The sequence below is a fragment of the Rhizobium sp. BK049 genome (assembly GCF_014193135.1).
Lineage (GTDB): Bacteria > Pseudomonadota > Alphaproteobacteria > Rhizobiales > Rhizobiaceae > Rhizobium.
In genome coordinates, this window is record NZ_JACHYV010000010.1 from 1 (window position 1) to 57,671 (window position 57,671).

Below are 57,671 nucleotides of genomic sequence, written 5' to 3' on the forward strand. Positions count from 1 at the left end.
GCTCCGCACCGCAACCCGCCGCTACCGCCCCGAATACAGCAACCCAAAACCGCTGGAGCGAACTCAAAACTGGATAAAACTTGGGGGCAAGGTCAGTCGAGATAGCCAAGTTGGTGCAGGCTTGGGTTGGCTGACAGCACGCCTTGGCGCTGGTCCCCTGTGCTACAGGTCTGCATTCGCCGGCGCTGGATTGACCGGTATCGGCATGTTAGGAGCAGGCTGCGCTCGGACTTCTCGTTGCTGATCATTGAAGTGCACCATGAGAGGTCTACGTGAACGAGAGGCCTTGCCAACCAGAATTCCGTTGCGCGCCTTCAAGGTTGGCAGCGCCGTAACGTGGTACGATCCCATGTAATTCTTCAGGAAGTCGAACCCTGTTTCATCGAATGCCTGAAAGGAAACAACGGTGTTGCATTGGTTTAGAACGCTCTTCGTGACGTTCGCAGTGCGTTGTGAGACGACAAGAAATCCCAACCCGTATTTCCTTGCCTGGAGGACGATCTGAGCAGTCCGATTGACATTGTCCCTCAGGTTTTGTGTTGGATTGAAGTTCCATTCGGGAACGAGGAGATGAGCCTCCTCGAGGACGACGAGGATTTTCGGTCGAGGGTTCAGGACGTCCGCATCTTGCCGGTTCGCCTTGCACCATTCCAAGCAAGCCTGGGCAACCTCAAGCGTCTGATCTATCGGATTTCTGTCCGAGGACGCGGTCTCGAGAACGCCGATGAAGTGATCGTTTGAATTGAGGAGCGCACGTAGGCTGTTCCTTCCCGGAACTATCACGGCATCATGAAGATATCTCTGGTAGTCACCGGTAGGATCCACGCAGACAACCTTGATACCCTGCTGGGCGCATTGTTCCACCAAGGCGTATGTGAGAAATGATTTGCCGCTGCCCGTGACCCCTAGAATAGCGGAGTGGTAGAGCACGAGGTCGTGTAGATCGACGACTACGTTGTAGTTCGAGTTCGGCACGTTCCCGACGACCATCTCAGATGCCGAAGGTGTATAGACGGGAGCCTGCTCGTCATGATCCATCAGGAAGACCGGCGCCCGTTCCCGCGCGACCCAGTCGTGGGTATCGAACCCGCCTCGCTGTTGGTCCCAGCGTCCGATCTGTTCTGCCTCGCCCTCGACGTACGCGCGCTCCCCGCCGGTGAGGGCGATCTCTTCGTTGATCCGCCCGTCGAACACCTGATAAAACACGTTGCTGTTGCCGCTGCCGACACGGAGCATGGAACCCGCCCTGACGTCCGGGGATCCAAACAGCTCGAACTTCACCTGCGAGATGGTGCTTCCCTTCGCGACCGTTCCGACGACCTTCGCCAAGGCGGCGACTTCAGCGTCGTCTATGGGTGGTTGAACGGCTTGTCTCTCGTCGTCGCTCACCGTGACCATCAGCGAGTCCTCGTTGAGCTGGGCCTCGGAGACACTGCTCCTGATGAGCGCTATAGCAATGCGCGTCTCCGATGCCGAAGATCTTTCCCCGATGACAATTCCCATGCAGTGACATGGGCTCGCGCCGGACTGCGTGAAACCGACGAGCTGGTGCAAACGCGTTCTCGTGTCTCCGATGCGGGTACAGAACACGATGGACGGCGCAAGGAAGGAATGGGTTACTCCGAGCACCTTCCGGTCGGGATAATTTCTCGATTTCCGAATAACGCGGGCCAATGTTGGAAGCTGCAGGTTGGCTGCAAGTAGGATGAACCCCCAGGTGATCACGAAAATCTTCGTCTGAAGATTGTCCACGTCGAAATAGCTCAGGATCGCAAGAATGAAAACCAGCGAAAAGATGACGTCAGCCTTCCCTAGGGCGACCGCGATTTGATAAATCAAGGATCGTATCCTGCTCTCCTCCCGCCTAGCCTCAATGCCGAGATCCCAGGACAAGCCGACGGCAGCCGCTCCGAGGAAAAACGAGCCCCACCGGAGCACCTCCCACCATTCGCGGTGTGGAGGGGACGTCAGAGATGAAATACCGACAAACACGGCAACGCAGTTTAGGAAGACGTCGTTCGGTTTAGTGAACCGGTACTCTGTTACGAATCTTCCCAGAAGCAGCGTGAACAGTCCTGCGTTGAACCAAATCGAGTCGGCACCTGCAGGCGGAGCGAGCGATCCTGTGTGCAGCCATAGCAAGCCGAGAAGTAGCACCATCCCAGCGCAGAAGCCAAGCAAGCCGTAGTTCTTGTTCATGGAGTCGAGTTGGCCTCCGCGGATACTCCATCGGGGATCGTCTGCACGATTCCCGCGATGAGCCGGTTCATCTGCGAACCGTTCTTGAAATAGTCGAGTAGATAATTCCTCACTTGCTTGTCCATCGCGCGAGACCCGACAGCCGACGCCCATGCCAGCCAATCGGAGCGCCCTTCGCGCAGAAACGTTTCGCGCATTTCCAGAAGACCATACCGCAGGTCCGCGATCTCCAAAATCTTCGCCCGAGTGACGTCGGTCGCGCTTGGGTGATGGTACAGCGCGTATATGATCGCTGGCGCGCGGCTTGTATCGAGGAGGTATCCCTCCAGCATCATGCCAAACCAGAACAATTGGTATTCGCCAACATGACGGCCGCTTGTCACCACCCTCAACACGATTTCCGCTATAGAATCCTTGTCCTTTGCCTCAGCGCAGAGCCCGTAGAAGTTCTTCGCAAGGTGGGGGAATCCTTCGGCGAACAACCCAAGAAACTCCTCCATAACCTCCACATGGTCACGCATGACGATCATGATCAGTTCGGCGTCATCCTCCGAAAGATGACCTTCCCTGAGGATCGAAAGTATGAATTCGATCTCCTCTTCATCGAGCGCAGCACCTGCGTCATCGCCGTCATCATCATCGCCATCAGCATAGTTCGTGATTATCAGGTGGCGCCGCCGTTGAAGCAGGCGCTTCTTGATCTCGTTCAAGTGCTCGTCAGCCTCGTCCGTTTGTGGCATGCCTCCAGTCCTTGTCTTACTGGAATTTACCGACAGGCCCTTGAGACCTAACAGCCGTTGAATTTCATCGAAGTCTGCCTTCAGATCCTCAAGCTTGTTGCCGAAGAGATAGACGTCATCCATGAAGCGGACGATTCGGGACGCCTTGACCATTGACGAATCCTCGATAAAGCGGAGGAAGTCGTTGCCGATCATCTTCGCTGGGAAGAGACCATGAGGCAGACAGTCCATCGACCTGCCTGCATTCGTCTCTCTGAAGAACTTGCCAAACGCCTCGACTGTCCTCGGGTCGGATTCAAGCGCGGCAAACCAGGCATGCAGATCGTGGTGATAGACGTTGTTGAAGTAGGACGCGACATCGAAGGAGATAAACTCCTCGAAGTGGAAAGTTCCGTCCCAAACGGCCTGCTTGAAGTCGGCATAGCTTTTGGACGGAGAGAGCGGACGCCCGTCGTGAAAGCGGTATCCGAAGTGCTGTCTTGTGGCCCGGTGCGGCTTGCGGAATATCCTCCGGGAGTTGAACACCAAGTGGTAGAGATAATACTCGGCCACTGGGTCGAGCTTCACCGTGCGCCGAAGATGGATCGCGTCCTTATTCGCGTGGACCCTCCGCTGAGGAAGGAACGAGCCGCCTCCGTCTACGAGTTCTTGCGCGTAGGCGAGCAGTTCATTGGCCCCGTATTCGACAAGGATCTTGTTCGTAGTCAGAGGAAATAGCGTCCGAGGGAAGTCTTCGATAAAGAATTCTTTAGACCCATATGGCGGCGGCCTTCCTATCTTGGCCAAGTGTCTGTTCCTCCTGACATCGCCCTGCAAGCTTTCCTAGCATTATCAGGTTGCACTAACAATCTACGCGCGCCACGACCCTTCACTAGCAGGATCCTGTCTCGAGCGGGCATCGGTAGAAGCCGTAGCAAAGGAGGGTGCTTCGCGTTTCGAAGACGGAAGCTGTCAGCGAATTCGTTCATCGCGACGTAAGATAGCCCTGTCTTCCAGGCCGACAGCCAGCTCGATCCAGTCAGTAGGTCTCGGAAGCTGGCGGGCGACATCGACCAGGAATATGCGGCCGTCGATGCCTGTGACGACGAAGTCGGTCAAGCAGGTCTCTCCGCCATAGGACAGCCCGACGCCAGCGCAGGTCCAACTGGCAGCGTCCGCCGGGCGTCAAGTGCCGTCTTGCGGATAAATTCAAAGAGATCCACGCCAAGAAGCAGGCCATTTCTGAACCCGTCGTTTAGGGATCGGCGAAGAACACCTTTCGTGCCTTGTCGTCGTGAAGGTCGAAGTAGGCCATTTGATGATGCTTGGCGGGCACCACTTCCGAGTAGAGAGTGAACGGGAAATCTTCGAACAGGATTTCTGCGCTCACGGCTGAGAAGTCCTTGGCGTAGCAGTCCTGCAAGATCTTGAGATTGGTGGACGGAAAGCTGTCTTTGAATTCGGCGTTGAAGGTCGGAAAGAAATAGCGGATCAGCGCAGCCTCGTAGAGCGCCACGCGCTCCTTCTCTGTAGTGCCGAATAGCTTGTCGAGTCCCTGGCCTATGCGCTTGTTGCCTGCGGAGTCGTTATCCGCATGTGGATTGAACATGGTTGGTGCAGCACGACGTGTGCCTCACAACACATCTCCGTGAGCCCCGCTTCCAATCCCGGAAGCGCCATGCCAGTATTGAGATATGAATCTTCTGAGGGTCATCCATCGCCTGTTCCTGCTTGTCTCCATGCTCGCGGTCGTCGTCGGCCCAACGAGCATCGGGCTGGCCGGTAGCGCTATGGCATCGTCAGGTGCAGTTGCGATGGAGCACATATCCACTGCCATGCCTGGAATGCAGATGCCGGAGGAGATGCCCTGCTGCCCGAAAAAGCAGCCCGTAAAGCCGGACTGCGCTAAGGGCTGCCCACTTTCACTGGTGTGCACGACCTCGATCTTTGCCCACGCTGCCGACAGCCACGGCTGGTCGCTCGCCGTCTCCTGGGAGTCCCACCGCTACGATCTGATGCCTGCATCGCAACTGGCATCCGCCCTTGTCGAGCCTCTGGCCCGACCTCCGAAAGCCTGATCTCAATTCACTCTTGAAACACGCCTGAGGCTCTCGCCGGACGTCGAAGCACGTCCGCAAGCAGCCGACGGCCATCAATTTTGACCCGAGGGCGCGATCACGAAGATCCGTCCCGATGAGATCGGAATCATGAACAAAACTTCTTTTTCAGCAGGAGCGCTGCTCCTCGCCGGCGCGCTGTTCGTCGGCTCCGCCACCATGCCCTTCGCAGCCGCGCAGGACTACGAGTTCCAGCCTGTCTCGACCGACGTGAAACAAGGCCAGGGATCGCTGGTCTCGGTGCGGCTCGTCGACAAGCGGACGGGCAAGCCCGTTCCCGACGCCGTCATCTTCACGACCCGCATGGACATGGCCCCCGAGGGCATGGAGATGATGACGACTCCGGTCGAGGCTGCCAGCTCTACGGAGCCCGGCGTTTACGCCTTCAAGTCCGACTTCAGCATGGCGGGCGGCTGGCGCTTCAAGCTCGCCGCCAAAGTCCAGGGCGAACCTGACACTGTCGAGGGCGAAGTCGTCCTCAAGGCCGCGCCTTGAACACGCCATCGCGCGTGGCAGTCACGCTCTCCCTCACCGTATTGCTCGGCGGGGGAGGCTATTGGGCTGGCACGAAAAACCTGGGATCCGTCCTCGGGTCCAATCTAGCGGAGACGGCGCTCGCCACGCCCGTGGCAGGAAGGCCCGCTCCAACGGGCGCGGTCATCTACTACCGCCATCCGGACGGTCTTCCGCAGTTTTCGGCAACGCCGAAGACCGCCGAGGACGGCCGGCCGTTCGTAGCGGTGCATGCCAGCGAGGACATCAGCTTCGATGACAAAGCAAAGGCTGTCGCTGAAGCCCCGCAGGCGGAGCCCGAAGCCGCTGCCACCAAGGGAAAGATCCTTTACTACCGCAATCCGATGGGGCTGCCGGACACCTCCAAGGTGCCGAAGAAGGATTCCATGGGCATGGACTACATTCCTGTCTACGAGGGTGAGCAATCCGATGCGTCGACCGTCAAGGTGTCGCTCGGCAAGCTTCAGCGCACCGGTGTGAAGACCGCAGTGGCGGAGATGGCCAGCATCGGTCGCAAGGTGCGGGTGCCGGGCACCGTTGCGCTGGACGAGCGCCTCGTCAGCATCATCTCGATGCGGACGGATTCATTCCTGGACGATGTCGCCGATGTCACGACGGGCGACCACATCGGCAAGGGAGAGAAGCTCTTCCAATTCTATTCGAGGGAGATCGCGACGGCCGCCTCGGAATACGCGGCCGGGCGGGACGGTTCGCGCGGCAGCAACGATGCTGGCTCGGCGCTGCGCCTGAAGAACCTAGGCGTTCCGCAGGAGGTCATCGACGGCATCGCCCGTACACGCCAGGTGCCGGCGAGCATGGCCTACACTGCCCCGCGAGACGGCATCGTGCTGGAGCGCTCCGCGGCCGCGGGCATGATGGCCAAGCCCGGCGACCTATTGTTCCGCATCGCCGATATTTCCAACATGTGGGTGATCGCCGATGTCCCTGAATACGACCTCGCCTCCATCCGGATCGGTGCGAAGGCAGATGTCACGGTCCGCAGCCTGCCCGGCAGGACATTCCACGGCACCGTGGCTCTCCTCTATCCCCAGGTCGAGATGCAGACGCGGACGACCAAGGTCCGCATCGAGATACCCAACCCGGACGGAGTTCTCCTCGCCAACATGTACGCAGACGTTGTGATCGAGGCTGGTCCTCCGACCCCCGTTGTGGCCGTCCCCAACAGTGCCGTCGTCGATACGGGCGAGCGCCAGGTAGTCTTCCTCGACAAGGGCGACGGAAAGTTCGAACCGAAGGATGTCAAACTCGGCGTTCGAGGCGATGACAGCACCGAAGTCCGGCAGGGTGTCACAGCGGGCGACAAGATCGTCGTGTCCGCCAACTTCCTGCTCGATGCCGAAAGCAACCTGAATTCGGCGCTCAGCGCCATGACTGAGGAGGCCAAGCCATGATCTCCCGCGTCATCTCCAGGTCCGCCCACAATCTCGTGCTGATCTTCGTCGGCGCGGCGCTCGCAGTCGCGGGCGGCATCTATGCGCTGCGATCCCTCCCGCTCGACGCCATTCCCGACCTCTCCGACGTGCAGGTCATCGTCTACACCGAGTATGCCGGCCAGGCCCCTCAGGTGGTCGAAGACCAGGTGACCTATCCGCTGACGACCTCGATGCTGACCGTTCCGAAGTCGAAGGTGGTGCGCGGCTTCTCCTTCTTCGGGGTGTCCTTCGTCTACGTGATCTTCGATGACGGCACCGATCCCTACTGGGCGCGCAGCCGCGTGCTGGAATATCTCAGCGCCGCGCAGAGCCGCCTGCCGCAGGGTGTCGCGCCGACGCTCGGCCCCGACGCGACCGGTGTCGGCTGGGTCTACCAGTACGCCGTCGTCGCCAAGGAGCTGTCGCTCGCCGAACTGCGGTCTCTGCAGGACTGGGTCGTGCGCTTCGCTGTCTCCAAGTCCGAAGGCGTGTCCGAAGTCGCCAGCGTCGGCGGCTTCGTGAAGCAGTACTCCGTCGTCGTCGACCCTTCCCGCCTCAGGGCGCAGGGCGTATCGCTCAACGATGTAGCCAACGCCGTCCGCGCCAGCAACACCGATGTCGGCGGCCGCACGATCGAGCTTTCCGAGTTCGAGTTCATGGTGCGTGGCCGCGGCTATCTCAAAGGCATCCCCGACATCGAGAACATCGTCCTGAAGAGCCAGAACGGCGTGCCGCTCAAGCTCAGCGACGTTGCCAGGGTGGAACTGGTTCCGGACGAGCGGCGCGGCATCACCGAGCTCAATGGCGAAGGTGAAGTCGCCAGCGGCATCGTCCTGCAGAGGTTCGGGGCCAATGCGCTGACGGTCATCGACAACGCCAAGAAGAGCCTGGATTCCGTCAAGGCCAGTTTTCCGGCAGGCACCGAGATCGTCCCTGTCTACGACCGCTCGACCTTGATCGAGGCTGCGATCGAGACGCTGAAGGGCACACTGGTCGAGGAATCCATCGTCGTCGCACTGGTGACGATCGCCTTCCTCCTTCACGTTCGCAGCGCGCTCGTCGCTATCATCATGCTGCCCGTCGGCATCCTGATGGCTTTCATCGCCATGCGGCTGCTGGGTCTCGGCGCGAACATCATGAGCCTCGGCGGCATCGCCATCGCCATCGGTGCGATGATCGACGCGGCGATCGTCATGATCGAGAACGCCCACAAGCATCTCGAACGGGCGCCGCCGGACAAGTCGAGGATCGACATCCTTGTCGAGGCGGCAAGCGAAGTCGGCCCGGCGCTGTTCTTCAGCCTGCTGATCATCACCGTGTCGTTCCTGCCGATCTTCACGCTGGAATCGCAGGAAGGACGGCTCTTCGGGCCGCTCGCCTTCACCAAGACGTTCTCGATGGCGGCCGCGGCGCTGTTGTCGGTGACGCTGGTTCCTGCGCTCATGGTGCTCTTCGTCCGGGGACATATCGTGCCCGAACGGAAGAACCCGGTGAACCGCCTTCTGATCTGGATCTACCGCCCGGTCATCGCGGGTGTGCTCAAGGTGAAGACGCTGACGATCCTGGCCGCCGTCGCCATCCTGGCGGTGACGGTCTGGCCCGCCCAGCATATTGGCAGCGAGTTCATGCCCAATCTCGACGAGGGCACGCTGATGTACATGCCGACCACCCTGCCCGGCATCTCCGTCACCAAGGCGGCGGAGCTGATGCAGACCCAGGACCGCATCATCAAGTCCTTCCCCGAGGTGCAGAGCGTCTTCGGCAAGGCGGGGCGCGCCCTGACCGCCACCGATCCGGCTCCGACGGAAATGTTCGAGACCATCATCACCCTGAAGCCGAAGTCGGAATGGCGGCCGGACGTGACCGTCGATAGCCTCAAGCAGGAGATGGATGCCGCCCTGCAGTTCCCCGGTGTCTCCAACGCCTGGACGATGCCGATCCGCGCCCGCATCGACATGCTGTCGACCGGGATCAGGACGCCCGTCGGGGTGAAGGTCTACGGCACCGATCTCGGCGAGATGGAGAAGGTCGCCCGCCAGATCGAGAGCGTGTTGAAGACGATCCCCGGAACGTCGAGCGCATATGCCGAGCGCGTGATCGGCGGCTACTATCTCGACATCGTGCCGGACCGCCTCTCGCTCGGCCGCTACGGACTGACGATCAAGGACGTTCAGGATGTCGTCGGCATGGCGCTCGGCTCCGAGGTCGTCACCTCGACTGTCGAGGGCCGGGAACGCTATGGAGTTGCGGTTCGCTATCCGAGAGCCTCCCGCAGCGATCCGCAGGCGATCGCGAGGGACGTGCAGATATCGCTGCCCGGCGGCGGAACGGTGCCTCTCGGCGAAGTGGCCGATGTCAAGCTCACCCGCGGAGCGACGACCATCCGCACGGAGAACGGCCAGCTTGCGGTCTACATCTACGTCGACATCGCCAACCGCGATCTCGGCGGCTACGTTACGGAAGCCCAGCAGGCGGTCGCCAAGTCAGTGAAGATGCCGCCCGGCTATGCCGTCGCCTGGAGCGGGCAGTTCGAATATCTCGAACGGGCGGAGGCGCGGCTCGCCATTGTCGTCCCGCTGACGCTGGCGCTGATCTTCCTGCTGCTCTACCTGAACTTCAAGGCGCTGACCGAGACGATGATCGTCATGCTGTCGCTTCCCTTCGCACTGGTCGGCGGCATCTGGCTGATGTGGTGGATGGGCTTCAACGCCTCGGTAGCGGTCGCCGTCGGCTTCATCGCGCTGGCGGGCGTGGCGGCCGAAACGGGCGTGATCATGCTGATCTATCTCGACCACGCCCTGAAGGAACAGCGCGAAGCCTGTGAAAAGGAAGCACGTTCGTTCTCGAAGCTGGATCTCAACAGGGCGATCATGGTCGGCGCGGTCGAGCGCGTGCGGCCGAAGATGATGACGGTCGTCGCCATCATGGCAGGTCTGGTGCCGATCCTGTGGAGGACGGGCACGGGTTCGGAGATCATGCAGCGCATTGCGGTGCCGATGATCGGCGGCATGGTGTCGTCGACGCTGCTGACGCTGATCGTGATCCCGGCAGTCTACGGACTGATCAAGGGCTGGGGATTGCCGTCGGAATCCGTGTCTGATCCGTCCGTCGAGGAGGATGAAGACAGGCTCGAGGCGGCTGAGTAGGAAGGTTGGGCGGCTCCACTGGAGTTCGCCTGAAAACGCTTGAAGAATCGAGGGCGACGTTCTATACATCATCCATGGCTTTGCCACGGGGTCAGGCTTTACGCCGACCGCCATGAGGGACCTTCGCGGGTCCCTTATGTGTCTCTGGGGTTCACCCATTCCTTGTATGGCTCGTCATAGCACGAGTATTTGACAGCGATGGTCTCATCGCCCCCGCTCCTCAGGTCGATGATCTGTCTTGCTTGCGACAACCGATCATACGCCCGATTCTTCAGGCCAGTTGGGCGGTGTCCGAGCGGGTGTACCACGAGATCGGCCAACTGCAGCATGGGATTGCTTTTCCCGTCTGGCCAGATGGTCAGAAGTGTCTCTGCGAGCTCGTCCTTTGTGAGGGGCTTGTGCTTCGATGAGTTCTCTCCATCGAAGCCAGTTCCGTTTTTGAGGAGCCCCTCGAAGTAGCTCTCGATGAGGCGGTCTTCAGTCGCCCCAGTGCGCTCATAGGCAATGGAGAGTTTCCGTCCCGCAAGCCTCGCGTATTTGGCACCACGCTCGACTGCGATGTCGAAGGCGGTCCTGCTCATCTCCCACCGTGAACCTTCGGTGTGCTTCTCGTAGTACCTGTCCCGGTAACCCGGGCGGCAGATCACGCATGCATGCGCAGTGATGCGGTCATCGATGATCAGCGCCTCCAGTTCCTCGAAAAACTGGTTCCTCCGCTCCTCGTCCTTTTTGAGGAAACCGAACTTGCCCTTTCCCGATCGGATCTTGTTCCCATGAAGTTCCGGGACCTCCCAGCGCTTGCAGAACTCAATCGTTGCATCGGAGAGCTCCTGGACGGCTTCCGACGGAACGATTATCCCGCCTAGGCCGAAGCTGAAGATATGAGCCTCCATGGGCAGGGTGTCATCCGGCTTGCACATGGTGCGAGTCCCGAAGTCGTCCATGAAAAATGTCAGATGAGGCTGCTCCTCGTTCACACTATTTCTTTCCGTCACGATTGCCCTCGAGATTTCGTGAGAGATACCTCCAACCAGTTTACAGAATGTATAGCAGTGGAGATGGCACCCCGAGCGGTCTGCGAAGCCGCCGAATGAAAGGAAGACGCGATGATGAACAACATGATGGGCGGGGGCATGATGCCTCGCCGCCAAGCGAAGCGATCATCATCGAGTTCTTCGACTATAATTGCCCTATTGCCGCCAGGCGGCGCCGATGCTCTCCTCCTATATCGACTGTCGCTCAAGCTTCGCTCCCCGACAACTCGACGCTCGGTTTCGCGTTCTCGGCTGCCTCAGAACCCCAAAGGCGGCGCGTAGAAGCATCGGACCGTATCTTCGTTGGGAAACAGGCAGATGTGATAGGCGCCGTCCGGCGACTCCTTCGTCTGTGCCTGCGGAATTAGGAAGACGTGTCTGCGCGTCGCCAGCCGGTGGTCGCCAGGCAGAAGCGTCACTTCGTATCCGTCCTGGCGAGGTCTTACTGTCTTCGGCGATATCTGCTGGCAGTCGCCGCTTTCGCCATCCCCATTGCAGCAATAGGGATCGTAGGTGAAGCCAGACGGCGCATGATGGGCGTGGACGGTCGTTGCAAATACCATTCCGATCGTCGCAAGTATCATTCGCATGCGTCCTCGCTTTCATATGCGCCGCGGAACGCGGAGGTCCAAGATCCCCGCAGGACAGGCCACATCATTCGTCGCCGTCGAAAGGATCGGCGAGCGCCGCCGCCGGCCGACTGATCGGATACTTGATGACAGACACTTTCTCTGCAAGCTTGACCTCGCCGTTCTCCTTGAGCAGCGCTCGAAAGTTCGGGTGCATGCCGCCATCCTGATACGCGAGCGGCGTAAAGCTCATGGCGGCAAGCTCCTGGTACTTCCGATCGTCGGAGGATGCCTGCGCCGCGACCGACGGATCGGATTGATCGATGCGCTCCGGACAGGTCGCAAGCGGATCGCGGGGTTCGCCGTCCTTGAACTCGGCGTCGAAGACATACCTCCGGCCGCAGGCGGCGATCCTAGGTTCACGGCGTCGAACTTCGAAGATGTCGTAGCCTTCCTTGAGGTTCTTCCAGAATGCCAGGTTCGGGTCGTCGCGATGTGCTGCCAGGTTCTGCGGCGTCATGCGAAAGGGATAGGCTTGGACCTGGAACGCCTGCTGTCCGCCCTTCAGGGCCTTCTCGACCACGGCGTAGATTTCGCCGACCCCCTGATCGGTCAGCGCAAAGCAGCCCGACGACGAGCAGGCTCCGTGCACCATCAAGGCCTCGCCGGAATAGCCGAGCGCGGTCTCCAGACGGTTCGGATAGCCAAGGTTGAAGGACAGATAGAACTGCGATTTCGGATTAAGGCCTCCCAGGGAGACCTTGTAGAATCCTTCCGGGGCCTGTCGGTCCCCACTCTTCGTCTTAGGGCCGAGCTTGCCTGACCAGCGGCACATCGGATAGATCTTGAGCAAGGCATATTTTCCGCTGCCGTCGACTTTCCAGACCTCCAGCTCGCTTTCCATCTTGAAGATCCGGACGAGGACCGGACTTTCCGGCTTCATGCCTTTCGCCCGCATGCTGGCCATCAGCTTCGGCGGTATGTCGTGCGAAGCCACGCCGAGATCGTCGAGCGACGGTACACAACCGCTCAGGACCACGGCCACGACCGCAACCGCCGCCCCGCGAAGACCTAGCCGCCCCCCGTTTCTTTGATGGAAGGCATTCAATAACGAAGATAAATAACTGACGTAGTTGGCAAACGTCGACACGCGCAAGGCCATGCCCTTCCCTTTGGTCTGGATTTCGAGCGAACGGAAATCAGACGGAAGCGATGGGAGGACGCTGTTCGACAGGTTCTTGAGCGCCTACAAAGGCAACGGAAGGGGCGACGACGTACGAGATGGCGTCGGAGTGAGAATAAAGGAGTTCCGAAGCCCTTGAGACGATGCCGTCCTGCTGGCAGTGCGTCCCTAAAACTGATCGGCCGTCGCCGCGATGGTGGCCGTCCGCGGTCGCAGCGACGCTGACGACTGCCGGGCGGGCATGGCTGTGATCCGCAGACGCAGGGATGCAGGGCGCGGCAAGCGAACCCAGCAGCATCACGGCTGCGACAAGCATGTTGATCACCAGGCGCATCGAATCGTTCCTTCGCAGGGCGATCCCTGCTTCAGCGGCGCCATAATGGTGAAGTTCGCCTTTCCGGTCAACGAAAGGGCCCTAGTTTCCACTCGCAAGCTCTCTTGACCTTCCAATGGTGACAAGCCTCAACCTGTCGAAACAACGTCCAGGAGAACTGCTGTTGTTCATCCAGCCCGTCGACTATCTCCTTGCCGCCTGGTTGTTCCTCGCGGCGCTGAGTACCGCCTACGTCGCCTGGGACCAGTTCCGGAACAACCCCGAACCCGCCGTCATGAAGTGGGGCTTCGTTCTGGTGACCCTATACCTCGGTCCGGTCGGCCTTCTGCTCTACGTCCTGGCGGACAAGGAACCCCGGCCGGACACCCACGAGGACTTCGTAAAACCGCTGTGGAAGCAGGGGATCGGCAGCACCATCCACTGCGTCGCCGGCGATGCGACCGGAATCATCATCGCTGCGGTGATCACCGCGATCGCGGGTCTGCCGATGTGGCTGGACATTATCGTCGAGTACGTTGCTGGATTCGCCGTCGGTCTGTTCGTCTTCCAGGCGCTCTTCATGAAGAACATGATGGGCGGAAGCTATTGGCAGAACGTCCGCGGCTCCTTCATGCCAGAATTCATCAGCATGAACGCGATGATGGCGGGCATGGCCCCGGTGATGGCAATCCTTATGATGGGCCGGGATATGCGGGCCATGTGGCCGGGCGAGATGCTCTTCTGGGGCGTCATGGCTTTCGGGATCGGAATCGGGTTCGCAGTCGCCTACCCCTTCAACGTCTGGCTGGTCCTGAAGGAGCTGAAACATGGATTGATGACGGCGCGCAGCGGGGAACATGGAGAAGCGGTCGGCCAGGCGCCATCAAAGGATTCGGCCAGCCGCATGAGCATGGGCCATCTATCGGAACCCGACCACTCCGGGCACACTCCATCTGCATCCCCTGGCAGCCAGCATGGAAGGAAGCTGCCCCCGGCCCTCGCCCCCACCCGGACCCAGCTCGCGACGATGGCGGGCTTCACCCTGATCATGCTGGTTGGCGGCTACGCTTATCCGTTTACACTGGTCAACATGCGTCTCAGTGCCCACGACGTCGGAAGGTCGATCATGGCGCCTGGGATGATCATGACATTCGACACACCCGCGGGTGCCATGAAGGACATGGCGGCCGTCGACCCGCGCGACGTAAGCTTCGAGGCCGCCGCCGACGCCCGCGGCGCTTCCGTCCTGGAGCCCCGGATGGAAGGCGGTGTGAAGGTGTTCGACCTCACGGCCTCCGTCATCCGCTGGACAATCCTTCCGGGCGTGACGGTCGATGCCTACGCCTACAACGGCCAGGTGCCGGGTCCGACGCTCCGCGTCACCGAAGGCGACCGCGTCCGGATCAACGTCCGGAAAGAGCTGCCCGAGAGCACGACAGTGCATTGGCACGGCCTCGTCCTGCCGAACGAAATGGACGGCCCGGCGGAGATCACCCAAAGACCCATAGAACCGGGAGAGACCTTCTCGTATGAATACACGGTCGGCCAGCGCGGCACCTACTTCTACCACACGCACGACCACGTCGACCGCCAGCAGGCGCTCGGTCTCTACGGAGCGCTGATCATCGATCCGAAGAACCCGGCTGACGCGCTGCCCGCCGACGCTGAGTACGTGGTGCAGCTTCAGGAATGGATCAAGCGTGACTGGCTCACCTTCCCGGCCATGCCGATGGAAGGGGCGCTTCCGAACTACTTCACGATCAATGGCAAGGCCTATCCCGCGACGGAAACGGTCCGTATGAATGTCGGCGAGACCTTGAAGGTGCGGTTCATCGGATCCAACACGACGGCCATACACCCGATGCATATCCACGGCGGCCCTTTCGAGGTCGTCGCGGTCGACGGCGAGACGCTGGCGCAATCCGCAAGGTACCTGGCCGATACGGTCAACGTCGCGCCAGGCCAGCGATACGATGTTCTCTGGCGGGCGCGAAAACCAGGGAAGTGGCTGATCCACTGCCATATCTCGCATCATACGACGAACAACAACGTCGAAACGGAGGGCGGCGGCGGGCTGATGGTCGTCATAGACGTCGCGACCGGACAGGCTGGATGACTGGCGTCGTGATCGCCTAGCCGCTTGCCAACGCATCCGCGATCTTCCAATGTCCGTCTGCTGGGATGCTACACATGAGGATCGGAGTTTGCCTACCGGTACAGTAAAGTGGTTCAATCAGGACAAGGGTTTCGGCTTCATCCAGCCGGACGACGGATCGACCGACGCATTCGTCCACATATCGGCCGTTCAGCGCTCGGGTCTCTCCGGATTGAAGGAAGGCCAGAAGGTCAGCTACGAGATCGTTCAGGATCGGCGATCAGGAAAGTCTTCTGCCGACAACCTGAAGGTTCTTTAGGACGAGCGGACGTCGGCGTGTCTCGGTCGACGCCGACTGGAGGGAGGTCGCCACGTCCGGCAAGAAGAAGCGCGGCCGTTTCAATATCGCTCTTGTTCGGGCGCATCGCCTCCGCCAGAAGCGAGGGGTGCGTACCGGTGTCCTGGAAAGGGCAAATGCCAGATCGCGATGATGGCGGCGGCCTTTGTCGTCGCCTTCCACGCCTCCGTCGTTCGTCACACCCTCTTCCATGGCTAGTAGCGACGGCGTGGCTGTCCGCTTCGCGACACCGTCGAATTTTACGAAAAATTTAGGTTAATTTTATCGATCTGAAGGTGCGTGTTTCGATCTGAAAAAAGAAAGCTACAACTTTCACTGGCACGTCCCCGGCATGCCCAAATCCCTTCAGACAGACCCACGGATCGTCGCAATGAATATGATTGCCAATTCGGATTCCGCATATTTTCCTTCGGCACAAAGTCTCTCATCTCAAACCACTGGGAAGGTGCAAACGAGGGCAGTCGGCCCCGATGTCCTGCGATCATTGGCGATCCTCCTCGTCATGCTCGTGCACCTCCCAGTCGAGGCGACGCCGTCCATGCTCGTCGCCGTCCGCAACTACGCATGGGTCGGCGTCGACATCTTCTTCGTTCTCAGCGGCTTCCTGATCGGAACCCAGCTCTTCAAGGAGGTCTCCCGGACGGGAGGCGTGGACCTGAAGTCCTTCTATCTCCGTCGAGCCTTCCGTATCTTCCCGGCGTTCTTCGTTGTTCTTGGCCTCTACGCCGCCTTTCCTGTGCTTCGAGATGCCCCGACGATGCAATCGTTCTGGAGCTTCGCGACCCTCACCGTGAACTTTGACTTCGACCCACGCATAGGCCGTGCCTTTACGCAGGCGTGGTCGCTTTGCGTGGAGGAGCATTTCTATCTGGTTCTGCCGTTGCTCACGTTGCTCCTGCATCGGCGGATCGGCATCCGCCGGGTGCTCCTCATTGCTTCGGCAATGGCGATTGCGGGAATGATCCTTCGATACGCAATCTGGGAAGGACAGGTCGGCGTCCTCGTCGACGCTGGCAAGCTGAGAGATGCCTTCGCCGTCTATCTCAGAGACGTGTACTACCCGACCTACACCCGTCTGGACGGCCTGATGTTTGGCGTGATCCTGGCTGCAGCCAGATTTTTCAGACCGGAACTCTATAAGCGCTACGCGCCTCCTCGTGCGGCGCTGCCGATGGGGGTCGGCCTTGTTGCCACTGCCGTGGTCCTCTTTTCGATCCGAGGGCCGCTGGAAGGAACCAATCTCTTTCTCGTGTTCCAGGCGCAACTCGGTTCGGTGGCCGGATTCCCGCTCGTCTCGATCGGGATCGCGCTCATTCTCGGCGCTATGCTTGACTTGGAACATGTTCTGAAACGATGGCCGCTTCCGGGTGCCGCGGTCGTCGCCACCTTGTCATACAGCCTCTATCTGACCCATAAGTCGGCCTTTCATGTCGACAGGCTAGTTTTTGGGGAGGAGAACCTGCAGGGCGGCATCGGCTTCGCGGTCTATCTGATCACCAGCTTCACCATAGCGGTTGTGCTGTGGTTCTGCGTCGAGAGGACTTTCCTTCTCCTCCGCGACCGAATTCTCTCTTCCGGCCGATGACCTTAATTCCAGCTTCGGCCGACGGCGCGGCGGACGACATCGACGCGGCCGCAGGCGCTCTATTGGTCGCCGTCGAAGCTGCGCACTGCTTTTACGAGCGACGGTCTTGACCTTCCCATGGTTGGAAGCCCCATATCGGGGTAGTCAACCGATTAGGAGAACATGATGTACGAATTCGAAATCCAGAACATGACCTGCGGCCATTGCGCAAGCACGGTGGAGAAGGCGATCAAGGCAGCCGATCCGGAAGCTTCCGCCACTGTCGATCTTGCAGCTAGGACTGCCAAGGTCGAAACCCAGATCGACCCAGCCGCGATCAATGCCGCGATTGAGAACGCGGGCTACCCAACCATCTTCAGGCGGATTTGATTTTCGTCGCGGCGCCGGATTAGCCGGGGTTCCGCACGGAGCTCCCCGGCCAATCCCTTACGTTGGACGATAACAGCACGAGCGCCCCGTGATCTTGAATGGACCCTGCGAAGAACATCGTGTCCGCTTCGCTCACCGTGGCAGTTCATAGGTCTGCGGCGACCGTCGATACGCTTCTTCGCACCGCGGAGAGCAAAACCACGGCCCTTGCGGGGCGGCCCGCCTGTAAGCCGAATAGGGCGCATGCATCTTGCACACCGGATCAATCCAGGCCGGGTCGGCCGACGGAGCAAGCTCGATCTCGTAGAGAGGAACCTCGTCGGCAACCGATCTGAGCGCGACCATCCCGAGATCCCGCACTACGATGCCTCTGGCGACAGCCGCCTCGGCGACGGGTCGAGTGGCAAGCAGTTGACCGGGTGATGCGAGGGCCGCGATTCGAGCTGCAATGTTGACAGTCGATCCAAATAGGTCGCCTTCTCTGCGGACGACCGGTCCATGGTTCAGCCCCGTCCGAGTAAGCGGGAGCCGGGGTTCTTTACGGCACGCCTGTAACAGCGTTCCGAGCACCTGGATCGCCGTATCGGGCTCGGGAAACGAGAGCATCGCCTCATCGCCGATCCATTTGATCGGCGGCTCGTAGCCGCTGAGTGCGTCGCGAACCATGCGCTCGAAGACCTCAAGCACGTCAAGCGCGGTCCCGTCTCCATAAACGTCCGCGATAGCGCTGAATCCCGCAATATCTATGAACGCGACGGTGGCCGACGTGCCGGAATCCTGTCGCTGCCTCACGTCGCTCCTCATCGCGGCTCCCACTGGTGCTTCCCTTAACTTTGAGCAATCGTGCCCGGCTGTAACCGCTAGCACATTTCCGCATGTCGACACACTGAGCCGACGCGATCGCGACAGCCCTTTAGTGCCGCACGCAGCCGCGACCTCGGCGCCACGACTACGAAGAATTTCTGAAACCATCGCCAGCAGAGGCTATTGACCTTCCCATCATGGGAAGGATTACCTATCTGTGCAGTTCAATGCGAGATCGTCCCATGACTGCCATATCACAGATCGAAAAAAAGACCGCATCGCCCATTCCGACCGAGTTCGGGATCGAGGGCATGTCGTGCGCCTCGTGCGTCGCCAGAGTGGAGCGGGCGATCAAGACAGTATCCGGCGTCGACACGGCGTCGGTCAACCTCGCGACCGAACGTGCGACCGTGACGTTCAAGGACAGAGTGGACGCGACCGCCGTCCTGCAAGCCATCGAAGGCGCAGGCTACGAGGCCCGGATCGAGACGGTGGAGATGCTTGTCGAGGGCATGACCTGCGCCTCATGCGTCTCACGCGTCGAGCGCGCGCTGAAAACCGTGCCAGGCGTGGTCGACGCGGTCGTCAATCTGGCGACCGAGAAGGCGACCGTCCGCTACGCGGCGGGTGCGGCATCCGTCCGCGCTCTGGAGGACGCCATCCGCACAGCCGGATATGAGCCCAGATCCGCAAGCCGCACAGAAGTGGTCGACGCTACGGATCGCCGCGACGCCGAGAGACAGTCGCTCGCGCTCCGGCTCGGCCTTTCCGCCATTCTCACGCTGCCGCTGTTCGCGATCGAAATGGGTTCGCACTTCATACCGGGCGTCCACGAGTTGGTTATGGAGAACATCGGGATGCGGGAGAGCCTCTACCTGCAGTTCGTGCTTGCGACCGTCGTCCTGTTCGGGCCAGGACTGGCGTTCTTCCGCAAGGGCTTGCCCAATCTCCTACGGCTGGCGCCCGACATGAATTCGCTCGTGGCGCTGGGGACCTCGGCGGCCTGGGCGTACTCCGTAGTCGCTACATTCGTGCCCGCCGCGCTGCCCGCAGGAACCGTGAACGTCTACTACGAGGCCGCGGCCGTCATCGTGACCCTCATTCTGCTCGGGCGCTACCTCGAGGCGCGCGCGAAGGGGAAGACGAGCCAGGCCATCAAGCGCCTGCTCGGCCTGCAGGCAAAGACAGCCTTCGTGGAACGGTCCGGAACATTCGTCGAGATTGAAATAGACGCGGTCGTAGTTGGCGACGTGATCCGCATCCGTCCTGGCGAGAAGGTTCCGGTGGACGGCACGGTGGTTTCCGGAGCATCCTACGTCGACGAGGCCATGATCACCGGAGAGCCTGTCCCTGTCTCGAAATCCGTTGGAAGCGAAGTGGTCGGCGGCACGATCAACAAGACTGGCTCGTTCACGTTCCGAGCAAAGAAGGTCGGTGCAGACACCGTGCTCGCGCAGATCGTCCGGATGGTCGAGGCCGCGCAGGGATCCAAGCTGCCGATCCAGGCTTTGGTGGATAGGGTGACGGGCTGGTTCGTCCCCGCCGTCATCGTCGCCGCGCTGCTGACCTTCGGCGCGTGGATGATCCTCGGCCCCTCCCCGGCGCTGAGCTTCGCGCTTGTCAACGCCGTCGCCGTCCTAATCATTGCCTGCCCGTGCGCGATGGGCCTTGCGACGCCCACCTCGATCATGGTTGGTACCGGCCGCGCGGCCGAACTCGGAATCCTGTTCCGCAAGGGCGAAGCGCTGCAGAGCCTGCGCGAGGCCCGGATCGTCGCCCTGGACAAGACCGGAACGCTGACGAAGGGCAAGCCGGAGCTGACCGACTTCCGGGTCTCGGACGACTTCCGGCGCGAGGACGTGCTTGCCTGGGTGGCAAGTCTCGAGGCGCTGTCGGAGCATCCGATCGCGGAAGCCATCGTCAAGGCCGCCAGAGCGGAGGGACTGGCACTTGGCGGCGTGGAGGGCTTCGAGGCGTATCCGGGATATGGCGTGAAAGGATTCGTCGCCGATAGGTCGCTGCTCGTGGGCGCCGATAGGGCGTTGGCTCGCGAAGGTGTCTCCGTAGAAGGATTCGCCGTCGTCGCCGAGGAACTCTCCGGCAGGGGCGGATCGCCGCTCTACGTTGCCGTTGACCGCCGGCTTGCGGCGATCATCGCCGTTTCGGACCCGATCAAGGAAACGACGCCCGAGGCGATCAAAGCCCTGCATACACTGGGGCTCGAAGTGGCGATGATCACCGGAGACAACCGTCGCACCGCGGAGGCTGTCGCCGCCCAGCTCGGCATCGACCGGGTGATTGCGGAGGTGCGTCCGGAAGGCAAGGTGGAGGCCGTCAAGCGGCTTCGCGAAGGTGGCAAGGTCGCCTTTGTAGGCGACGGCATCAACGACGCCCCCGCACTTACGGAAGCGGACGTGGGTCTCGCCGTCGGCACGGGCACCGACATCGCGATCGAGAGCGCCGACGTCGTGCTGATGTCCGGAGACCTAACCGCCGTCGTCAGGGCCGTCGGGCTGAGCCGCGCGACGATCCGGAACATCAAGCAGAACCTGTTCTGGGCCTTCGTCTACAACGCCAGCCTCGTCCCCGTTGCGGCCGGCCTTCTCTATCCGGTCAACGGCACCCTGCTGTCGCCCATCTTCGCCGCCGGAGCCATGGCCATGTCGAGCGTGTTCGTCCTTGGAAACGCCCTTCGACTTCGCCGTATCCAACCTTGAAGAACTTGGAGCATCGCCGTCGGCGGCGCTCCATACGTCGACAGGAGCACAGAATGAACATTGGAGAAGCCGCAAAGGCGAGCGGAGTTTCCGCCAAAATGATCCGGTATTACGAGCAGATCGGACTGATCACGCCCGCGCACAGGACACAGTCCAGCTACCGGACCTACACCGACAACGACGTCCACACGCTCCGTTTCGTCCGCGGAGCGCGCGACCTGGGCTTCTCGGTCGAGCAGATGAGAACGCTGCTGGCGCTTTGGCGTGACCGGACGCGGGCCAGCGCCGACGTGAAGGCGATCGCGCTGGAACACGTCGCCGAGTTGGAACGGAAGGCGGCGGCGATCATTGCGATGACCAAAACGCTCAAGCACCTCGCCAGCCACTGCCACGGCGACGAGCGGCCCGATTGTCCGATTATCGACGAGATTGCCAACTCCGGCGCAGGGAGCGACCTGCCTTCTATCGATGCGAAATTCGGCGTCAACGGGCTCAGGGCCGATTAGCAAACGCATCCGCACCCTCACCGGTGGATCCTGAACGCCGCGTGGCACGTCGTGCAGGTCTGCAGCATCAGGTGGAAGACGTGCTCTGCGGGGATCGAGGACAGTTCCGCCTCGCTCCGGACGTGAATCCCAAGCGGCCCTCCGCCCATCGGTTCGCCGGGCTTCATCCGCATTTGCTCGGTCATCGGGCCTGGGTTTGCTTCACCCGCTGCGTCGAGCGCCAGTGCATAGTTCCGCAGGTCATCGGCGAGACGGTCGAAGCGGTTGCGCTCCTGCACGATGTCCGGTTTCGCCTTCGACCTCGGATCGTCCATACCGTCGGCGAAGTGGCCGGCCAGTACCGAGCCGGACCGGTCCACGATGACGTCGGCCGCCCGCTTGAACTCCGTCGATGAATAGGATTCGGGAGCCCGGAACATATCTGAGACGGTCTTTGCTGCGTCGGACATCGCCTTCATGTCGGCCTGACGGAGCGCGACGATATCGTCTGACGGAGGCGCTGACGAGGCGGGTACGGACGTGGCTGCAACGAATCCCAGGATGAGAGCCGATCTTGAAATGATCAAAGGAACCTCACGCAGATGATGAGCCGATCGTGACGACCTGTTTTGGTGCTGTCTCGAAGACATCGCCGAAGCGTGGTCGACGGGCCGTTGTATCATTGCGAAGTTGAGCGAAAAGAGGGCGCGGTGCGCCCTCTCCCAATTACGCCGCCATCTTGCGGCAGCTCTCTGCGCAGCGGCGACAGGAGTCGACGCAGCTCTGCATGTCGCCGATCCGCTCGCAGTCATCGGCGCACTGGGCGCAGATTTCGGCGCATTCGCGGCAGACATGCTTGTGGTGCTCCGAACCGATCAGCATGAAATGCGCCGAGGTCCGGCAGATCTCCGCGCAAGCCATCATCAGCTTGAAGTGCGGGGGCTTGGTGTGCTCCCCGCCCAGTTCCAGGCAATGGCCCATGGCCATCGAAAGGCATTCGCTATAGCAGGCCAGGCAATTGTCGATGCAGGCCTTCATCTCGGTTGACATGTGATGCATGGCGGAACCTCCTATTTGACTTCCTTGTCCACCCATTTGGACATCTCTTCGATTTCCTTTTTCTGGGCTTCGATGACCTTCTGGGCCATCTGCTTGGCCTCGTCGTTGTCGCCGTACTTGAGCTCGACCTCGGACATGCTGATTGCGCCCATGTGATGGGCGATCATGCCGCAGACAAAGGAGACGTCGGCGTCCTTCTTCATCATTCCCTGCATCATGTTCATACCCATGTTCTTCATGCCGTCCATCGACGCCTTCTGGTAGTCGGTCATCTCACCGGTCGGCATGCCATCCATCGACATGTCGGTCTTCGACATGTCCATGCCCTGGGACTTGCATTTCTCCGGGTAGGCCATCGTCGACTGGGCGAAAGTGGTTGACGGGAGGGCAAGGAATGCGGCTGCGCACAGGGCAAGGCTGGTGAACGTCTTCATGTTTCAATCTCCGAAATCTGGTTGAGTTGGTGGGTGGGTCTCAGCCTGGCGGAGACCGGGGCGGCGGATCGATCGCGCGTATCAGCAGCAGCGGCCGATGGACGGACGGCACACTTTCATGCGGTCCCCGTTCGAAACGCGGAGCGGAGGCGACCACGGATTCAGAAAGGATGGGGCAGCAGTGCGTTGCCGAACAGCACCCAGTCCGCGGACCGCACGCATCTCCGCCGGAGCGATGATGCCCCGCGGCAATGGCGCAGTCCTGGTGTTGAATAGCGGCCGACGCTGCGGCCATGCCGAAAGGATTCGCCGTCACCAGAAGAGCGACGAGGATAATCTGGACGTGGCGGAAGATAGTCCCAAGTCTCATTCGGCCGGGTTCCCCTTCCGCCTTACAACCGCGCGGCGGCAGAAATGTTCCAGGCATCCGATGATCCGCACGCCGTAGCGTTCAGACCAACTGGCGATGAGGAAAGCGTTAACCGCGGCCGGCTAGTCTGCTCCCCTCACGCGGGGAGCATCGATGAAAGGCGGCTATTCGCTGGTCCAGATAGGACTTCACTGGCTGGTCGCCCTCCTGGTGCCGGTCCAGTACCTGACGGGCGGCAGCATCGAGAGAACCCACCACGCCGTCCACATGGGTGTCACGCCGTCGTACTGGGACGTCGTCCAGCACCACCTCCACAACTACGCAGGCATGGCGATCGGCCTGCTGATGGCCGTGAGGCTGATTCTACGTATCCTGCAGCCGACCGAAGCCATCATACCAGGCACATGGACCGGACGCGTGGCCACGGCACTTCATCACGCCTTCTACGCGGCGATCATCGCGCAGGCCTGCATGGGATTCGTCGCAAGCTACTTCTGGTTCGGGATCGCGCCGTACCACGTCGCCGGGTCGAGGATCATCCTGGCGATGGTCGCGCTGCACGTCGCCGCGGCGGCCTGGCACACGCTCGTCGCCCGCGACGAGACGGTCGACAGGATGGTCTTCCCACGCCGGAAGCGGTCAGCCCAGGAACTGTAGAGTGGCCAGCGTCAAGACCATGTAGCGGCCCGTCTTGGCGACGAAGACCAGGATCGTGAACGGAAGCAGCGGCTCCCTGAGCACCCCGGCGACAACCGTGAGCGCGTCTCCAAACACGGGCATCCAGGAAAACAGCAGCGTCCACTTCCCGTATTTCCGGTACCAGCGGGAAGAACGTTCGAGCGCCTCCGCCCCGACCGGAAACCAGCGCCGGTCCCGAAACCTTTCGATGCCGCGGCCGAGAAACCAATTGACGACGCTTCCGAGTGTGTTTCCCACGCTGGCGACGGCGAGCAGTACCGGGACGGAGAACTTGCCCGAGAGAAGAAGGCCGACCAGCACAGGTTCCGACTGCATCGGCAGTATCGTGGCCGCGCCGAAGGCTGCGATGAAAAGGCCGAAGTAGGATGCGAAGTCGATCATTGCGAGGAAACAATCCTTATTGACCTTGCCACCGTTGGAAGCCCTAAGCGTCCAAAAGTGATGTTCGCGTCACATAAAGGACTCGAACATCGACGAGACATAGGTGCTAATTGAAATGGCGCTGCTTTGCATGTAGTTCGTTGGGAATGGGCAAGATGTACCGAATCACAGTGAGCAGGCTGCTCGTGTTGATGAGGCTGGTGATCATCGTATCACTGGCGGGGTACTCGATGTCGAACGCCTACGCGGCGATGCACGGCTCGCCGTTCCCAGATCTGAAGGCGGTCGTCTCGGACGTGACGCAGGCCCACGAGGGCCACGACATGACGGAGGCGGCCCATCACGGCCACTCGCACGGCGACATGTCTGACGATGGCGATGGCGCTTCAAAGCTCGTCAAGCAGGAGTGCTGCAAGGACTTCTGCGGCGGGCTTGGCATCGTTTGTGAAGGTCCCGACGTCGGCGGACCCGTCGTGACCTCGATCCGGCAGTTCGCCGATGACCGGACGACCGTTGGCGAACTGCCGTCACTCGACCGCCCCCCGAATATCTGAATAGAGACGCACCCGCTTGACCGGGTCCGGTCGGTCGCCTGCCCTGATTTGGCGGGCGCCCGCAGGTTATCTCTTATTCGGAAAATTCATAATGAAACCCTCGCTTTTTGTGGTGGGGCTGCCGCTTGTCATCGGCGGCTGCACATCCACGCTTCCTCCCGACGTGTTGGCGTCCTCCGCCGCGGTCGAGCAGCCTTCCGCGCGCCCGGTCGCCTATCGTTCGCCGATCTCGGGATACGTCTCCAGACAGCCGGTTGATCCCAAGCCATGGCGGCGACAGAACGATCTGCAGGCTCCGGCGAAGGGAGACGCCCAATGATCGGCTGCAGAAGACTGATCGCGACGCTGGCATTCCCGTTGGTCTTGAGCGGCTGCGTCACAGGAGCCGAGTATTCCAGCAAGGAGGCGGGCTTCACTCCGGTTGCCAACAAGACCGCAACCGTCACGGCGAAGCAGACCGTCTGGATCCAGAACCAGAACCAGGCCCGCTCGGTCGCCGCTGAGGTCAAGAACCTGCTGGCGCGAAGGAAGGTCCTCGACGTCGAGACGGCCGTCCAGGTCGCCCTGCTCAACAACAGGGGCCTTCAGGCGGCCTACGCCGATCTCGGCGACAGTGCGGCCGATGCCTGGCAGTCGACGATGTTCATCAACCCGACCGTCTCCATCGGCACGACGGGCATGGGCACGCCGGGACTGGAGGCGTTCGAGACCATCGAGGGGATGATCGCGACGAACATCCTGGCGCTTGCGACAAGGAACCGGGACATAGCGATCGCGGACACCCGCTTTCGGCAGGCGCAACTGACCGCCGCCGTGAGAACGCTCCAGGTCGCCGCCGACACGCGGCGTGCCTGGATCGGGGCGGTGGCGGCCTGGGAGAACGTCGGGCAGCTCCAGCGCGCCCAGGCGACTGCGGACGCCGCGTCCGAACTTGCAGAAAAGCTGGGCGAGACCGGTGCGATGACCAAGGGCGCCCAGGCGCGGGAGCATGTGTTCGTCGCCGAGCTCGCTGGAGAGACGGCAAAGGCCCGCCTGGCCGCACGTCTCGCAAAGGAGGAGCTGACGCGGCTGATGGGTCTCTGGGGCACCGACCTGGACTACCAGGTTCCGAACAGCCTGCCGCCGCTTCCGAAGTCCGTTGTCAGACGCGATACGATCGAGGCCGAGGCTCTGAGGAATCGCATCGACCTTCAGGTGGCGAAGCTCGAACTGCAGGCGACAGCCAAGTCCTACGGGCTCACCGAAGCGACCCGCTATGTCACCGATCTCGAAATCCTGACGGGATTCGAAACGGAACGTGAGATCGAGGACGACGAGAAGACCACCAGGACGACCGGCCAGGTCGAACTGGAATTCGCGATTCCGATCTTCGATACAGGCAAGGCCCGAATGCGCAAGGCCGAGCTGGCCTATATGCGCGCGGCAAACCAGCTCGCGGAGAAGGCCGTCAACGTCCGTTCGGAAGCACGCTCCGCATACGAGGCGTACCGCTCGAACTACGACATCGCGCGGCACTATCGCAACAATGTCGTGCCCCTGCGCACCAAGGTCGAGGAAGAATCCCTGCTGACCTATAACGGCATGATCTCGAACACCTTCGAGCTGCTCACCGACACGCGCGACAAAATCAACTCCATCCTGCTCTCCGTCAACGCCAAGCGCGATTTCTGGCTCGCCGAGGCCAACCTCGCGCCTGCGATCTACGGCGGTGGCGCGACGAACGCGTCGGCAGAGACCGAGGTCGCCGCTGCTTCCGCAAGCAGCGGTGGCGGCGGCCATTGAGAAGGACATCACCATGATCAACAGAAGACAATTGTTCGGTGCGAGTGCGGCCCTTCTGGCGGCCGGAGCCTGGACGAAGACATCGGCGATGGGCCTGCCCGACGCCCCGACGATGGAATCGGCGGACATGCAGCCGCCGCTTCATCCGACCTCCGGTCCGGACTACCAGCCCGTCGTCACCCTCAACGGCTGGACACTTCCGCATCGGATGAACAACGGCGTCAAGGAGTTCCACCTCGTCGCCGAGCCGGTCGAACGCGAGATGGCCGACGGCATGACCGCCTATCTCTGGGGCTACAATGGCCAGTCGCCAGGCCCGACCATCGAGGCCGTCGAGGGCGACCGCGTCCGCATCTTCGTCACCAACAAGCTTCCCGAGCATACGACGATCCACTGGCACGGCATGATCCTGCCGTCGGGCATGGACGGCGTCGGCGGCCTGACGCAGCCGCACATCCCGGTCGGCAAGACATTCGTCTACGAGTTCGACCTCGTGAAATCTGGCACCTTCATGTACCACCCGCATTCCGACGAGATGGTGCAGATGGCCATGGGCATGATGGGCTTCTTCGTCGTCCATCCCAAGGACCCGACGTTCATGCGCGTCGACCGTGACTTCGTCTTCCTGCTCAACGCCTACGACATCGACCCCGGCTCCTACGTGCCGAGGATCATGGAGATGACCGACTTCAACATGTGGTGCTGGAACAGCCGGGTGTTTCCCGACATCAGCCCGCTCGTCGTCTCCAAGAATGATCGCGTGCGCGTGCGCGTCGGCAACCTGACGATGACCAACCATCCGATCCATATGCATGGCTACGACTTCGAGGTTACCTGCACGGATGGCGGCTGGGTCCGCCCCGAGGCGCGCTGGCCGGAGGTCAGCATCGATATCCCCGTCGGCGCCATGCGTGCCTACGAGTTCGATGCGAAATACCTCGGCGACTGGGCGATTCATTGCCACAAGTCGCACCACACGATGAACGCCATGGGCCACGACATCCCGACCTTCATCGGTGCGGACAAGTCGAAGCTCGCCGAGAAGATCAGGAAACTTCAGCCGGACTACATGCCCATGGGCACCAAGGGCATGGCCGACATGGGTGAAATGGAAATGCCCATTCCCGAGAACACCATCCCGATGATGACCGGCTGGGGGCCTCACGGCCCGATCGAGATGGGCGGCATGTTCTCGGTCGTGAAGGTCCGCGAGGGCATCTCGGCGGACGATTACTCCGATCCGGGCTGGTACGAGAACCCGCCCGGGACGCAGGCCTGGGAGTGGACGGGCGAACTACCGGACGCGACCAAAGCCAAAGACGCGAAGACGCAAATCACGCCGAAGCCGACGAACGGCTGAAGCTCAATCTCCCACTTCAAAAGAAGGATTCACGCATGAAGAACTATGTACTGGCGCTGGCACTCGCGGCGCTCGCGACTCCCGCCCTCGCCTCCGGAAACCACGCTGGCGGCCACGGTGAGAAGATGGCGGTCGGCGAGCCTGGCGACAAAACCAAGGCGACACAGACGATCCGCGTCACGATGAAGGAAACCGACGACGGTAAGATGTTGTTCACGCCCGCCGTCTTCAACGTCCGCAAGGGGCAGACGGTCAAGATCGCGATCAAGAATGCCGGAACCGTCGACCACGAGTTCGTGCTCGATCAGGAGGACAAGATCCTCGAGCACAAGAAGGTCATGGAGAAGTTCCCGGAAATGGAACACGCCGACCCCAATACCATTCGCCTTCCGGCCGGTCAGTCCGGCGAGATCGTCTGGAAGTTCACCACCGACGGCGCGTTCAAGTTCGCCTGCCTGATCCCCGGCCACTACGAAGCCGGCATGCACGGCGATGTCAGCGTCGCCGGGAAATAATTTCAACAAGGAGCCACGAATATGAAAACTGCGATAATCAAAATCAGTCTAGCCGCCCTTCTGTCCGCCAGCGCGGCCTTCGGAGCGTTCGCTGAGGAGTTCACCAAGGGCGTCGTCAACAAGGTCGACGTCAAGGCGAAGAAGGTCACCATCAAGCATGAAGACCTGAAGAACCTCGACATGCCTGCGATGACGATGGTCTTCCGCGTCGAGGACCCGGCTCTGCTCGAAAAGCTGAAGGAAGGTTCGAGCATCGAGTTCGTCGCCGAACGCGTGAATGGCAAGCTGACCGTCACCGAAGTAAAATAGCGGACGCCTGCCGCCCGGATCCATTCCGGGCGGCAGGACATCGAGGAGTGGAGACGATGCACAGGAGAACCTTCATCGCGATGGCGGGTTCCGCCATGGTGTTTCTTGCCGGGAAGGGTAACACGACGGTTCCGACGGAAATCACGGTCTACAAGGATCCGACCTGCGGCTGCTGCCATGCATGGTCGCAGGCGATGGTCGACGCAGGCTATTCAGTCGACGTGCGAGACACGGACGACCTTGCCTCTGTCAAGGACAAGCTGGGCGTGCCCGCCGACATGGAAGGCTGCCATACGGCGGTCGTCGAGGACTACTATCTGGAAGGACATGTTCCGCTCGAGGCCGTCGAACGGCTACTGCAGGAGCGTCCGCCGCTCGAGGGTTTGGCCGTGCCGGGCATGCCGCCTGGCTCCCTGGGAATGGGTGACGACCCGAAGGCATCCTACGACGTGCATGCGATCCCGTCAGGGATCGGTGCGCCATACGTGTTCATGGAAATCCGCCCCCCGAAAGGCTGACCTCTCGATCGACCAAACATGCCGTACTGGCGATCAGGAGACCGGAGCGTTGCACAGCGCCGCCCAGAGATCGTGCTTCCAGTCGGTTCCCGGCCGCGCCGAAACGTCGATTGGATAGTCGGTGGAATTGATCCGCACCGTGGCGGGCGAAACGCAGCGCACGCTCGCCTTGTGCCGTCCGCCGTCCCGATAGAGCACGGCTCCGCCACCGTCGAATTCCGACAGGGTGATGACGACGTCGAAGTCGAAGGCGGGATCGCGGGAGACCGCGCCCTCCGCCAGACTGAGACTGACCGACCGGCTGCCACCGAACGAAGCGGTGTGGAAGACGGCAAGCCCGGACGCCGCCGACATCGATGCGGACTGCGCGCAAAGGATCAAAGTCAGAAGGACTCGGCGCATTTACCCCTCCCGCGGTGAATGCATTCCGATCCTATCATATCCTCGGAGGCTCCGCGACAGCGCCTTCGGGGTCGTCTCCGCTACGGCCCCCAGAACGTCTGCATCTCTTCGGGCGTGACCTTGCCGTCCTTGTTGGCGTCCACGCTACCGAAGATCCGCTTGTGGATCGCCGTCACCTCCTCGAATGACAGCGCGCCGTCCCCGTCGGTGTCGGCGATCGCGAACATGATCTTCATCATGGATCCGCGCATGCCCATCGTCGGCATGCCCCCCATCATGCCGGGCTGCATCGGCATGCCCCCGGTCGCACCAGGCTGCATCATCATGCACTGCATTGGCATCGTGTTACCTTGGCCTTGTGCCATCATACCGGGCTGCATCATTCCTGATCCGCCCGGCATTGCGCCCTGGGCTTGTGCGATCGTGCCCTCCATTCCCGACAGCGGGGTCGCCTGCGCCGAGTCAGCAGGATGATGGGGATCCGCCCCGCTCGTCTGCGCGAGGGCGAGACCTGCACTTCCGACGGCGATCGCCGCGGAGAGCAGGATAACATTTGGAATTGTCGTTCCCATGTCGTTTCTCCTTTGGTTGGTTCTATCCGCACCCGCTTCCCGGAGGTGGGAACAGGATGGATTCGAGTGTCGTGTCCAGAGGCCGCCCAACGGAACCACCTAGTCGATTGCCGAACGGCGCAGCCTGAGCGAGTTGGCGATGACGCTGACCGATGACAACGCCATGGCGGCGGCCGCGATGATCGGCGAGAGCAGCAGCCCGAAGGCGGGATAGAGAACGCCTGCAGCGATCGGCACGCCCGCAGCGTTGTAGATGAAGGCGAAGAACAGGTTCTGGCGGATGTTGCTCATGGTTGCGTGGCTGAGCATGCGTGCCCGCGCGATGCCCTGAAGGTCGCCCTTCAGCAGCGTGACACCGGCGCTCTCGATGGCGACGTCGGTGCCCGTGCCCATGGCGATGCCGACGTCGGCGGCGGCAAGCGCCGGGGCGTCGTTCACCCCGTCTCCTGCCATGGCGACAACGCGCCCTTCCGACCGAAGCCTGGCAACCACCTTGCCCTTGTCCTCCGGCAGGATCTCCGCCTCGACCTCGTCGATGCTGAGCCTCCTTGCCACCGCCTGCGCCGTCGTCCGGTTGTCCCCTGTCAGCATGACGACGCGGATGTTCTCCTCCTTGAGAGACCGGAGCGCCGCTGGGGTCGTGCCCTTGATCGGGTCGGCGATGGCGACAAGACCGCCGACTTCGCCGTCGACGGCGACGTAGATAACCGTCGCGCCTTCGCCGCGCAGCGTCTCGGCCTCGGCCGCGAGCGACGACAGGTCGACGCCCGCCTCGGCCATGATCCGATGGCTGCCGATGACAAGATTCCGGCCGTCGACCGTACCGGTGACACCCTTACCGACGGGACTGTCGAACTCGCGGGCCTCGCCCAGGGCAAGGCCCCTCTCCTGGGCCGCGGCGACGATGGCCGCGGCAAGTGGGTGTTCGCTGGCACGCTCGAGCGTTGCGGCCAGTCGCAGGAGCTCCGCTTCGTCGAATCCTTCGACGGCCCTCAACCCGGTCACCTTGGGTCGGCCTTCCGTCAGCGTGCCGGTCTTGTCGACGACCAGCGTGTCGATCTTCTCAAAGCGTTCAAGCGCCTCGGCGTTCTTGATGAGCACGCCCATTCGCGCACCGCGTCCGACGCCGACCATGATCGACATCGGCGTGGCCAGTCCGAGAGCGCATGGGCAAGCAATGATGAGCACGGCGACGGCCGCGACAAGGCCGTGGGCGAAGCGAGGCTCCGGTCCCCAGATGCCCCAGGCCACGAAGGCGGCGACCGCGATCAGGATCACTGCCGGAACAAACCAGCCGGACACCTGATCGGCGAGCCTCTGGATCGGCGCGCGGGAGCGCTGGGCCTCAGCCACCATCCGGACGATCTGAGATAGCATCGTGTCGCGCCCGACTTTGCCTGCCTTCATCACGAAACCGCCGCTCTGGTTTATCGTACCGCCGATCAGCTTCGCACCGACCTCCTTTGTCACCGGCATGGATTCGCCGGTGATCATGGATTCGTCGACGGAGCTTCGGCCCTCGACAAGCTCGCCGTCGACAGGGACCTTCTCGCCAGGTCGGACGCGCAGGCGGTCGCCCACCACGATTACCTCGAGCCCGACGTCCTCGTCCGATCCGTCTTCACGGATGCGGCGGGCCGTCTTCGGTGCGAGGTCGAGCAGCGCCCGAATGGCACCGCCGGTCTGCTCCCTCGCCTTGAGTTCGAGAACCTGGCCGAGCAGCACCAGCACGGTGATGACAGCGGCCGCCTCGAAGTAGATCGCAACAGAGCCGTCGGTGGCGCGGAACGTGGCGGGAAAGATGTCCGGCGCCGCCGTGGCGACGACGCTGTAGAGCCAGGCGACGCCCGTTCCCATCGCGATCAGCGTGAACATGTTGAGGCTGCGGTTGAGGAGCGAGGCCCAGGCCCGCTCGAAGAACGGCCATCCCGCCCAGAGCACGACCGGCGTTGCCAGCACGAGCTGGATCCAGTTGGAAAGCTGCGCGCCGAACAGCATGTGCAGGTTGGTAAGGTGACCGCCCATCTCCAGGGCGAGAACGGGCAGCGTCAGCACCAGACCGATCCAGAACCGCCGCGTCATGTCGACGAGTTCTGCACTCGGCCCCGCGGCAGCACCCGTGATCTCCGGCTCCAGCGTCATGCCGCAGATCGGACAGGTGCCGGGTCCGAGCTGCCGGATCTGCGGATGCATCGGGCAGGTGTAGATCACGCCTTCCTGAACTTTTGGCCCGGCACCCTCGGGGATCGCCGGCTTCTTGTCCCCATGGTGATGATGGCGGTGGGCATGGCCCTCGTAGGCGTGATGATCAGTCATGGACAGCTCCTCCGCGATGGCTTCCAGCGGCATCCGTTCCGCGGCCGAACCTCGGAAGGAACCGGGGAACCGTTCTGGCATAGGCGTCCCACGCGGCTCCGAATGCGGCCCGCGAGGCCTCCTCCTCGCTCTTAGCAAGGCGCGCGTAGACCCAGACCAAAATCGGGAACATGGCGAGCGTCACCAGGGTCGGCCACTGCAGAAGGAATCCTACCATGATCACGACGAACGCGTCATACTGTGGGTGCCGGACACGGGCGTAAGGCCCCGTGGTCGCCAGGCGATGCTCGCGCTGGGCGGCGTAGAGCACGTGCCAACTCGAGGCGAGCAGCCAAAAGCCGGCGATGATCAGGATGTTGCTCGCGAGATGGAACGGCCCGAAATGCGGATTGACCCGCCAGCCGAACATCATCTCCAGCAGGTGGCCGGCGTCGTGCGACCAGAAGTCGACGCCGGGGAACTGCCGCCCGAGCCAGCCGGACAGCAGGTAGATCGTTAGGGGGAAGCCGTACATCTCGGTGAAGAGCGCGACGACGAAGGCGGAGAAGGCGCCCAGCGAGCGCCAGTCCCGCTTCGTCCCGATCTTCGTGAAGCTCGCGGCGAAGACGATGAAAACCACGGAATTGATGATCACCAGGCTCCAGAGCCCGTAGGCCGGGGTGTCAGACATCGTCGGTCTCCTTCGTCTTCTGCTGGACCATTCCGGCCCGGTGGTTGGCATGGTCGTGGCCGGAATGGCCACCGTGACCGCCGTGGTCGTGATGCATGAAGAGATGCATCAGCGGGCAGGCGAGGATGAGGAGCCACGGCAGGATCCCCAGGACATGCACGCGGTGTTCGTAGGCGATGAGCGCCAGCGCGATCGCGGCGAAGGCGATGAAGACGGTTCGGCTGTAGCTGCTCCAGGCCGATGGAGGATGGTTGTCGTTCATGGGGATGCCTCGTTCGAAGGGGGTCGGGGAAGGCTTCGAGGTCTCTTGAACCGCGTCAGCCGATGCCGTCGTAGGTGACGAAGGCCATCATGCCCGACGCCATGTGGTAGAGGTGATGACAGTGCAGTGGCCAGCGGCCGGGATTGTCGGCGTCGAACGCCAGGACGACGCTCGCCATCGGCGGCAGCAGGACAGTGTCCCTGACCGCGCCGGCGACCGGGGTTCCGTTGATGCCGACCACCTGGAAATGATGCCCGTGAAGGTGCATCGGATGCGCCATCATCGAGTCGTTGCTGATCGCCACCTCTATCCGCTCGCTACGCTTCACGACGAGACCATCGGCCCCGTCGACGCCCCAGGTGTAGGCGGCCATGTCGCCCGTCAGCGACAGATCGAAGCGGCGGTCCGCCTGACGTGCCTTCAGCGGGCGCAACGGCTGCAGCCGCTGTTCGAGATCGAGCCCGAGAACCGGCCCCTTCGCATCGCCCTCGACCGCGATCTTGCGGACGGTCGCGCCCGCGGTTGCGAGGATGATGCCAGCGCGTTCGAGGTTCCCTTCGCGGAGGGCGAGGACGGGAAACACACCGCCTTCCTTCGGCAGCCTCAGGCGGATGTCGAGGCGCTGGCCCATGGAGACCGGGAAGGATGTTCCGGGGACCGGCTGCACGCCCTGCCCGTCGACGGCGACCAATTCTCCGGAAAGCTGGCCGGTATCGATGGTGAAGGCGGTCGCCGTCGCGCCATTGATGATCCGAAGGCGGACGCGAGCATCCTTCTCGACCCTTACGACCTCAGGATCATCAAGCGTGCGGTCATTAGCGAGATACGCGTCGTAGTCGAGGTCGTTGAGGTCCATGGCGCCGATCCCCGGCATTGCCATGCCCGCCATGTCGCTGCCGGACATCATGTGCTGCATGCCTGACATGCGCTGCATCGCGCCGTGGTCCATCGGCTTGGCCCCGTGCGCGGCATTCCCCTTCAGCTTCGCCAGCAGTTCCTCAGCCGACGTGAAGGAGAAGTCGTGCAGTAGGACGACGACCTCCTGCTCGTCCCGCTTCCGGTCCTCCGCCGTCCGCACGATCAAAGGGGCAGCGAGCAAGTTCTGCTCCTGCAGCGTATGGGCGTGCATCCAGTGCGTGCCGCCCGCACCGACCGGAAAGGTGTAGCGGCGGGTTTCGAAAGGCTTGAGAAGCGCCGCCGGATTGTCCGGCACCCCGTCTGCCGCCCAGGGCGGCGCCAGCCCGTGCCAGTGGATCAGCGTGGGTTGATCGATGGCGCTCGACAAGGCGACGTCGAATTCGGTTCCGGCGTCGAGCGTCAGTCCGGGTGTTCCATCCGGACCGACCAAGCCGAAGACGCGGGCGGATCTACCCTTGACTTCGATGGACCGGTAACCAACGGACAAGCTGCGCGGCTCGGAAGATGTCTTGGCGGCAGCGTCCTGCGCCAGGCTGCGCATGGGACGAAGGGCGACCGATGTGCCAAGCGCGGCTGCGCCGACCATCAGGCCGTTGAGAAATTCACGACGTTTCATTGCGGTTGGTCCTTGTTTCCAGGTCTTGGGCATCCGGGAGAACGCCCGTGAAACGACCGGATGCCGCAACGAAGACGGCCTCCGGAATCCTCAGACCGGACGACGAGGAGGACCGAGCGTCGGTGACGGCGCCAGACCGCTGCCGGTCTGGTCGCTCCAAAAAAAACGAAAAAAGAAACCCGTGGCCGTGGGATCTTCCGTCCGCTGGATGGTGGCCAGGACGACGCAGAAGCCGCACGGGACGGTGCAGCAGGCCTTGTGGTCGGAAGTGTGAAAGCCGCCTTGAGGCGTGAGGTGAGCGTCGTTGTTCAGGACGAACGAATGCTCCAGATTGGTTTGTCCGTGAGCCGGACGCTCATGGCACTGCATCGCCTGCGCGCCTGCCGTAGGCGCAAGCAGAACCGCGAGTGCGACCAAGGAGGCCAGCACTGCGTTCACCCATGCGAACCTGCGGCGGCGGGCGGTCATGTGCGCGGCTCCGCTCCCCTGCTCAACCGAAACGCCGGCTGATGAAATTGAAGATCGCAGCGATCGATGCTCCTGCATAACCACCGAAGATGACGCTTTGAAGGAGACCCAGCGCCAGGCTTCGAAGATCGAAGCCCGTCAGGCCGAGATAGAACTGCAGCCACGGCCTGTGCAGGCCCCATTCGGGGGCAACGAACCCGAGCAGCATGCACAGCAAGAACGAGATGGAGGCGAAGACGGCAAGCGTCGCGCCCAGGACTGGAACCGAAACACGAGCCGGCGTGGCCGGGGATGTCTCGGAATGGACATTCAGGATTGTGTTCGCCATTTGACGATCCTCCGCCGTGCTGCACATGCAGCCACCTTGACAAGCGAACAATGCACCTCCCGGTCGCTTGCTTCCTTGATCTACATCAAGAACGCAACACATGGTCTCCGAAGGGTGGCCTGTGTCAGAGGCTCTCGCGACTTTCGATGAATTCTTGGAGGCTTTCCGCACGCTCATCGGCAAGCGCCTGTCGCCATTCCGCCACCAGCATGGGATGAAGCGTTCCACCTTCGGCGAAGGAGGCAAAGAACGCCGCGTCGCGTTTGCAGAATTCTTCCCACGCCGCCTGGCTCTCTTCCAACAGTTGGAGATTGATACCCGGAATTTCACGGATGGTTGCCAGCAGGGAGGCGACCTCATCCTCGGCGGCTTGAAGATTTTGGACAGCGTCCATTGTCATCTGCGTCTGCGTGAATGGAAGCGTGCCCTCGATATGCTTGACAGTAATCCAGTCGCAGGCTTCGATAAAAGCAGCGGCCGCACTGCAGAAGTTGGCGACGTCCTCGTCCCCGTAGGGCCGTTGCCCTGAGAGTTCGTGCACCAGGATGTGCCGGGCCGTGAAGATCCCGCTCAACAGGCGCATAGTTGCGTCGATGTCTTTGATTATCGGCTCCAGCGGAAAGCGTTCCTGATCCTCCGTCCAACGTCGATGGGATGTCCGAAGCTCCTCCTTGGCGTTCGGCAGCAAGGCCGTCAGAACTTTCATGACGGCGTCCACGCTGCTCAGGCTGATCGCGTGCGCGACGATGTCGCCAGGGCTGAACTTTTGCCTCTCGATGCCGTCGGCGAAGATGAAGTCCAGTTTCAGATCCTTGACCAGTAGCCTCGACCTCTCGGCGAAAACCTCTTCGCTGGAGTCGACCATCTGTCCGACCATGGATCGCACGAATACTTCGACGATGGTCGCAAGCCTGACTACCACATGGTCGCCGATGAAAGTCTCACCCGGGGGCCTGGCCTCCCAGGCCTTAGCCAGTTCGGAGATCTGAGAAACAAGATCCGATCCCCGCCGCGGCTTCCCGTGGCGCTCCTTCCACTCGATGATTTGCTGCGGGTCGAGATATTTCATGCCGAATTAGTATCAAATCTGCCGCGGTGGGCAATCCACGATCGCCCAGGCGAACACCAGTGGCGCGGTGAATTCTTCCTCGGCCGAATCCTGCGCGGGTTGATATGATGCCTCGCCCTTATTTCCAGTTGAGCGATGCCCGCATATGCACCGGAATGATTGATCAACCGTATTTGATCGAATCCCGTCCCGTACCGTTAAGAGTCTCTCGCTGTGGAGGCATCGGATCGAGACAGAGCTGAAAAGAGGATAGTACGCAACGACTTCGCTTGAAACACGAGGTTGGCTTCGACCTGGCTTGGCGGAACCTATCTACAAGACAACCTCCATGATCAAGCTAAGCCACCTATGCGACGGTCATGCCGCATTTGCCCACGCATCTTCGAAGAGCCTGGCGCGATCGATCTCGTTCGTCACACGACGGAGCAGTCTCCAGGCCTTGTCGTCCTCGCCTCCTTCCAGGAACTTCCGTGCGCTCTCGACAGTATCGAGCATATCCTGCCTGCGCGCCGGACTGGCGGCGTCGAAGCTAGGGGCTGCTCCCTGCGACTTGAGGCGGGCTTCCTCCGCCCGTCGAAACATGATGTCGTGCAGATATGGTTCAAGGGAGCGCGGCGAACTGTGTCCCATGACCTGTGCCGTGATGATCAACGCGGTCTCGTGCCACCCGGACGAAGGATCGAGAGAAACTCCGACCTCTTCTAAGTGTCGCAGAGTCAGTTCCACCGCGTTGTGTGCGAACCTCGCTCGAAGCCGATGGATGTTCGCGTTGTACACCAGCGCGGCCCGGAACAGTTCGGCGCATATGCGAGACACGCTGTCGGTCACGAGAGGAGATCCGCGCTGCGATAGAAAAACGGCATGCACGCCTTTCCCGCCCTTCGCCGATGCGATCTCGTGCCGCTCGCTACGAACATAGTTGAGCGTGTCCCAGATCAGGTCCGCCGGAGCATACAAGACGCCGCCGTACGATCGTCGCTTGCGCTTCTTGAGCTTGATGATCCACTGGTCCTTTTCAATCAGCTCGGCGATTTCTTCTTCGGTAGCCGGCAGATCCTGCAGCCGGATCGACAAGATTTCGCTCACCCTTGCTCCGGTCCGCAATGCCCAGTTCATGATGAGAACGTTGCGCACGCCATGCCGCTGGACGTCGGTGAAGGCGTAGATGCGATCAATCTCCTTGAAGGTCGGAGTGTATCTGCGTCCGTACTTCGTGCCATCGCCCTTTTCAAGGAAAGGCCACACCCAGTATACCCGCGTCCGACCTTTGGACGTGAGGACAGTGACCTCATGGGACGAGATTGGAAATTCGTAGGCAAGCATGGATTCCGCATAGGCGCTGGGGCGGCCGATCTGAACCATATGCCTGACGATACCGTGCTCTTCGGCCCATTTGAAGAAGGAGTGGACAGTCCGCAACAGAGCATTCCGCCGCGGCTTCTTTGTATCCCCTTCGCGTAAATCTCCCTGCCAGTTCAGAAGGAAGTCATCATCCACCGCTCTGAGAGGAACCCGCCTCTTTCGGCGATATTTTATGAATTGCCTCATATGCTTCGCCGTCTCCTCCACCGTCGACCAAGCCCTTTTCAGTTTTACGATGAGATATCGGAACCAGTCGTTGACCTCCTCGTCGAGACCGGACGGCCAGACGAGCGTCGGAACCTCCCAGATATGCTTGTGGAGCTTGACGGTGGAGCTGATTATCCGTCCATCGTGCCTGGGCAATCGTAGCAGCACGACGTTGTCCGCCTCTTCCGGCGACGACTGCCAAGCGCTTTGCCGCCTCGATTCGATCCTTGGCCCCTCCCATCCGCCGATCAGCCTTTTCAAGCGGGGACTGGAACTGAGCGTGGCGGCCTTGCAGCCGATCAGGCGGGCGAGCCACGGGCGGCTCAGGCCCTTCCGCGTCCAAAATGGCTCCTCCCCATGGAAGTCCGCGTCGAAGAGTCTCCGGAGTCTTTCCTCTAGGACCTTGGCGGATGTCCTCTTGGTATCGGCTTGCTCCTCAGACATCTCACACCTTCCGCGGTCTGGTGCCGGGTAGGTGCCGAAGCAGCCATTGGATCCGCTCGTTGAGTTCCTTGATGGTGTCGTGCAGCTCGGAATTGATCGTTTCCAAATACCTTGCCTTCTTCTCCTTTTCCTCAAGGTGGTAACGGACCTCATGCCACTGACCGGTGACTTTGGAGAGTTCGCGCCGTAGGCACTCCGTTTCGCTTTCAGCCTCGAGCCGTCGAATCTTTTCAGGCTTGTAGGGTCGCTTGGAGGTTTTCCTAGTCGCGGAACTGGCCTTCTGACCGCCCTCCTTTGCATTGAGCGCGTCTATCAGGCGTTTGATCTTCTTGACCTGGACACCGACATCAGGATCCGTTGTCGTGAACTTCGTCTTCGAACCGATGGCAAGGATACCGATCGCGGGATCATTCCATATTCGGACCGTGTTGAGGCTTCGTGGACGATCGACGCCTGGCGGAACCCCGTTCTTGTTCCACTTCTCCAGCAGTTCGAGACGAGCGGCTATACGTGTCGAAAGGCTCTGGACCACACGTTTCCTCCTTTGTTCGAGCATCAGCGTTTCAAGGATTCGCGGTACTTCGAGAGCACCACGACCTTCTCGGACGCTAGTTCGGCGAAGACGCCCGAAGCTTGCACCGCGCTCGCCTCGAGTTCCTCGATCTCCAGCTCGATGTAGCCGACGTTTCCTTGCGAGATCAGCGCCCAGGGACACGCAGGGCAGATAGCGGGTCCGGCCACCGCGAAATCGGGTCCGACCGCGCCCTGTTCAAAGCCGGCTTCTTTCCGGCATGCGGCACGCTCGCATCCCCCTTCCGTATGTGGGCAGCAGCAGGTCGCCCAGGGCTTCGGCGTCAGGACAAGATGCTGCTTCGACATTGAGCGCAGGATGATCGCGGCCATCCGCTCCGGAACGATCTTCACAGCATCCTCGAACTTCCGGCGAAGCCTTTGAACGAACTTCTTCAGACGGTCACCCATGGCTCCGACCAGTTCGTCGCCCTCGGCGATCCGATGCGCGACGAAGATCTTGTAGCCCGCCATCTCCTTAAGCCAGATCGCTGACGTTTCCGGGTCGAGACGCAGATAGTCGTTCGCCGTCTCGAGATCATAATGCCGGAGGTGATGAGCGAGCGTCTCCTTCTTTCCGTGGTATCGGTATATGAACAGCACAGCGAAGAAGCGACGGAACTGCCGGGGTGTCCATTCCCAGGCGAGCTTCTTTCCACCGCGGTCCACGTAACTGTCGACCCCGAACTTGTGGGCAATGCCCTTGATCGTCGCTTTCAGCTTGATCCGGCGGCCGCTGACCGGATCGTTCAGCGTGAAAAGATTCTGACCGTCGTCGGGGTTGTCAACGTCGAAAGCGCGCAGCGCCTCGACCGCTCGGGCGACGATCCTTGGAATGGGGATCCACGTCCACTTGCGTTCGGACTTTTCGATATAGACGTTCAGCCACCAGCCGTCCAAATCGTTCCCGGCCAGGCAGTTACGGCGGAGCTTTAGGATTTCCTCCAGGCGCCGCGCGGTAAATGCAGCGATCAAGACGAACGCCGCGGCGACAATCCATTTGACCTCCGTTTTCATTTCGGACGCCAGCTCGCGGCTCCAAGCTTCGGTGTCTCTGGAGCGCCAAACCCCGAGATATCCTGATGCAACCTCCCGCGCGTTGCGTTGGATGTAGTTGGCGCTCTCCGAAAGGAACTTCAAAACGAGCTCGGGCGGCGCGATCGGGGTCGGCTCCGTCGTCGCGCCCAAGGCTCTGGCCCGCTGCGATGCCCCCTCCGGGAAAGGAATGAAATTGATCGAGGGCGCGGCCATGAAATGGCGCAACTGAAACATCGCTTCGAAGATCGTCGTGATCACGTGAACGTTCTGGACGGTGACGGTTCCCGTCCCGGATCGCAACAACGTCTTGCCATTCAACCGCGCCGTAGCCTGGTTGATTTCCCTGTGCAAGGACGTCCGGCCCCAGTCTCGCGGAAGGTGGAGGTCGTCAATAATACGATTGAAGTCGAAGACATTGTTTTGAGCATAGATGCCAGGAACGTCATTCCAACTCTGAAATTTATCAAGGGCAGCTCGAAGAAGCTTCGAGGCCGATGTCACTCCATCTTTTCCAGCCGCGCTCGCTTCGCAGATCGCGTCGACATCATCCACCGTCAGTCTCGCAAACGACTTGTGTCCACGGGCGACGATTCCATATGCGAGTTGCATCACCGACACCGCATAGAGGCGGTGCCTGTCGGCGTCCTTGATCCACGTGTAGTTGCCCTCGCGAATCCAGAAGACGAACTCCTTCACAGTGGCGTAGAGCTCCGGCTCGTCGGTCAGGATCCTGCCGTTCGGAAGCCTCACGCGAAAGCTGAATGTCCGCGGCGTGCCTTCTCCCTTCGTGTCCTTGACCGTCCATTCGTCTGCTTCATAGGGAGCGTCCAGCCATTTGGCCGTACGATCGAGGATACGACGGGGAGCGGACGCGGTGGTCAGCCCGGCAACTCTTTGCGCCACTAGAACGGCCTCCTGTGTTTAAAGTTGGGATGCGCCATCACCTGATCGGCCAAGGCCTGCGCTTCGCGCCAGATCCGCGCCATGGCGGTGAAGGTTATCTTCTTCTCAACGACTTCGATGAAGATCAGCCATGGGAGCCAGACCGAATGCCACCGCTCCGGCCGGTCGCGGACCCACTCCGCCTCGGCTTCGATGAGCGACGCGCGCCATATGATCATGAAGGCGAGGTCCTGCTTTCGCGCGATCACGATCAACTGCGGGCAGTTGTTCCAGCAATCGAGCTGCGTGCAGGCGCTTCCCTCGTTTCCCGGCCTTCCATTGCGATCGCGACAGAAGGTTCCCAGTCCCGTTTCAGCAAGGGTGGCGACTTTCTCGTCTACCTCCTCTTTCGAGTAACCGAGCAGCGCCTGCGCATCCTCCTCGGCGTAGACGGTAAGCGTCTCCCAGTTGTCGAGGAATTCGCGGATTTCCACATCGCGCATGTAACGGGTCGGCGGATGGTTCGTGTAGCCCTGACTGACGTTGAGTCCGTGCTGCCCGAGTGCCGCGGCGACATGCGCGTTGGCGTCGCCTTCGAGGGCAGCGATGAGCAGCACAGTCGGCCGCAACATCGATGGGGTCAGCCCGAGATCTGCGAGTTCCGGTATACCTGCGACTATCCTCTTAAAGAGGCCTCTTATCCAATACTCCTCCAGAGGTTTGGAGCGAGTTCTAAAGTTTCCGACGAAGAGAAGTCTGCTTTCGTCCACGTCCAGTGTGGCACGCAGATCAGCAAGCGAGTCGACCAACCATTTCATGGCCTCGACGGCATGAGACCGTTCGTCCAGATGGGCATGTATCGGCTTTCCGCGAGCCCGTGCCTTCTCGCCGGTAATATGCACGCAGCCGGCGATCTCGGAAGGCTCCATCGCGCCAACGAAAAGGGCCGCCCTACGGCCACGTTGGCTCCCGATCTCGCGAGGAAGAGGATCACCGCCGCTCCCACGGCGTCGGAATGAGGCGTGACGTATCCTTCGATGTGCGGTTTTCCCCCGAACTCGAGCGCTCGTTTGACGAAGAACTTGCCAAAGGTCACCTCGTCTTTCGGATATAGCCCGCCAAAGCGGTCGGCGATGAGCCGGACGAGATTGGCCAGGGCACGGTCCGGTTCGTCGAGGGGAAAGTATCGTCTCATGTCGAGACGGCGGCGATGCTCGTTGTGCGAGCCCGCGACAAGCAACTCCTCCCAGCCGTCGCCCAGTTCCTCGCCGATGGCAAGCAGCTCGCGACCGCGATCCCAATGTCGCCGCCATCGGATGTAGACTTCGGCAAACGCATCGTCGATCAGGGTCATTCTGCGCTTGAGGACACGCAGGATTATCGCCGCCGGCGTGTCGTCGGGCTTGACCTTGCCTTCGGTGAGCTCCTTTCGCAGGGTTTTCAGGAAGCCGGCCTCGTCGTTCGGGTCGATGTCTATTTCGCGCAGCCTGGCAGCTTCGTGAAGCATCGCCGTGGCGAAGACGAGGTAATCGTCCACTCCCTCAGCCCTCGGCCCTTGCGCGATGGTCCGCCGATGCTCCGACTGTTCCCCTTTGCCGCGGAGCGGCAGATCAAGTTCGGGAAGCGTGCCGTAGTTCGAGAGACGCCTTATCACCTTGGTTGCGCTTTTGAGCTTCGTGTCCGGGGTACTGCCCCTCAGCTCAGGATTCTCATTGACCCACGAGGCGTACAACTGGGTTGCGAATGTCCAGTCCGCAGCCGCGACCGACCTGACGCCGCCGGCGCTAAGACCTGTCTTCACTGCACGGCAACTTGGCTCTTGGGAAGACCCGAAAAACCGCAGCATCTCCATCAGCGAGTTGTAGGCATCCTTCGCCGCACTCTGACCCTCGGTCTGGAAGCCTTGACGGAAGGCTCTGCCTACGCGTACGAGAAACTGCCTGGACCATCCGAGGTCCTGCAATGTCCTAAAGGAGAAGAGCCGCCCGGCGAAGACGTGACACAGCTCGTCAGCGTCGACCTGCGCCCGAAGCTTTTTGTCGGCCGCGTTTATGACCTCCTTGAAGGGAGACCGAACGATACGACCCATCGAAATGCCCGTCCTCGACGAAAGCGCCGTGCGGTCGTACGACAATCCGGTCTTCGCGATCTCGGGATTGTCATCAAGGGTTGCGACAAGCAGATCGACTTCGGCCCTGATGGGCTTGGAGAGGTAGCCGCTCGAAACGATTAAGCGATCGTACTTCTCGATCAAGGCGAGAACGCGAGGATTGCGTACCAGCACAGCGTTTGTGTCAGACATATTGAAGCGCCGATAGAAGCTTCTCCGTTCAACCCCGCCATCACGAGTCTCCAGCGTTCCATCCTCCATCGACTGAATGAGCCACGCTTCCATCTCCGGAATCTTCGCCTCGTGAATATTCTGGCGTCCCCCCGTCGCCTCTTCATAGTCATGAAGAATGTCGACGTAGTGGGTCATTGCCGTGATCGAGAATCCAAACTTCCGCGTCAGACCGCGCCGGTCGATCTTTCCTCCCCGACTGCGCGGTATTCCACCGGACACCAGGTAGCTGTTGAGGATGTCGACCAGTCGTCCCCTGGTGTTGTCCAGACCGTAGTATTGGTGTTTCTCCAACATCGGATAGTTTGAGACCACCTCGGCCGCGGCAGGAGACAAGATCGTCTCGGCGGGTTGGTGCTTGCGGAGACACGGATGCTCCGAGAGGCGTGGGTTCCCAGAGTTCGCCTGTTGCTCCGCGACGGGCGTGACGTCGACCTTTTCCGGAATCCCTCCGGTCAGGCGCTCGGCGACCTGACCATTCAGTCGAAGTGATGCATCAGCAGATGTCACATTGTCGTTCGTCGCAACGGATGTAGGAGCGGATTCGATTTCATCGCAGCCGAGGGTCGATTTTGAAAGATCGTTCCCGACCGGAGTTCCGTCCGCAGCCGCGGCAGCTCCCGCCTTCGAAGCAGGTTTGTCCTCTTTGGGAATCGTCGGCGCGGTCGTGTTCACCGCCCTGTCGACGACTTCGTAGTCGTGAACAATATGCCGGTAGGATCCGAGTGCTCGATGATTTATGCCTAGGCCGCGCGCCAGGGCGATCTCGTCCAACGTCCCGTCGGAGGCACGAGGCAGTCCGTCGCCACTGACCATGGCGTTTAGCACGGCGACGGCTCGACCAAATGCGCTGGATGGATTGTGATTCTGGTGACGAACTAGCGAAGGATGAGGCGGTGGAGGATTGTTCGACCTTTCCTCGTTGCTGAATCGATCGTTCGAGACGAACCTTGTTGCGATGTCGTAGTCGATAAGGATGTGATCGTAGGTGGGAAGCTCCGACCGGCCGATGCGCAGGATGTTCTGGACTTCAGATCTGTTCAGACCACCGTATGCAGTTCGGGGCAGCCCTGGCCCCAGGATCATTTCGTTCAGAATGGATACGGCCCGGCCAAGGGGGCTGTCAGGCGGATACTCTTGGTGACGCTTCAGTTGCGGAAAGAACACAAGGAGAGGTCCCAACCAATCTCCACTGCTTCCGTCCGGTACATCCTCGCCGCCGCCAGTTCCGCCCTTCTTGTCTTGGATGACCTGCGAAAAATCGCCAGGCCAGCCGTTGCCGGCGACCCGGTCTTCGCTTCGATCATTCATATTCAGTACTGCGACATCCCGGCGGCCCTCCGCAACATCAGAGCATCCGTCGATGTCCTCCGCGACCGCACTATCCGCAACGGAATGGGGCGACATCGCATCGGCGATCGCTGCGATGCCGGTGCCGTGTCGCTCGCGGTACGCCTCCACTTGCTGCGCGTAGCGAGCAAAGACGTTCTCGGCGATGCCCGATACGGCAACTAAGGCCTGAGCCAGATAGAAGCTGCGGTCGATGGAACCGTCGGAGAGAAGCCGAAGCTTGCCGCGTCCGAGATCCGCCGCCACCGCTGCGTCGATTAAGGCGAAGACTGTGTCATCATCAGTCGGCTTGATCTCCGTTGCAGGCCGCCGTCCGTCATCAGCATGCTTCTCTTTCTCGATGTCTGCCGATGGATGGACCTCTTCGTCCTCCGGGCGGACAACGGGCCCTCGCGAAAAGCCGTCAGCCTTCGTACGAATCCCGGCATTTTCAAATAACGGGGCCTCGGCAGGATCCGGTTCTGGGATACGAGAAGCGATTTTGTTTCCTGCGGCTTGCTCCTTCGCTCGGGCACGCACGGCCTCGTCGCGTCTCGCCGCTTCGCACTGGTCAACGAGGATGTCATACTTCTTTAAGAGGACGCCGATCTCCGGAAACCGGATCTCGAAGTCCGAGTGGGTGATTCCGAAAGCCGACTTGAACTGCGCCCTTGCCACTCCGCCGCCACGGCGAACTCTAAGCGTACCGTCCGCGAGATGGGCCTCTAGCCATTTCTCCATGCGCCGGAGGTCGTCGTCGCGATAGCGCTTGGCGCCACCAAGCTTTTCTTCGAAAGAGGTGAACACCGGGATGTACGATGTGAGCGCCGACTTGGTGACGCCAAGCTGTGTAGCGTAATGTGTCCGGTCAATCTTTCCGCCCCGACTGAACTTCAAGGTACCGTCGGCGAAATCTCGTGACAGAAGCCCGAGAAGGAGATGCTTTGTCTTGAGCTCGCCGAGTTTGGCCTCGTATTCTTCGAACAGCTCTTTGTAATACTGCGTATTGCTGCATCCAGCACGCTGGGCGTAGTGCAGCTTGCTTATGAACCCGGACTTCGAAAAAACGACGCGTCCGTTCAGGAAATCTTCATGGAGCATTGATCGCAGCTTTTCTTCAGTCGAAACCTTCCTGGGGCCAAGGTCATCGAACGGCGCGAACACTGCGAGAGGGAGAGCATTTTTCGTCACGCCGAGACGGCGCGCATACGCGGTCCGGTTCACCGAACCGAGCTCGTTCCAAATTATCTTGCCTTGCTTCCGGTCTTTCTCAAGCTCTTCAAGAAGCCTGGTGGCCAGGAGCGAAGCCATCGCTAGACTGCGACCGGTGCCTCGATGGCGGGATGCGGATCGTATCCCGTCACCTCGAAGTCTTCGATCCTGTAGCCGTCGATGCTATCCGGGCGCCTCAGAAGACGAAGCTTTGGAAACGGCCGTGGCTCCCTCTTAAGAATCGTCTGCGCAAGTTCAATGTGGTTCAGGTAGAGATGGACGTCGCCACCGACCCAGACGAGCTCATTCGGGTCCATATCGACCTGCTGGGCGACCATAGCAAGTAACGCCGCCTGCTGGCAGACATTAAATGGATTGCCAAGTCCAAGGTCGTTCGACCTGGTGCCTACCATAAGGGAAATCTTCGGACGTCCGGCACTGCCTCCCTCGTCTCCCGAACCAATTCCACTTACAAAAAACTGATAAAAATTATGGCACGGATTTAAGGCCATCTGGCCTAAATCCGCCACGTTCCATGCATGGAAGAGCATGCGGCGGCTCGCAGGATTATGCCGCAGCGTCTCAATAACCGTCGCGATCTGGTCATGCTCACGGCCGTCAGGCCCGAGCCATCGGCGCCATTGCTTCCCATAGACGGGGCCGAGATCGCCCCACTCGAGTGCGAACTGCTCATCTTCGATCACGCGGGCTTCAAAATCTTCCTGACTAATCTGGATGCCGGTTGCCTTGCGATACTTGTCCAGCGGCCAATCAGTCCAGATCCGCACGTTGCTCATCAAGAGCGACCGGATATTCGTGTCCCCGGTAAGGAACCAAAGCATCTCCTTGACCGCCGTCTTCCAGTAAACGCGCTTGGTCGTATAGACCGGGAATGTTCCGTCCGACATGTCGAACCGCATCATCGCTCCGAACGAAGCAAGCGTCCCGACTCCGGTGCGGTCGATACGCTTGTCGCCCTTGGTCAGTACGTGCTCGACGATGTCGAGATATTGGTATTCCGGATGACGGGCCATGAATCTTTCCTTGAGTCTTACGCGCGATCGTGACGTCCGAAATTGGACAAAACAACCGGTCTGGGATTGAAAGAGACGAAACCAGCACAACTTATATGGGAGTGCGTATTTTTACGCACCCGCCGATTGACTGGTCTCACTACGATATGACTGCGTCCAAAGATGGCCGATGGGGGCAGCGAAACGCGCAGCATCACTTTCTGACCATCAAAATCAGAACCGCGGTGATACACCTACGCACTCCTTCTACGGAGAGCAGGAATGTAACGTCGCCGACCACCCGTCACCACCAGTGGCCATCATGCACTCTGAGACCCGCCGGGCTTCGCCTAGAGGACCGGTACACTATGGTCATTTTCAATGAATCGTGGAATTACAGGTATTTACGATCGAAGATACCGACTCGATACCGGAAAAGAACGGCACGCCAAGGAAAATATCGGCGGAACGCTGGTACAACTGGCAGGAGAGTTTGCCGTCGGCCACGTAGAACTGAAACAGGCAATGGCAGGGCGGCAGCGCCATCTGGTCGACCTCGGCCGGATTCCAGGCCGAGACGATGTGGCGGCGTGAGTTCGGATTGTTGACGATACCTTTGACGAGATTGGCGATCTGGTCGATATGGCCACCGTCCGGTGCCGGCCAGGAGCGCCACTGGGCACCGTAGACCGGTCCGAGATCGCCGTTCTCGTCGGCCCACTCATCCCAGATCGAGACGCCGTTCTCCTTGAGATAGCGGATATTCGTTTCGCCCTTCAGGAACCATAAAAGCTCGTGGATGATCGAGCGCAGATGCAGCTTCTTCGTCGTCAGGACGGGAAAGCCTTCCTCGAGATCGAAGCGCATCTGGTAGCCGAAGACCGAACGCGTGCCGGTGCCGGTGCGGTCGCCCCGGTCGGAGCCTTTTTCCATCACATGGGAGAGGAGATCGAGATATTGCTGCATGTCGCGCTGATTCCGTTTTCTCCAATTTAAGCCTTCGCTTTGAGGAAACCAATCGCAGGCGGATATTTTCCCGTTCTTTCTGCCGCCCGACATAAAGCTTTTATGACGTTTGCCCTTTCCTTGGACGACGGAAATCACTATATCAGCCCTGCCGGCTCTCGGGCCGGCTATGGCAATAAATGAGCGGTGTAATAAACCTATTGGACCCGGGGGCGGTACCCGGCGCCTCCACCAAAAACCGGCGGCATCAAGGCCGGCTTCTGATGGGGGCGAAATAGGATCGACAAGGGTGTAAAGATCGACTTTTTGCTCGGCATTGTACCGCCGTTATCGGGCTAAAATTGTAGTTGCAAACGACAACTATGCGGAAGCTCGTCTCGCTGCTTAATCGCGGTGTGACACTTCAATCAAAGTCCTAGTGGTTCGCACCTCTAGGCGGGGTCCGAAGGCACCTGGCAACAGAAGCCTTCACCTTCTCCCTCAGACTGAAATCATGTATGCTGATCTATGCGTGACTCGGCTCCGGACTTTCCCAAGGCGCCTGAACGTGCCATAAACCTTGTGAAAAGACTTCAGAACCGACGAAAGACAGGAAAAGCATGGGGCAGGATCATATCCGCTACGACATTCTGGCGCAGGATGCACTTCGCGGCGTCATCCGCAAGGTTTTGGCGGAGGTAGCAACGACGGGTCGTCTGCCCGGCGACCACCACTTCTTCATCACCTTCCTCACGGGTGCCGCCGGCGTGCGCATCTCCCAGCACCTGAAGTCCAAATATCCCGAGCAGATGACTATTGTCATCCAGCATCAGTTCTGGGATCTCAAGATCACCGAAACGCATTTCGAAATCGGCCTTTCCTTCTCCGACGTTCCGGAGAAGCTGGTCATACCGTTCAATGCGATCCGCGGCTTCTATGATCCCTCGGTCAATTTCGAGCTTGAATTCGACGTGCCGCTCGCCGACGGCGAGGAACTGCCTTCCGGTGAGATCACCGCCTATCCCGTCGACGCGGCAGGAAAGCCCGATGAAGCCGCCGGCGCAAAACCGGCCGACGGCGAAGAGAAAAAACCGGGCTCCGTCGTCTCGCTCGACTCCTTCCGCAAGAAGCAGTGATTTCAAAGGGAGGCCGAGCCTCCCTTTTTCATAAGGATCAAGCCTCGCGCATGAGCGCCGAAATCATCAATCTGCGCCAGTTTCGCAAAAAGCAGGCCCGCTCCGAAAAGGAGAAGCAGGCCGAGCAGAACCGTATTTCCTTCGGCCGCACCAAGGCCGAAAAGCAGCTCACCCGCACTCTGAACGAGAAGGCCGACAAGGCTCACCGCGATGGCCGGATCGAGACGGATGACGACGGCGCATGAAGCTTCAAGCGAAGCTTAAAGAGCCGGAAATGAATCGGCGATCAGCCACTTGCGCGATTTCCTTGAATCGATCCTCGAAGCCGATTGCGATGTGAACCGGCTGATGATCCGCAAGCACTCGGCGACACTGCATGGCCATCGCACCAGCTTTTCGCTGGAAGATGAATTCTGGGCCGAGCTGAAGACGATTGCGGCAAGCCGTTCCATGTCGCTTGCCGCCCTGATTTCCGAGATCGACGACCACCGCCCGCCGGACAGCAACCTATCCTCAGCGCTGCGGCTCCATGTGCTTTCGTGGGCGAAGGCCGGCTGTGGCGGCCGGCCGTGACGCCGGGAAAATAAAAATCTGAAATATCAGGCGACGCAAACCCCAAGCGTCTTCATTGCGCCTGAATACCCGGCAGATGGTCGAAATCGAGCTGACCGGGCTGCATCTGCCCGGAGCGCCGGGCCGCCTCCGCCTCGGCGGCCGCCCTCGCCTGCGCATCAGCCTTGGCTTTTGCCTCCGCACGCGCGGCCTCCGCCTCGGCAGCAGCCTTCTGCGCAGCCGCCTCCTGCGCCAGTCTTCGCAGCCGCTCTTCCTCCGCCTGCCGTTGCCGTTCGATTTCGGCCGCTCTGACGCGCTCGGCGTCATTGAAACGATAGAGCGCCACCTCGCGGCGCAGGCGCTGCTTTTCGAGCACGATCGCCTGCAGCCGCTCGACCCGCCGCCGCTCGCGCTCAAAAGCGCGCAGCGACAGGTAGCTGGTGATATCGGTCACGTCCATTGTCTTGCCGGGTGACGGCAACATGCCGGAAAAGTTCAGCCGCAGCGCGGGTTCGACACCAGGAAGCGCCTCCGCGCCTGGATTGAGGCCGATACCGACCGTCGCGCTGATCCGCTGCTCCGGCAAGGCGATCTGCGCGTCGGCGGTAACCCGGGCCAGATCGTTGGCCACGGTCACATTCTGCACCCTGAGCGTCCCGTCGGTGACGTTGAAGGGTATTCCGAGCGGCGGCAGCTTCGCCTCGCCGTTGTTGAGCAACGTCTCGACGATCGGATGCACCTTGCCGGCGTTGATCTGTTCCTGCATTGGGTCGGTGGCGGCAAGCAGCGGCGGAAGAATGGCAAGGTTCAGTCCGCGTATGCTCATATCGCCGAGTCTCAGCTCCCCCGAACCATTGAGCGAGCTGGCGATCTCACTGATCGTCTTGCCCGAGGCCTCCATCGACAGCGACAATCCGAACTTGCCGTTGGCGATCGGTGCGCCGTCACGTAGCCAGATGACCCCGGCGAGATCGGAATCGGCAAGCGCCAGCTTCGTCTGCAGGAAACCGGTGCCGGCGGCATTGGTGAAGAGAAGATTGCCGGTGAGCTTGCCGCCTTCCCAGTTGCCGGCCATGTCGTTGAGCTGCAACTCGTCGCCCTTATAGGCGACGTTGCTGGTGAAATCGGACACGGCTGTTTCCGGCAGGCCGGGCCAGAATTCCTTGGCCGACAGCTTCACCCTGACGTCCAGATCCTTGAAGGTGGGCAGGCCCAGCGGCGCCTTCGACAGCGTGCCGCTGGCGGGATCGACGATCTGGCCCAACACCGCCTCGCCGAGCCAGCCGGCATCTGCCTTGGCAAGCGTCAGCTCGCCGCTCGCCGTTGTCTTCGCAGCCTTGCGATCGAAGGTCAGCGCACCGGAAAACGCGTTGTCGGCCGCATGTCCCTTGAGATCGGACAAAACGATCTTGTCGCTATCGACGGCGGCATTGACCTGCAGGCCGAGCGGCAACCCCGTTCCGGTCTGCGGCAGGGCAATACCATTCATGATGAGATAGGGGTCGATATCGGCGCTGTCGAGCGAAAGCGCGATCTGGCCATTCATGAAGCTCTCCGGCCGCACGTCAACCTTGCCCTTTGCGGTAAACGAGGTCCGGTCGGTCGCAAAGGTCAGCGCCGCATCGGCAGGATCGTTGCCCGACGCCTTAACCTTGAGGGTCAGGCGGCCATTCGCGCCGACATCGACCGGCAGCGGGTCGAGCCCGGCCTGACCGAACAGGATTGATGGCACGGCGTTTTCGAGCGTCGCCTCAAGGCTCGTCGTGCCGTTGCCGGTCAGCGCCAGGAGATCGGACATGCGGTAGTCAAGGTTCACCCGGCTGCCGTTCGTGACGCCGGCCAGCGTCACTGTCATCGCATCGCCCTCGTCGCCGCCGAGCGTCAGCGCACCGCGCAACGCCGTATTGCCGTACCAGCCGGCATTGCGCACCAGCCGATCGAGCACGGGATGGTGCGGAAGATGCTCGCGCAGCATGGTGAAGAAACCGCCGGGATCGGCCGATTTGAAGGTGATCTCACCCGCACCCTTATAGTCGAGCAGCGAGCCTTCTGCCCGGCCGGTCGCCGTCAGCTCGGCGCCCGCGAGATTCTTGACTGACAGCCGGTCGACCGCAAGCGCCCCGTCGGCAATCGTGAAGGTGGTCTCGACATTCTCGGCGTCAACCCCGAAGGCGGTGAACCTGTCGGCCCTGAGCTGCGCGGCGATCTTATGGTCGAGGACATTGTCGCCGCTCTCCTGCCCGGTCGCGAGACCGGCCAGCGCCTGCAGCGCGTCAAGATCGAGCGTGTCGCCATTCAGCGCCACCGACAGGGTCGGCGTCTGGCCGGAGATCGCCTGCCGTTCCAGCCGGCCCTTCAGCGTCGCCGATCCGATGGCGATTTCGAGATTTTCGAAACGCTGCAATTCATGAGTCAGGCTGACATTGGCGGAAAAACCCGCCTGCCGCAATTGGCGGATGGCCGGGTCGACCGAGCCGGCCAGCCAGGAGGCTAGTCCCGTTGGCTGGTTCGAGGCAACCACGATCTGGCCGTTGAACGAGGGTTCTCCCTGAAGCAGGAGCTTGCCCTTGCCTTCCACCTGCGTGCGCCCTGGCAGCGTGCCGACGGCGCTGTCGATCATCCAGCCGGTACCGGCCGGCTCCAGCTCCAGTTGCACATCGCGTAGCGTTGTGTCGCCGGCAACGATGGCCGGCAGTTTGACGCTTGCCTTGCCGGGCACCTGCGGGATCGGCACCTGCGCGACGATATCGATCAGAGAATTCAACCGTTGGCGCGCCGAAACCGCGGCATCCCGCGTCGTCTTGCCGGCCGCGCCCTGATTGCCGATGCGGTTCACGTCTATCTGCTGCCCGTCGGCGGTCAACAAGAACTCAGGCGCGTTGCCGGTATCGAGTGTCGCCTCCCCGGTTATCACATAGGGATCGTCCGTCGGGCCGATCTCCATCCGGTATTCGGGAATGCGGATACGTTCGTTGGTAAGCTCGAAGCGACCCTTGAGCCTCGGCGGCTGCTCGTTCTTGTTGGCCGACCTGGCGCTGTTGCGGTTTTCGATCGCCGCCGAAAGCTGGCCCTGATAGTTCGGCTTGCGGTCGACCAGCTTCAGTTCGCCGTCGAGATCGATACTGACCGGATGTTTGTCCGGCGACAGCTTCGTGCGCATGCGCAGCACGCCCTTCTCGTCCGGCTGGCTGCTCGAAATCGAGAAATTGCCGTGTTCGCCGTCAAGGGCCGCATCGCCCTCGACGCGCCAGGGGCCGGCGAGCGATTTGGCCGACATCTCCGCATTCAGCCCAGTGATACGGCGCGCCCGGCCCGACTGGTCGTCAAGGAAATCGACTTCGCCGCCGCTGACATGCACATTTTCGAGAACGACTGTTTTGGCCGGTATTTCGGCGCGGCTGCCGCGCATCCAGTCGAGTGTGCCGTCCTCGAGCAATCTGAGGCGCACCTTCGGATTGACGACGCGCATATCAAAGATCAGCGCCTCGCCCGACAGGAAAGGCGCAAGCTCGGCATCCATGGAAAATTGTTCGACCTTGACGATCGGCGTGCCGTCAGCCTCCTGCCCGACACGCACGTCATGCAGCGTCACCGACGGAAACGGCAACAGACGGGCATCCACCGTGCCGTGGACGGTGACTTTCTTACCGATGATGCGGCTTGCCTGATCCTCGAAGTTCTTCCGGAAATCCGTCCAGTCGATGAACAACGGCGCAAGCAGCGCCACAAACAGCACTACGACGATCACTCCCCCCAGAAAGACGAGGAACCGGCCTACCAATGCAAGGATTCTCCATTCGGGATTGTGTTGCCGACACTGTTCAGGGTTCTGTTGTCGACACTAGCGCTATTCATGCGATGGGCAAGGCCCAAGTTCATGAGAATATTCCGTTTTCAGCCTTGGTGGAAAATCTTGCCGGGATTGAAGATGCCGTCCGGATCGAGCGCCTGCTTCACCTGTCGCATCAGATCCACCGAGCCTCCGAGCTCCTGCTCCAGAAAGGCCATCTTGCCTTGTCCGATGCCGTGCTCCCCGGTGCATGTTCCGTCCATATCGAGTGCCCGGCGGTTGAGCCGCTCAACGAAGCTCTCGGCCCTGGCTATGTCTCCGGCGCTTTTGTCATCGAACAACAGCAGCACATGGAAATTCCCGTCGCCGGCGTGGCCGACGATAGGGCCGAGCAGCCCATGTTCCTCGATATCCGCCTGCGTTTCGGAAACGCAATCGGCAAGCCTCGATATCGGAACACAAACATCGGTCGAAAGTGCGGCAAGCCCCGGCGCCAGCGCCCTCGCGGAAAAGTATGCGTTATGACGCGCCTTCCAGAGCTTGGTCCGCTCCTCGGCATTGGCGGTCCACAGAAACTCGCTCCCGCCACATTCAGCCGCAATCTCGGCGAAGGCTGCCGATTGCAGCGGCACGGTCTCGTCTGTGCCGTGGAATTCAAGGAAAAGCGTCGGGCTTTCGGCATAAGACAGCCCGGAATAGGCGTTGCACGCCCGCATCTGCACAGCATCGAGCAGCTCGATGCGCGCCACCGGAATGCCCATCTGGATCGTCATGATGACGGCATCGCAGGCCGCCTTGATGCTCGGAAAGGCGCAGACGCCGCCGGCAATCTTCTGCGGGATCGCCTGCAGGCGCAGCGTCACCGAGGTCAATATGCCGAGCGTGCCCTCGGCGCCGACAAAGAGCCGCGTCAGGTCATAGCCGGCCGAAGACTTGCGGGCGCGCCGCGCCGTGCGGATCTCCTCACCATTGGCGGTGACTGCCGTGACGGCAAGCACATTGTCCTTCATCGTGCCGTAGCGCACCGCATTGGTGCCGGAGGCCCGCGTCGACGCCATGCCGCCGATCGAGGCATTGGCGCCGGGATCGATCGGAAAGAAAAGGCCGGTATCGCGCAGATTGATGTTCAGGGCCTCACGGGTAATACCGGGTTCGACCGTACAGTCGAGATCCTCTGGATTGACCTCAAGCACCCGGTTCATGCGGCTGAAATCGATCGAAATACCGCCGTTGACGGCATTGACCTGACCTTCCAGCGAGGAACCAGTGCCGAAACCGATCACCGGCACCCTGTGCGCTGCACAGGCCCTGACCGCCATCTTCACATCGTCGGCGCTTTCGGCAAAGAGAACGCCGTCGGGCAGTTGCGGCGGGATATAGGTGGTCGAATGGGCGTGCTGTTCACGGAAGGACTGGCCGGTTTGGAAACGCTCGCCGAAGCTCTGCTTGAGAATACCGAGCACAGCCGATATCCCCGCCTCGTTGCGTGTTCCAGTCTTTGCGTCCTTCAGCGCCATCCCATTGATCTCCCTGCCATTCCGCGTGGACGAGACCGCGTCCCGCAGACTACTGCGCAGCACGTCCGTTCAGACGTACATCGACGCTGTAGAACTTTAAAATTGCTGCATAATTTCGTCTTGCATCGATTCCGATTTAAGGAGATATGCGGCAGGCTCGGTATGGGGCAAGTCAAAGCGGCTGTCCAGTTAAGATTGGGAAAAGATTTCACTCCCCTTTTATTGCAGACCCGGGGCCATGGACAGGCCGGCCCGCGGCCGCCTCAGATGATTGGTGGATTGAGGAGCGCAAAGCCCTGCTGCCGTCGATAGGGGAAATAGGGATAAGGCGCCGTCACCGCGCTGACGGCATCGAGTCTATCGATCTGCTCCTTCGAAAGGTTCCAGCCGACCGAACCGAGGTTCTGCCGCAACTGCTCCTCGTTGCGCGCGCCTGTAATGACGCTCGATACGGTCGGCCGGCCGAGCAGCCAGTTAATGGCGATTTGCGGCACCGTTTTTCCGGTCTCGGCGGCAATGGCATCGAGGACCTCGACGATGTCGAACAGCTTCTCGTCGTCGACAGGCGGCCCGTATTGCGCCGTCTCGTGCAATCGGCTGGCGGCTGGCAGCGGCTCACCGCGGCGGATCTTGCCGGTAAGCCGCCCCCAGGCGAGCGGGCTCCATACGAGGGCACCGACGCCCTGATCGGCGCCGAGCGGCATCAGCTCCCATTCATAGTCGCGACCCGCCAGCGAATAATAGACCTGATGGGCAACATAACGCGGATGGCCCCAGCGCTCGGCCGCCGCGAGCGACTTCATCAGCTCCCAGCCGGAAAAATTCGAGACGCCGAAATAGCGGATCTTGCCTGCGGCGACGAGGCTGTCGAGCGTCGACAGCACCTCCTCGACCGGGGTCGAGGCATCAAAGGCGTGAAGCTGCAAAAGGTCGATATAATCGGTCCGGAGCCGACGCAGCGCATCCTCCGTCGCCCGGATCAGCCGCGCCCGCGACGTGCCCCAGTCCTGCGGCCCCTCGCCCATCGGCAGCGCGGTCTTGGTCGAGATCAGCACTGCGTTGCGCCGGCCGCGGATCGCCTTGCCGAGCACCTCTTCGGAAGCGCCGGCCGAATAAACATCGGCCGTATCGAAGAGATTGACGCCGGCCTCGATGCAGATGTCGACGAACCGCCGAGCCTCTTCGGCATCGGTATTACCCCAGGCGCCGAACAGCGGACCGCTGCCGCCGAACGTGCCCGCGCCGAAGCTTAGGACCGGCACTCTGAGGCCGGATGCGCCGAGATTTCTGTACTCCATCGATCTGTCTCCTGTGTTTCCTCCGAGATAGACCCGGCATTTCCGTTGATATAGATTGCGAAACAGAACATCATCTGTGACTTGAATTCATCATGGGTCGTCAGGACATCAATCGCTCCGGCGAAATGGAAGTCTTCGTCAGCGTCGTCGAGCGCGGCGGTTTTTCCGCAGCCGCCATGGCGCGGCGCATGACGCCGTCTGCCGTCAGCAAACTCGTCGCGCGGCTGGAGGCGCGCCTCGGCGCCCGCCTCGTCAACCGCTCGACGCGCAAGCTGCAACTGACGCCGGAGGGCTGCGCCTTTTATGAGCGCAGCATCGCGATTCTTGCCGATATCGCCGAGGCCGAACGCCAGGCTTCGTCAGGCGAACAGGCCTCGGGCCGCATCCGCATCAACACCAGCGCCTCCTTCGGTAATCATGTGCTGGCGCCGCTCGTGCCTGCCTTCATGGCGCTTCATCCCGCCGTTACGCTCGATATCACCCACACCGACAGGATCGTCGACCTGATGGAAGAGCGCGCCGACGTTGCGATCCGCACCGGCCCCCTGAAGAACTCCAGCCTGATCGCCCGCAAGCTCGGCACCACCGGCAAGCTCATCGTCGCCTCGCCCGATTATCTCAGGCGTCATGGCGAACCGTGTGGCGTTGCCGATCTCAGCCGCCATTGCCGCATCGGCTTTTCCTATGCCCGCGCCGTCGAGGGCTGGCCGCTGCGCGAGGACGGCGAAACGATGACGGTGCCGATCACGCCGGGCGTGCAGGTCGCTGACGGCGAGGCCATGCGCCATCTTGCG

53 protein-coding genes, 1 other RNA gene and 1 pseudogene (1 of these 55 running past the window's edge) are annotated in these 57,671 nt (G+C 61.1%); 23 read left to right on the forward strand and 32 right to left on the reverse strand.

Annotated elements, in window-relative coordinates; all coding sequences use genetic code 11:
- Positions 1-162 precede the first annotated feature (162 nt).
- The 4 genes from FHT70_RS12560 to FHT70_RS12575 form a co-directional block, all read right to left on the reverse strand.
- Complete coding sequence (locus FHT70_RS12560; protein ID WP_183701506.1) at positions 163-2,199, reverse strand: DUF87 domain-containing protein; 2,037 nt, start codon at positions 2,197-2,199, stop codon at positions 163-165.
- Entirely contained in the window at positions 2,196-3,725 is a 1,530-nt protein-coding gene (drt5, locus tag FHT70_RS12565) for an antiviral reverse transcriptase Drt5 (RefSeq protein WP_183701509.1), read from the reverse strand. Before drt5 ends, FHT70_RS12560 begins: the two co-directional genes overlap by 4 nt.
- A gap of 165 nt (positions 3,726-3,890) precedes the next feature.
- Positions 3,891-4,037 (reverse strand): hypothetical protein, encoded by a 147-nt coding sequence (locus FHT70_RS12570; protein WP_183701512.1) that lies wholly within the window; start codon positions 4,035-4,037, stop codon positions 3,891-3,893.
- 136 nt (positions 4,038-4,173) lie between these two features.
- Complete coding sequence (locus FHT70_RS12575; RefSeq protein ID WP_183701515.1) at positions 4,174-4,527, reverse strand: hypothetical protein; 354 nt, start codon at positions 4,525-4,527, stop codon at positions 4,174-4,176.
- 85 nt (positions 4,528-4,612) lie between these two features.
- Between FHT70_RS12575 and FHT70_RS12580 the strand changes: the two genes are divergently transcribed.
- From FHT70_RS12580 to FHT70_RS12595, 4 genes are all read left to right on the forward strand, one after another.
- Positions 4,613-4,996, forward strand: a complete 384-nt coding sequence (locus FHT70_RS12580) for a hypothetical protein (protein ID WP_183701518.1) — start codon at positions 4,613-4,615, stop codon at positions 4,994-4,996.
- A 129-nt stretch (positions 4,997-5,125) separates the two neighbouring features.
- Complete coding sequence (locus tag FHT70_RS12585; protein ID WP_183701521.1) at positions 5,126-5,530, forward strand: FixH family protein; 405 nt, start codon at positions 5,126-5,128, stop codon at positions 5,528-5,530.
- Complete coding sequence (locus FHT70_RS12590) at positions 5,527-6,960, forward strand: efflux RND transporter periplasmic adaptor subunit (RefSeq protein WP_210282818.1); 1,434 nt, start codon at positions 5,527-5,529, stop codon at positions 6,958-6,960. The genes FHT70_RS12585 and FHT70_RS12590 overlap by 4 nt, the downstream gene beginning before the upstream one ends.
- Positions 6,957-10,127, forward strand: a complete 3,171-nt coding sequence (locus FHT70_RS12595; RefSeq protein WP_183701524.1) for a CusA/CzcA family heavy metal efflux RND transporter — start codon at positions 6,957-6,959, stop codon at positions 10,125-10,127. The genes FHT70_RS12590 and FHT70_RS12595 overlap by 4 nt, the downstream gene beginning before the upstream one ends.
- A gap of 134 nt (positions 10,128-10,261) precedes the next feature.
- Here the strand turns inward: FHT70_RS12595 and FHT70_RS12600 are convergent, their stop codons facing one another.
- The 4 genes from FHT70_RS12600 to FHT70_RS12615 all read right to left on the reverse strand — a co-directional run bounded on the left by FHT70_RS12600 (position 10,262) and on the right by FHT70_RS12615 (position 13,247).
- Positions 10,262-11,104: a DUF3800 domain-containing protein gene (locus FHT70_RS12600; protein ID WP_348649536.1), complete on the reverse strand. Its 843-nt coding sequence runs from the start codon at positions 11,102-11,104 to the stop codon at positions 10,262-10,264.
- Between the two features lie 314 nt (positions 11,105-11,418).
- Entirely contained in the window at positions 11,419-11,751 is a 333-nt protein-coding gene (locus FHT70_RS12605; RefSeq protein WP_183701527.1) for a hypothetical protein, read from the reverse strand.
- A 64-nt stretch (positions 11,752-11,815) separates the two neighbouring features.
- Complete coding sequence (locus FHT70_RS12610; protein ID WP_183701530.1) at positions 11,816-12,892, reverse strand: murein L,D-transpeptidase family protein; 1,077 nt, start codon at positions 12,890-12,892, stop codon at positions 11,816-11,818.
- A gap of 37 nt (positions 12,893-12,929) precedes the next feature.
- Positions 12,930-13,247 (reverse strand): hypothetical protein, encoded by a 318-nt coding sequence (locus FHT70_RS12615; RefSeq protein ID WP_210282819.1) that lies wholly within the window; start codon positions 13,245-13,247, stop codon positions 12,930-12,932.
- A 115-nt stretch (positions 13,248-13,362) separates the two neighbouring features.
- On the opposite strand from FHT70_RS12615, the gene FHT70_RS12620 reads away from it, so the two are divergent.
- The 4 genes from FHT70_RS12620 to FHT70_RS12635 all read left to right on the forward strand — a co-directional run bounded on the left by FHT70_RS12620 (position 13,363) and on the right by FHT70_RS12635 (position 17,633).
- Positions 13,363-15,342, forward strand: coding sequence for a DUF4396 domain-containing protein (locus tag FHT70_RS12620; protein WP_183701533.1), 1,980 nt, complete (start codon positions 13,363-13,365; stop codon positions 15,340-15,342).
- Between the two features lie 88 nt (positions 15,343-15,430).
- Positions 15,431-15,640: a cold-shock protein gene (locus FHT70_RS12625; protein ID WP_183701536.1), complete on the forward strand. Its 210-nt coding sequence runs from the start codon at positions 15,431-15,433 to the stop codon at positions 15,638-15,640.
- Positions 15,641-16,181: 541 nt separating this feature from the next.
- A complete protein-coding gene (locus tag FHT70_RS12630; RefSeq protein WP_246721824.1) occupies positions 16,182-17,264 on the forward strand; it encodes an acyltransferase in 1,083 nt (360 codons plus the stop codon).
- A 165-nt stretch (positions 17,265-17,429) separates the two neighbouring features.
- Positions 17,430-17,633 carry a heavy-metal-associated domain-containing protein gene (locus tag FHT70_RS12635; protein WP_183701542.1) on the forward strand — a complete coding sequence of 68 codons (204 nt, stop codon included), beginning with the start codon at positions 17,430-17,432 and terminating at the stop codon, positions 17,631-17,633.
- A 132-nt stretch (positions 17,634-17,765) separates the two neighbouring features.
- Here FHT70_RS12635 and FHT70_RS12640 read toward each other — a convergent pair whose 3' ends face one another.
- Positions 17,766-18,437: an adenylate/guanylate cyclase domain-containing protein gene (locus FHT70_RS12640; RefSeq protein ID WP_210282820.1), complete on the reverse strand. Its 672-nt coding sequence runs from the start codon at positions 18,435-18,437 to the stop codon at positions 17,766-17,768.
- Positions 18,438-18,679: 242 nt separating this feature from the next.
- On the opposite strand from FHT70_RS12640, the gene FHT70_RS12645 reads away from it, so the two are divergent.
- Positions 18,680-21,154 carry a heavy metal translocating P-type ATPase gene (locus FHT70_RS12645; RefSeq protein ID WP_183701854.1) on the forward strand — a complete coding sequence of 825 codons (2,475 nt, stop codon included), beginning with the start codon at positions 18,680-18,682 and terminating at the stop codon, positions 21,152-21,154.
- Between the two features lie 53 nt (positions 21,155-21,207).
- Positions 21,208-21,660, forward strand: a complete 453-nt coding sequence (gene cueR / locus FHT70_RS12650) for a Cu(I)-responsive transcriptional regulator (RefSeq protein ID WP_183701545.1) — start codon at positions 21,208-21,210, stop codon at positions 21,658-21,660.
- A gap of 17 nt (positions 21,661-21,677) precedes the next feature.
- Here cueR and FHT70_RS12655 read toward each other — a convergent pair whose 3' ends face one another.
- The 3 genes from FHT70_RS12655 to FHT70_RS12665 all read right to left on the reverse strand — a co-directional run bounded on the left by FHT70_RS12655 (position 21,678) and on the right by FHT70_RS12665 (position 23,132).
- Complete coding sequence (locus FHT70_RS12655) at positions 21,678-22,202, reverse strand: cytochrome c (protein ID WP_348649537.1); 525 nt, start codon at positions 22,200-22,202, stop codon at positions 21,678-21,680.
- A 163-nt stretch (positions 22,203-22,365) separates the two neighbouring features.
- Positions 22,366-22,698, reverse strand: a complete 333-nt coding sequence (locus tag FHT70_RS12660; RefSeq protein ID WP_183701551.1) for a four-helix bundle copper-binding protein — start codon at positions 22,696-22,698, stop codon at positions 22,366-22,368.
- Between the two features lie 11 nt (positions 22,699-22,709).
- On the reverse strand, positions 22,710-23,132 hold the full coding sequence (locus FHT70_RS12665; protein WP_183701553.1) for a DUF305 domain-containing protein: 423 nt from the start codon (positions 23,130-23,132) through the stop codon (positions 22,710-22,712).
- A 523-nt stretch (positions 23,133-23,655) separates the two neighbouring features.
- On the opposite strand from FHT70_RS12665, the gene FHT70_RS12670 reads away from it, so the two are divergent.
- Positions 23,656-24,159, forward strand: a complete 504-nt coding sequence (locus tag FHT70_RS12670) for a cytochrome b/b6 domain-containing protein (RefSeq protein WP_183701556.1) — start codon at positions 23,656-23,658, stop codon at positions 24,157-24,159.
- Here the strand turns inward: FHT70_RS12670 and FHT70_RS12675 are convergent.
- On the reverse strand, positions 24,142-24,582 hold the full coding sequence (locus tag FHT70_RS12675) for a YqaA family protein (protein ID WP_183701558.1): 441 nt from the start codon (positions 24,580-24,582) through the stop codon (positions 24,142-24,144). The two genes, FHT70_RS12670 and FHT70_RS12675, sit on opposite strands and share 18 nt — an antisense overlap.
- 155 nt (positions 24,583-24,737) lie before the next feature.
- Between FHT70_RS12675 and FHT70_RS12680 the strand changes: the two genes are divergently transcribed.
- The 7 genes from FHT70_RS12680 (at position 24,738) to FHT70_RS12710 (ending at position 29,620) form a co-directional block, all read left to right on the forward strand.
- The gene (locus FHT70_RS12680) at positions 24,738-25,136 is read left to right on the forward strand and encodes a hypothetical protein (RefSeq protein WP_246721825.1); all 399 of its coding nucleotides are present in this window, start codon (positions 24,738-24,740) and stop codon (positions 25,134-25,136) included.
- Between the two features lie 91 nt (positions 25,137-25,227).
- Positions 25,228-25,455 (forward strand): hypothetical protein, encoded by a 228-nt coding sequence (locus FHT70_RS12685; protein ID WP_183701561.1) that lies wholly within the window; start codon positions 25,228-25,230, stop codon positions 25,453-25,455.
- Positions 25,452-26,918, forward strand: coding sequence for a TolC family protein (locus tag FHT70_RS12690; RefSeq protein WP_183701563.1), 1,467 nt, complete (start codon positions 25,452-25,454; stop codon positions 26,916-26,918). Before FHT70_RS12685 ends, FHT70_RS12690 begins: the two co-directional genes overlap by 4 nt.
- A gap of 13 nt (positions 26,919-26,931) precedes the next feature.
- The gene (locus FHT70_RS12695; RefSeq protein WP_183701565.1) at positions 26,932-28,278 is read left to right on the forward strand and encodes a copper oxidase; all 1,347 of its coding nucleotides are present in this window, start codon (positions 26,932-26,934) and stop codon (positions 28,276-28,278) included.
- 35 nt (positions 28,279-28,313) lie between these two features.
- Positions 28,314-28,793 (forward strand): plastocyanin/azurin family copper-binding protein, encoded by a 480-nt coding sequence (locus tag FHT70_RS12700; RefSeq protein WP_183701568.1) that lies wholly within the window; start codon positions 28,314-28,316, stop codon positions 28,791-28,793.
- 21 nt (positions 28,794-28,814) lie between these two features.
- A complete protein-coding gene (locus FHT70_RS12705; protein ID WP_183701570.1) occupies positions 28,815-29,102 on the forward strand; it encodes a copper-binding protein in 288 nt (95 codons plus the stop codon).
- A gap of 56 nt (positions 29,103-29,158) precedes the next feature.
- A complete protein-coding gene (locus tag FHT70_RS12710; RefSeq protein WP_183701573.1) occupies positions 29,159-29,620 on the forward strand; it encodes a DUF411 domain-containing protein in 462 nt (153 codons plus the stop codon).
- A gap of 33 nt (positions 29,621-29,653) precedes the next feature.
- Here FHT70_RS12710 and FHT70_RS12715 read toward each other — a convergent pair whose 3' ends face one another.
- The 16 genes and pseudogenes from FHT70_RS12715 to FHT70_RS12790 all read right to left on the reverse strand — a co-directional run.
- A complete protein-coding gene (locus FHT70_RS12715; protein ID WP_183701576.1) occupies positions 29,654-30,022 on the reverse strand; it encodes a hypothetical protein in 369 nt (122 codons plus the stop codon).
- Between the two features lie 80 nt (positions 30,023-30,102).
- Positions 30,103-30,594, reverse strand: a complete 492-nt coding sequence (locus FHT70_RS12720; RefSeq protein WP_183701579.1) for an EF-hand domain-containing protein — start codon at positions 30,592-30,594, stop codon at positions 30,103-30,105.
- Positions 30,595-30,693: 99 nt separating this feature from the next.
- A complete protein-coding gene (locus tag FHT70_RS12725; RefSeq protein WP_183701582.1) occupies positions 30,694-32,910 on the reverse strand; it encodes a copper-translocating P-type ATPase in 2,217 nt (738 codons plus the stop codon).
- Positions 32,903-33,580 (reverse strand): isoprenylcysteine carboxylmethyltransferase family protein, encoded by a 678-nt coding sequence (locus tag FHT70_RS12730; protein WP_183701585.1) that lies wholly within the window; start codon positions 33,578-33,580, stop codon positions 32,903-32,905. Before FHT70_RS12730 ends, FHT70_RS12725 begins: the two co-directional genes overlap by 8 nt.
- Positions 33,573-33,842, reverse strand: a complete 270-nt coding sequence (locus FHT70_RS12735; RefSeq protein ID WP_183701588.1) for a DUF2933 domain-containing protein — start codon at positions 33,840-33,842, stop codon at positions 33,573-33,575. The genes FHT70_RS12730 and FHT70_RS12735 overlap by 8 nt, the downstream gene beginning before the upstream one ends.
- Positions 33,843-33,897: 55 nt before the next feature.
- A complete protein-coding gene (locus FHT70_RS12740; RefSeq protein ID WP_183701591.1) occupies positions 33,898-35,376 on the reverse strand; it encodes a multicopper oxidase family protein in 1,479 nt (492 codons plus the stop codon).
- A 90-nt stretch (positions 35,377-35,466) separates the two neighbouring features.
- Positions 35,467-35,844 carry a hypothetical protein gene (locus FHT70_RS12745; RefSeq protein WP_183701594.1) on the reverse strand — a complete coding sequence of 126 codons (378 nt, stop codon included), beginning with the start codon at positions 35,842-35,844 and terminating at the stop codon, positions 35,467-35,469.
- A 22-nt stretch (positions 35,845-35,866) separates the two neighbouring features.
- Positions 35,867-36,172, reverse strand: coding sequence for a hypothetical protein (locus FHT70_RS12750; RefSeq protein WP_183701597.1), 306 nt, complete (start codon positions 36,170-36,172; stop codon positions 35,867-35,869).
- A 124-nt stretch (positions 36,173-36,296) separates the two neighbouring features.
- Entirely contained in the window at positions 36,297-37,241 is a 945-nt protein-coding gene (locus FHT70_RS12755; protein ID WP_183701599.1) for a lysozyme inhibitor LprI family protein, read from the reverse strand.
- 357 nt (positions 37,242-37,598) lie between these two features.
- A complete protein-coding gene (locus tag FHT70_RS12760) occupies positions 37,599-39,254 on the reverse strand; it encodes a site-specific integrase (protein WP_183701601.1) in 1,656 nt (551 codons plus the stop codon).
- Between the two features lies 1 nt (position 39,255).
- The gene (locus FHT70_RS12765; RefSeq protein WP_183701603.1) at positions 39,256-39,786 is read right to left on the reverse strand and encodes a hypothetical protein; all 531 of its coding nucleotides are present in this window, start codon (positions 39,784-39,786) and stop codon (positions 39,256-39,258) included.
- Positions 39,787-39,809: 23 nt separating this feature from the next.
- Positions 39,810-41,765 (reverse strand): site-specific integrase, encoded by a 1,956-nt coding sequence (locus FHT70_RS12770; RefSeq protein ID WP_183701605.1) that lies wholly within the window; start codon positions 41,763-41,765, stop codon positions 39,810-39,812.
- Complete coding sequence (locus FHT70_RS12775) at positions 41,765-42,646, reverse strand: hypothetical protein (RefSeq protein WP_183701607.1); 882 nt, start codon at positions 42,644-42,646, stop codon at positions 41,765-41,767. Before FHT70_RS12775 ends, FHT70_RS12770 begins: the two co-directional genes overlap by 1 nt.
- A complete protein-coding gene (locus tag FHT70_RS12780; protein ID WP_183701609.1) occupies positions 42,559-46,725 on the reverse strand; it encodes a hypothetical protein in 4,167 nt (1,388 codons plus the stop codon). The genes FHT70_RS12775 and FHT70_RS12780 overlap by 88 nt, the downstream gene beginning before the upstream one ends.
- Positions 46,726-46,727: 2 nt before the next feature.
- Positions 46,728-47,660: a thymidylate synthase gene (gene thyA / locus FHT70_RS12785; protein WP_183701612.1), complete on the reverse strand. Its 933-nt coding sequence runs from the start codon at positions 47,658-47,660 to the stop codon at positions 46,728-46,730.
- 417 nt (positions 47,661-48,077) lie between these two features.
- Positions 48,078-48,605, reverse strand: a pseudogene (locus FHT70_RS12790) (thymidylate synthase); the annotation flags it as partial.
- Between the two features lie 111 nt (positions 48,606-48,716).
- Here FHT70_RS12790 and ssrA point away from each other — a divergent pair.
- The 4 genes from ssrA (at position 48,717) to FHT70_RS12810 (ending at position 50,293) form a co-directional block, all read left to right on the forward strand.
- Positions 48,717-49,078: a transfer-messenger RNA gene (ssrA, locus tag FHT70_RS12795) on the forward strand.
- A 126-nt stretch (positions 49,079-49,204) separates the two neighbouring features.
- Complete coding sequence (locus tag FHT70_RS12800; protein WP_064803733.1) at positions 49,205-49,720, forward strand: SspB family protein; 516 nt, start codon at positions 49,205-49,207, stop codon at positions 49,718-49,720.
- Positions 49,721-49,770: 50 nt separating this feature from the next.
- Positions 49,771-49,965 (forward strand): DUF4169 family protein, encoded by a 195-nt coding sequence (locus FHT70_RS12805; RefSeq protein WP_085778743.1) that lies wholly within the window; start codon positions 49,771-49,773, stop codon positions 49,963-49,965.
- Positions 49,966-50,068: 103 nt separating this feature from the next.
- Positions 50,069-50,293, forward strand: coding sequence for a ribbon-helix-helix domain-containing protein (locus FHT70_RS12810; RefSeq protein ID WP_183701857.1), 225 nt, complete (start codon positions 50,069-50,071; stop codon positions 50,291-50,293).
- 52 nt (positions 50,294-50,345) lie between these two features.
- Here FHT70_RS12810 and FHT70_RS12815 read toward each other — a convergent pair whose 3' ends face one another.
- From FHT70_RS12815 to FHT70_RS12825, 3 genes are all read right to left on the reverse strand, one after another.
- On the reverse strand, positions 50,346-54,053 hold the full coding sequence (locus FHT70_RS12815) for an AsmA-like C-terminal region-containing protein (protein WP_183701615.1): 3,708 nt from the start codon (positions 54,051-54,053) through the stop codon (positions 50,346-50,348).
- Positions 54,054-54,166: 113 nt separating this feature from the next.
- Positions 54,167-55,579, reverse strand: a complete 1,413-nt coding sequence (locus tag FHT70_RS12820; protein WP_183701618.1) for an FAD-linked oxidase C-terminal domain-containing protein — start codon at positions 55,577-55,579, stop codon at positions 54,167-54,169.
- Positions 55,580-55,842: 263 nt separating this feature from the next.
- Complete coding sequence (locus tag FHT70_RS12825) at positions 55,843-56,877, reverse strand: aldo/keto reductase (RefSeq protein ID WP_183701621.1); 1,035 nt, start codon at positions 56,875-56,877, stop codon at positions 55,843-55,845.
- A gap of 92 nt (positions 56,878-56,969) precedes the next feature.
- Here FHT70_RS12825 and FHT70_RS12830 point away from each other — a divergent pair, with 92 nt between their 5' ends.
- A protein-coding gene (locus tag FHT70_RS12830) for a LysR family transcriptional regulator (RefSeq protein ID WP_183701624.1) crosses the window boundary here: on the forward strand, positions 56,970-57,671 show its 5' portion. 204 nt of this gene lie beyond the right edge of the window; 702 of the gene's 906 nt are visible here — the first part of the coding sequence; it begins with the start codon at positions 56,970-56,972; its stop codon lies beyond the right edge, outside the window.

Coding starts and splice junctions, on each gene's coding strand:
- FHT70_RS12660 (WP_183701551.1), bottom strand. CDS start 22,698: ATGCATCACATGTCAACCGAGATGAAGGCCTGCATCGACAATTGCCTG.
- FHT70_RS12720 (WP_183701579.1), bottom strand. CDS start 30,594: ATGGGAACGACAATTCCAAATGTTATCCTGCTCTCCGCGGCGATCGCC.
- FHT70_RS12645 (WP_183701854.1), top strand. CDS start 18,680: ATGACTGCCATATCACAGATCGAAAAAAAGACCGCATCGCCCATTCCG.
- FHT70_RS12715 (WP_183701576.1), bottom strand. CDS start 30,022: ATGCGCCGAGTCCTTCTGACTTTGATCCTTTGCGCGCAGTCCGCATCG.
- FHT70_RS12730 (WP_183701585.1), bottom strand. CDS start 33,580: ATGTCTGACACCCCGGCCTACGGGCTCTGGAGCCTGGTGATCATCAAT.
- FHT70_RS12810 (WP_183701857.1), top strand. CDS start 50,069: ATGATCCGCAAGCACTCGGCGACACTGCATGGCCATCGCACCAGCTTT.
- FHT70_RS12760 (WP_183701601.1), bottom strand. CDS start 39,254: ATGTCTGAGGAGCAAGCCGATACCAAGAGGACATCCGCCAAGGTCCTA.
- FHT70_RS12825 (WP_183701621.1), bottom strand. CDS start 56,877: ATGGAGTACAGAAATCTCGGCGCATCCGGCCTCAGAGTGCCGGTCCTA.
- FHT70_RS12610 (WP_183701530.1), bottom strand. CDS start 12,892: ATGGCCTTGCGCGTGTCGACGTTTGCCAACTACGTCAGTTATTTATCT.
- FHT70_RS12820 (WP_183701618.1), bottom strand. CDS start 55,579: ATGGCGCTGAAGGACGCAAAGACTGGAACACGCAACGAGGCGGGGATA.
- FHT70_RS12740 (WP_183701591.1), bottom strand. CDS start 35,376: ATGAAACGTCGTGAATTTCTCAACGGCCTGATGGTCGGCGCAGCCGCG.
- FHT70_RS12670 (WP_183701556.1), top strand. CDS start 23,656: ATGAAAGGCGGCTATTCGCTGGTCCAGATAGGACTTCACTGGCTGGTC.
- cueR (WP_183701545.1), top strand. CDS start 21,208: ATGAACATTGGAGAAGCCGCAAAGGCGAGCGGAGTTTCCGCCAAAATG.
- FHT70_RS12735 (WP_183701588.1), bottom strand. CDS start 33,842: ATGAACGACAACCATCCTCCATCGGCCTGGAGCAGCTACAGCCGAACC.
- FHT70_RS12710 (WP_183701573.1), top strand. CDS start 29,159: ATGCACAGGAGAACCTTCATCGCGATGGCGGGTTCCGCCATGGTGTTT.
- FHT70_RS12585 (WP_183701521.1), top strand. CDS start 5,126: ATGAACAAAACTTCTTTTTCAGCAGGAGCGCTGCTCCTCGCCGGCGCG.
- FHT70_RS12690 (WP_183701563.1), top strand. CDS start 25,452: ATGATCGGCTGCAGAAGACTGATCGCGACGCTGGCATTCCCGTTGGTC.
- FHT70_RS12575 (WP_183701515.1), bottom strand. CDS start 4,527: ATGTTCAATCCACATGCGGATAACGACTCCGCAGGCAACAAGCGCATA.
- FHT70_RS12635 (WP_183701542.1), top strand. CDS start 17,430: ATGTACGAATTCGAAATCCAGAACATGACCTGCGGCCATTGCGCAAGC.
- FHT70_RS12700 (WP_183701568.1), top strand. CDS start 28,314: ATGAAGAACTATGTACTGGCGCTGGCACTCGCGGCGCTCGCGACTCCC.
- FHT70_RS12675 (WP_183701558.1), bottom strand. CDS start 24,582: ATGATCGACTTCGCATCCTACTTCGGCCTTTTCATCGCAGCCTTCGGC.
- FHT70_RS12725 (WP_183701582.1), bottom strand. CDS start 32,910: ATGACTGATCATCACGCCTACGAGGGCCATGCCCACCGCCATCATCAC.
- FHT70_RS12750 (WP_183701597.1), bottom strand. CDS start 36,172: ATGGCGAACACAATCCTGAATGTCCATTCCGAGACATCCCCGGCCACG.
- FHT70_RS12780 (WP_183701609.1), bottom strand. CDS start 46,725: ATGGCTTCGCTCCTGGCCACCAGGCTTCTTGAAGAGCTTGAGAAAGAC.
- FHT70_RS12560 (WP_183701506.1), bottom strand. CDS start 2,199: ATGAACAAGAACTACGGCTTGCTTGGCTTCTGCGCTGGGATGGTGCTA.
- FHT70_RS12685 (WP_183701561.1), top strand. CDS start 25,228: ATGAAACCCTCGCTTTTTGTGGTGGGGCTGCCGCTTGTCATCGGCGGC.
- thyA (WP_183701612.1), bottom strand. CDS start 47,660: ATGGCCCGTCATCCGGAATACCAATATCTCGACATCGTCGAGCACGTA.
- FHT70_RS12805 (WP_085778743.1), top strand. CDS start 49,771: ATGAGCGCCGAAATCATCAATCTGCGCCAGTTTCGCAAAAAGCAGGCC.
- FHT70_RS12680 (WP_246721825.1), top strand. CDS start 24,738: ATGTACCGAATCACAGTGAGCAGGCTGCTCGTGTTGATGAGGCTGGTG.
- FHT70_RS12605 (WP_183701527.1), bottom strand. CDS start 11,751: ATGCGAATGATACTTGCGACGATCGGAATGGTATTTGCAACGACCGTC.
- FHT70_RS12705 (WP_183701570.1), top strand. CDS start 28,815: ATGAAAACTGCGATAATCAAAATCAGTCTAGCCGCCCTTCTGTCCGCC.
- FHT70_RS12745 (WP_183701594.1), bottom strand. CDS start 35,844: ATGACCGCCCGCCGCCGCAGGTTCGCATGGGTGAACGCAGTGCTGGCC.
- FHT70_RS12755 (WP_183701599.1), bottom strand. CDS start 37,241: ATGAAATATCTCGACCCGCAGCAAATCATCGAGTGGAAGGAGCGCCAC.
- FHT70_RS12640 (WP_210282820.1), bottom strand. CDS start 18,437: ATGAGGAGCGACGTGAGGCAGCGACAGGATTCCGGCACGTCGGCCACC.
- FHT70_RS12615 (WP_210282819.1), bottom strand. CDS start 13,247: ATGCGCCTGGTGATCAACATGCTTGTCGCAGCCGTGATGCTGCTGGGT.
- FHT70_RS12620 (WP_183701533.1), top strand. CDS start 13,363: ATGGTGACAAGCCTCAACCTGTCGAAACAACGTCCAGGAGAACTGCTG.
- FHT70_RS12630 (WP_246721824.1), top strand. CDS start 16,182: ATGCTCGTGCACCTCCCAGTCGAGGCGACGCCGTCCATGCTCGTCGCC.
- FHT70_RS12695 (WP_183701565.1), top strand. CDS start 26,932: ATGATCAACAGAAGACAATTGTTCGGTGCGAGTGCGGCCCTTCTGGCG.
- FHT70_RS12665 (WP_183701553.1), bottom strand. CDS start 23,132: ATGAAGACGTTCACCAGCCTTGCCCTGTGCGCAGCCGCATTCCTTGCC.
- FHT70_RS12800 (WP_064803733.1), top strand. CDS start 49,205: ATGGGGCAGGATCATATCCGCTACGACATTCTGGCGCAGGATGCACTT.
- FHT70_RS12580 (WP_183701518.1), top strand. CDS start 4,613: ATGAATCTTCTGAGGGTCATCCATCGCCTGTTCCTGCTTGTCTCCATG.
- FHT70_RS12595 (WP_183701524.1), top strand. CDS start 6,957: ATGATCTCCCGCGTCATCTCCAGGTCCGCCCACAATCTCGTGCTGATC.